Origin of the sequence: Brumimicrobium sp. (genome assembly GCF_048268645.1) — a bacterium.
GTDB lineage: Bacteria > Bacteroidota > Bacteroidia > Flavobacteriales_D > Crocinitomicaceae > Brumimicrobium > Brumimicrobium ulvae.
This window is the reverse complement of sequence record NZ_JBLWVE010000005.1, coordinates 115,344-173,014: the sequence shown is the minus strand read 5'-3', so window position 1 is coordinate 173,014 and position 57,671 is coordinate 115,344. Positions and strand designations below refer to the sequence as shown.

Genomic DNA, 57,671 nt, shown 5'->3' with positions numbered 1-57,671 from the left:
ATGGGTAAAACAACCAACGCAATGGAAGCTATTGTTTCTGCGCTTTACGATAAAAATTTCGACTTGTTTTGCGAACTTGTTGAAGATCGAAAATCTTTCCATATAGAGATTATGGACGCATTATTTGAAGATAAAAAGAATCCTATTTTTGAAGAAGTAAATACCTTGTTTGAGGATCTAAAGTTGATGAAAAAGGATCGTTTAGTCGAGAATTATAACTTTCAATACGATCAAATTGTATCATTGGGTGAAGTGTTGTCGTCTAAAATTATCACTGCTTATTTGTCTACTTTTCAAGATGATGTGTGTTGGAGAGATGCAAGGACTTTCATTCGAACAAATAATGATTACAGAAAAGCGGAAGTAGATTGGGAGAAAACTAAGGAGTTGATGGACATTGAGTTGAATCAACCGAATTGTCGTGTTTCTATAACTCAGGGTTTTGTTGGACATACCGAAGAAGGTTTTACAACTACCCTAGGCAGGGAAGGTTCTGATTTTTCTGCAGGAATAATCGCTTATTGTACCAATGCTGAAAGTGTAACGATTTGGAAGGACGTTCCAGGTATGTTAAATGCCGATCCAAAGTGGTTTGAAAACACGGTTAAATTGGACAAGATCTCATTTAGGGAAGCAATTGAATTGGCTTATTATGGAGCTTCTGTAATTCACCCAAAAACAATAAAACCACTTCAAAATAAAAATATTCCTTTATATATAAAGTCTTTTTTAGCACCAGCTGAACCTGGAACAGTGATTCAAGCTTCTACCGAAAATGATGCCTTAGTTCCTTCATTTATTTTTAAAGTCAATCAAATATTACTCTCGATTTGTCCTAAAGACTTCTCATTTGTCGTAGAAGAAAATTTGAGTGACATTTTTAAAAAACTAGCCCTTTCAGGAGCGCATATTAATGTGATGCAAAACTCAGCAGTAAGTTTTTCTGTGTGTATAGATATTGATAATTTTGGTTTGAATCGCCTGATTGATTTGTTGAAAGATGAATACGATATTAAATATAATGACAACTTAGAGTTGGTTACGATTCGTCATTATGACCAAAAAACGATTAATAGGGTTACAAAAGGACGTGAAATTTTGATGGAACAGAAGACGAGACAAACGGTCAGGATTGTGATGCGAAATTTAGAGGAAGAGTAGGGGGTTATTCGCATCTACAAATTTCCCGTGTACTATTATTATACGACTGATTATTCAAAGATTATAATATAATTCCCTCGCTTCTAGCATTTTTTTGATTACTAAAAGTAGCCGTGTTAACCTGTGTTCCATTCCCTTTTATTGAAGAGATTAATTAATTATCACTTTGCGTTGAATAATAGAATCTTCTGTTTGAATTTTCAACCAGTAAATACCAGGTGCTGTATCAACATTCAAGTGAAGATTGTTTTCTAACAGTACATCCTTTTCTATTATCAATCGACCTTCAGATGAGTAGAAGCCTAGTCTCCCTGATTCATTGAAACCAGTAAAGCGAATTTCAAACTTACCAGAGCTAGGGTTTGGAATAACCTCCACTTTGTTTATGTTATATGCCTCAGTTCCTAAGTCGTAACAGTAGTTAATTGTTGTCGCGTATTGCTTTGTACATCCGTTTATGTCGGTAAGTGTAATACTGATGTTATTTATACCCTCATTAAGATTGTCATTTGAAAAATAATTGCTTGAAGCGTTTCCGTTTAGCAACCATTCTTGGTCCAAATAATTTGACGATTGAATGGGCAACGATAAAGTTTCTAAACAAGGAACATCATAGTTGCTGCTAAAGTTTGGAGGAATCGGATTATTTACCCAGATTTTAAGTGTGTCAAGTGCTTCACATCCATTTATATCTGTACTAACTACATTAATTAGGTTTAATCCAGGATTATAGAAAGTGTCATCAAAAGACAGGTTTGGTTCTAAACCTGGTGTATTGTTCCATACATAATTTTGGTTGGTTGGAACTCCAGATAATATTTGGCTATCTCCCCAGCACATTATCGAATCATGCAAATAGGTCGTTATGTTTTTATGCACTTCGATTGTCAATGTATCATAGAGTTTACAACCATTAATATCGGTGCTAATAACATTCAAATAATTTATTCCAATGCTGTAAAGGCTGTCGTTAAATACAAGACTCTGACTGAGTATAGAGCCATTTTCCCAATAATACTCATTAGTAGCTGGTGTTCCTGTTATAACCTGACTTTCTCCCCAGCATATTACTGAATCATACGAATAAATCGCAGCTATTTGGTTGGGTATAATAATAGAGATTGAATCAAGAACTGGACTTGTTATTTTTAAATAAAAATCAGAAGTAATGTTGGGTAGTGTGATGTGAAAACCAATGTCATTAGCGAAGATAGTTTCTGAATTTAATGCCGTTCCATTCTCAATAAGTTCATATGTTATTGAATCAATGTTGTAATTGTTTGAATTCAAAGGGACAAATAAAGAATCATCGAAAGAGCAATAACTTAGTGTGTCATATCCAAAGTCAAAAACTGTACAGACTTCATCAAAGCAGTCATATCGAAAAATAGATGTTTTACTGGAATTAACTTCCACAATAAGTCCGGTGTTTTCTTCAATAAAACTTGCTGTTCCATTTGATGAGCAAGCTAAATTCATTACATTAACTATGTCACCACAAGGTGTAACGTCGATTTTGTTGGTTACTTTTGAGGTGCAATTTGTTTTTACATTTTGATCATTAAAGAAAATTCCACCTTTTGAAGCTCCAATTGAATCCAGGTGTATTATAAAAGGGCTTTCTTTTCTGTATTGATATGTTGCTAATTCCCAGAAGTGAAATGGAGTGCCATATTCTGTTTCATATTGGCTGTAGCTTCCTAACATTTTATGTGAATCTCCATTGCTAATTGCAATGTTATCCCTCGTTATTCCTGAAATGAAGACATCTCCTGTTTCATTGGCTACTGCAACGCTGCTTAGAGTAGTGTAATTGGCGTTAGTAATCCATTTAAGGTTGAAATCTTTATCAACTTGGAACAAATGAGTACCTTCCGGTGAAATTATAAGTGAATCTACAATCTTCAGTGTATCTCCTTGAAAACGTCTAGTAAACCCTATAGTCAGATTGTCGTTCTTATCTAAATCAAACTTTGGGATTCCGTCCCCACTCACTATAAACGCATCAGAGTTATCCATTGAGGCAAGCTTTTTAAAACCATACATTCCATCTTGTGAGTTATATTTGAAAGCCATGATAGCGTCTTTCCCCATGGAATACATTTCTGGTATATTATTACCATGATTGTTTAATCCCATAGAATAGTGTGCAACTCCAACAATTTCACCATTACTCATTTCCATTAAGCGGGGTGAATGAGTTGATTGATGACTTCCCGCGGTTGCTCCGGTGTAGACCAGCATGTTAGTAGGCATTATAAAGCTTCCTAGGTGAAATGTATTGATATAATCTCCGTCTATAGTAGTAGAAACTACATTAATACTCTTATTGGTTCCAACAGTGAAATGAATTTCAGTACTTGTTACTACTAGACTCATTATTCTCCAGCTGGCAGTAACGTTAGTGCTTGTTGCTACATGGATAGGATAGTCCATCAGGTCTCTAACCCATATCATATCTCCTGTTTGTCCATCAAACTTCACAATATATCCTTTGCGTTTATTCGTATATGAAGTTGGGTAATAGGAAATCAAATCATGATGATAACTGCTGGTACCTTCTATCCATAAAGCAGCATAAACATCTCCGTTTGCATCGAAATCAATGTCTTCAATAACAACTCCTTTAATGTCAAAACCAAATGTTGTCGCCTTTTGTTGCCATAAAAACTGATTATTTTGATCTCTTTTTGTTAGGTGGAAGGCTGGTCTTCCTGAGCCAACACCGACATTGCCGTTATGAATACCTAATTCAAAAATATTTCCCTGGTTATCTAATTTCACTAGCATTAAACTATGGCGAGACTCTCCTGGTTCTTCAGCACAAACTGACTTAGTTAATGTTTCCATACTGTCTGCGTATGTTACCCATTTTTTTGACGCACTTGTGCATCCTGCTATAGGAGTATTGGTCAATGAAATTTCATAAACTCCAGTTGTGTCCCCGAATATAGCTGGAACAGTATCTGTGATGTTATGAACTGTAAGTTCTCCAGGAGTGACATCCCAGATTCTATTTTGCTTAATTGTTACATTGGTTATTTTTACTGTGTCTTTTCTGTAATAATTTTTCGAATGGAGATAAAACAATGACCTTGGATTAGTACAGACAATGGTGTCCAGGTAGATCGAAGCTGTTTGACAGTTTCCTTGAGAGTTTTTAACAATAAGCTCAACAAAATAATTTGTGTTGTTATTGAAGATATTGCTTTCAGTTATACCAGTTGGACCCATAACATTCATGGTGTCTGCTCCTGTTCCTGGATAGCTCAAAGTACTAATGGTAGTGTTAAAATCATTGGTAATGACAAAGTCATAGGTGTTTCCTAGTTTTGTACCTATCAATTGAACTTTAACTGTGTCCCAAATACAAATAGAATCATTTCCAGTCACCAATTGAAAATCATCTGACAAATCATCTCCAGGGTAAAGTATAATATGAGAACTATCAGTTGCTGTTCCACATTGTTGCTTATGTTTAGAAATCATGTAAATAGTATCCTGAGAATTTATTATTGGAGACCAAAAACTAAAGGTTGATGTTGGTTGCGGATGAATTGAATCTAGCATTTGGTCGTTGAACCAAATTTCTAAAGCTCCATTGTAATTAGAAGTTCCAGGTGCATGAATTGCGATGCCAGTTGGTGATTGGAAGCATGGCATGGTGTCAATATTACCAAAATAATAAGGTGTTGCTGGATATAAAGGCTCAAAATACACTTGTTGCGTATCACTTCTAACAATCCCTTTATACCAAGTATGATGAACAAGATCGAAAGTTCCAAATTGATATGGAGTTTCATAGGTAAGATGGTTGTCTGTTGAAATTAAATTTCCATCAAAATACCATTTCGCAGAATCCGCATAATCAAATAATGGCGTAGCAAATAGTGTATCTCCAGGGCACGTTGAGCCTATCAAAGTGAAATCAGCTGGTATATAAAGCTCTTCCTGCTGATTCAAATCAAACCTGCTCAATCCTCCGTATTTACCGACTGCTATCCCATAGGTTTGGTCAATTGCAAAATCAATAGTTTGAACCAAGTCTCCAGTTGATGGATCTACTAAATTGTGATCGTAATAATAGACATTACTCGTGGCTGTGTCAACCTTCATAAACAAACCGTTATTAAATGTGATAATGTCGTTACTTGGAAGATAATAGGATTTAATTAAACCATTATTAAATGTTTTTATAGCATCTACTTCAATAATATTGGTGGCTATTATATTTTGATCAAAACCAATTAGAGAGCCTGACACGTTTGTACTCCAAGTCGATAGAAACTCATGATTGGCGTTGCTTGAGTGAGATAGGTTTCCAGGATGGGAGAAGTTGGGGCCTTGAATCCATGAAAGACCATTATCCGTTGATATAAACTTCTTGGAACTTAAACTTCTTATAAGCCATAAATCTGAAATAGCATTGTATTGCACAAAATTTGACGTTATATTCATTGTTGCTGGAATAGGTACAAAAACCCAAGATACTCCATTGTTTGCAGATCGGTATACCCCACCTTTTGTAGTAGCTATAGCTACGTTTCCATTGTAGTGGATGTCCTCGAAATAATTACTGCTTCCATTAGCAGATTCAAGTACATTGGCCCAAGTTGCACCGCCATCAGTTGTGCGTATAATGATGCCCTTTTTATTGGTATCGTCTTTTCCAACCAAACAATATATTTGAGGAGAAACTATAATTGCATTAGTAAATGAATATAATGTCCATGGCATAGCGAAATTACCCAAGTTCATTTCAGTCCATGTATATCCTTCATCAATAGATTTTAAAGCTTTTATTCCTCCTATGAGTGAAATTCCATTTTGCTCACTTATTTCGGCGAATCGAAATGAATTAGTAGTGCTGTGAGAGATTGTGGTGAATTGTGAAAATGCGCTGAATGTCAGTGTCCAAACCGAGAAAAGAAGTGTAATTGCTTTAAGCATATAATTTAGATTTACAGAAGCTTAGTGTTCGTAATTGCTCTGTAAATATAATTATTATTCAGAGTAATTTAATTATTAATGTCTGAAATATAGCGAGATAGTCTATGCAAAAGGAAAACAAATACTATTAAAAATCGCGTTTGCTCTTGGCTATAGACAGTTTGTATAGAATAGGGAATTACTGAATTCTTAAATTTATTTAAGAAAATAGTCTTCTACAGGTTATAAAACGCCAACACTTTGTCCGCTAAAACATCGCTCAATTTAAAATAGCTTTCCTTTGTCCAGCCCCCAACATGAGGTGAGAAAATCACCTTATCTGACTTTAAAAGGGCATTAAAATCTGGGTTTTCTTCGCTGGACATTGTTTTTTCGAAAGAGGAACTCTCAAACTCAAGGACGTCAAGGCATGCGCCAAGGATTTTACCTGATTTTAAACCGTTTAAAAGCGCTTTTGTACGAACAATCTTGCCCCTTGCTAAGTTGATGACGTAAATAGATTTTTTAAATGATGCAAAGAAATCTTGGTCGGCCATAAACATCGTTTCTTCATTTTGAGGAAGGTGAAAAGAAATGACATCTGCTTCTTTGAAGATCTCTTCCATTGTCGCTTGCTTTGCATATTGATTTCCGTAGTCTACTTTGTATTTATCGTAAGCCAGTACTTTGACATCAAATCCACTCAGCTTTTTCGCAAAGGCATTTCCATTATTCCCGTATCCAATAATTCCGACTGTTTTTCCATCTAGTTCAACTCCACGATTACCTTCTCTGTCCCAAACTCCTTCACGGACTTCTCGATCTCCTTTGATAAGGTGGTTGAATAGGGAGAGTAACATTCCAAGGGCATGTTCTCCGACGGCATTCCTGTTGCCTTCTGGAGCATTAAAACATTGGATATTGTGTTTTTCGGTATAATTCAGATCTATATTTTCCATTCCTGCACCACTGCGCAGAATGAATTTCAAGTTTTTTCCATGGTGTAAAAATTCTTCATTCATTGGAAAACGTGAACGAATTACAATTCCGTCCATTTCAGGAAGTTTATTTATACAATCTTTCCTTGACCATGAGGTTCCATCGATACAAGTCATTCCTTTGGCTGTTAATCGTTCTTCTAGAATAGGGTGGACGGTGTCTATGAAAAGTACTTGCATTTTAAATTTGGTTTTTGGAGCGTAAAATTAAGGGATAAATACAGTTTAATATCGCTTATTCATAAAGTCAAAAATAATATAAAAATAAAAATGATTCCCCGATACTGTTGGATTAACATGTTTTATAGCACAAAAAAAAGGATGACTTTAAGGGTCATCCTTTCGAACCATTTTAAAAAATATATAGAATATTAATTGTTCTTTAAAGCTTCAATTTCTGCTTTCAAAAGATCAATTTCAGATTTGTTTGTATCTACTTCTTCTTTTAATTCTTTTAATGCTTCTATAAGCACTGGAATTAATTGAACGTAATTTACTGCTTTGTATTCATTTTGGTCACCTGAACTTTTGAAAAAGGCTTTTTCACTGATCATTTCTGGAAAAACTAATTCTAGTTCTTGAGCAATTACACCGTATTCTTGTCGATATTTTTCTACCACCTTTCCATCATTAAGATTGGGTACTGATTTCGTAACGATAGTATAATGCTTTGGTTTTAGAAGCATGATTTTATCAAGCGCATTCTCAATAGGGACGACATTAGATTTTAACCTACCATCTGACAAGTTGAAGTTACCAGCTCCTAGCGCGTAAACACTTCCATCAATTCCTAAATCAGCAGTAAAGTATCCAGCCCAACCATTAGTTACATCAGTGGTTTGTCCATAAACACCATTTATCCCGATACCGTAAGCACCAATTGCTAGATTTAGTGTTGAACTATTTAAACCATATGTTCCATAACCGTTGCCATTTGCACTCTGTCCAACTACTCCATTAACACCAATACCTAAAACACCACTACCTCCAGAAGTCCTTAGGTTATTACCGTAAACAGCAGCATTTCCAATTGCAGTTGCGGGAATTTGACCAGACACCGCATATCCTGAACCGGAGTTTGAGCCTAGTATTGCTGAGTTATTCGCATCAGAACTATTCGTTTCTGCTTGTATTGCTGCGAATGTATTGGCTGTATTTGTATTTATTGCTCGAATACCAACACCTGTTCCGCTATTGGAAGCGTCTATACTGAAAGATGAGTTTTGATTGGTAGTTACCACTAGACCTTTATTGCCATTAGCCAATGAAGTGTGATTTATTTCGACTGGACCATTGTTCGCTGTTATGATTCGACCTGCTCCAGGTCCCCCTTCGTTGTATGCTTGGTTAAGGGTGTTCGCTCCACCGCCACCGGTTCCATCTTGAGCAATTATCTGCCAAGTTGTTCCATCCCAAATATAAGAAACTCCATCTGTTGAGTTGTAATATGCTTGATTTAGACCAGGTGAAATTGGCGCGCTTGAATAATTACCTAACCAATCAATGCTGATGCCGTTTGTTCCATTAGCACCAGCACTACCTTGTGGTCCTGCTGGTCCTGCCGGGCCTGTGTTCCCTATAGGTCCTTGCGGTCCTTGTGGTCCAGTTGCACCGTCACTTCCGTCTTGGGCAACGATATTCCAAGTAGTTCCATTCCAAACATAGGAAACCCCGTCAGTACTGTTGTAATATCCATCGTTTAAAGCTGGTGATGTTGGAGCGGTAGCAAAGCTCCCCAACCAGTTAACAGCTACACCGTTTGTTCCTGGGATTCCTTGTGGTCCAGTGTTTCCTATAGGCCCTTGCGGTCCTTGTGGTCCAGTTGCACCGTCACTTCCGTCTTGGGCAACGATTTGCCAAGCAGTTCCATTCCATACATAGGAAACCCCGTCAGTACTGTTGTAATATCCATCGTTTAAAGCAGGAGTTGGTGGAGCCGTAGCAGAACTCCCCAACCAGTTAACAGCTACACCGTTTGTTCCTGGGATTCCTTGTGGTCCAGTGTTCCCTATAGGTCCTTGCGGTCCTTGTGGTCCAGTTGCACCGTCACTTCCGTCTTGGGCAACGATTTGCCAAGCAGTTCCATTCCATACATAGGAAACCCCGTCAGTACTGTTGTAATATCCATCGTTTAAAGCAGGAGTTGGTGGAGCCGTAGCAGAACTCCCCAACCAGTTAACAGCTACACCGTTTGTTCCTGGGACACCTTGTGGACCTTGCGGACCTTGTGGTCCAGTTGCGCCATCATTTCCTGCTGGACCTTGGGGGCCTACAGGCCCTTGTGCTCCATTTAAAGGAACAGTATATGTATCACCGTTCTCTAATGTGAATGTGATATCACCACCTGTATTTGCAATTTGTTCTACACCATTTCCTGATTTTTCTGAGTATAATGCATAGGGTACACTCCATATTTGTTGTGTTCCCATGGTGTTGTAACTTCCACTAACATCAAGATCAACTTTTAAGAAATGCAATCCTGTTCCCCAATCTATAGATGGGAAGTCACCAGAGCTTAATTGAAAACCTTTACCAATGATTAAATTAAACAAGCCATTCTCGTCAGTAGTAGTGGTGTGTTCCTCACTATAAATTTCGTTTCCGTTGGCTTGATCTTTAATAATCGTAAAACGTACTTTTATTGCTTTATTGGCAATTGGTAGCGAAGAAACATCTGTACCTGGAATTTCTGAACTTTTTGTGTCATATGCTACTGCTTGATAATTTACTCCTTGCGGCGGAGCTTGTGCCAAAGTCATAGTAGCAAAACAAAAAGCAGCGATTCCTGTTAAAATTAGTTTTTTCATTATATACGGGCTTTATTTAAAGTTTGTAGTGAGAAACCTAGGTTTAGCATAACTCCATGGTATAGGTTTCTAGTCATTTGTTCATTAATGTCGTTTTCGATATGGTTGAGTCCGATTCCAAATCGATATTCAAGACCAATAGAAAAAGAAGAGGTGATTTTTGCTGTTGTATTTACAATACCCATTGCGCTTACTTCAAATCGTTTCATTGACTCTTCTTCAACGATGTTTAGTCGCATTTGTCCGATTTCTTGCTCGCCATTAAGCATGTACCCACCACTTATCGCAACCCCAGGCTGAATCGAAAACACTCTTTCATTTAAAATAGAATAGAGGTAAGCAACATTTAGATTAAGATAATTCATTTTCCAGTTGATTTGGACATCATTAAATGTTGTTCTTGCACCAGCTTGACGAAACATGATTTCTGGGCGAAGGATATGACGTCCTCCACTAAAGTTAGCATTTACTCCAAAGGCATTATACATTTGATATTTCAATGTTTTATCCTTTTCATCATTGGAGTTTTTAAAAGCAAAAGTAGAAAACTGTTTTCCACCCACTAGATTGATGCTGTTCAATCCAAAGTTTTGTGCCATTATATTGCTGCTGAATGCAATGGCTGCAATTACAATTAGTTTTTTCATCGTTATGGTAATATTATTATTTTAGCGACTCCTGATTTCCCTTCAGTTGTTTTTATTTGAAGTAAGTAGCTCCCAGGAGGGAGTGAGAAGTTATACTTGTTTATTCTTTCTGCTTTTATTTTATCATCGAAGTATATTTTTCCTTGATTGTTCACTAAACGATAGAACAATTCACCATCGAAGTTTTCATGAAATGCAACTGAAAAACTTCCATTGTTTGGATTTGGAAAAACGTTGAATTCTAAGCTTTGATTTTTAACAACGATTTTTTTACTGTTTACTTGCTGGAATCCTTGACGTAATTCTACCTCTTCACTTTGAGGATGAAAAACAGTGTGGTTACTTGCTTGTCCAACTGATTGTGAAAGTTTTATTCCATTGTTGGTGACGACATTCCCAAAAGCATTAAAATTACTTCTAATTATTTCCTGAGCATGTAGGCTTGAATAACCAAGCAATAGGATTATAATTATCGCTTTTCCTAGTTTCATAGTTGTGTGTTTTGCTTATGCAATATACATATTATTATGCCTTCGTTCAGCATGTTTTCAAGTAAATTATTACAATAAAGAATCATGTGATGCTTATGTTCCTCATCGTTAGTGAATTGCTATTTCAGAGCGCTAACATGACCTGTAATGATGCGTTCATCACCATTTAAATCCATGGCTTTTACTTGCCAAACATAAACTCCATCACGAACTGCTTTTCCATTGTGTTTTCCATCCCAATATCCATTTGGGTCTTTGGTTTGAAATATCAGTTCTCCCCAACGGTTGAAGACACGCATTTCAAAGGTTTCAAAACCAGAAACCGCCCAGGTGAAATAGTCGTTTCTTTTGTTTCCATCATCAGGTGTAAAGGCATTTGGAACATATAAAGTGAAATCGTCTTGAATTTCAATTGCTCGTTGTGTACTGTCATTACAGCCAAACTCATTTTGAACAAACTGAGTGATTATATAAGTACCTACTTCATTGAAACTGTGGTTCAAGCTGTGTGCATTGCTATAATTTCCGTCTCCTAAATCATACTCCCAACTCGATGCACCTTGTGATTCGTCTGTAATGCTTATTAATGATTCACTAATAGAGGTAATGGGAGGATTGACATCAAAAGCGGCTTTAGGAGATGGGAAAACCTCTAATTCTAAACCGTCGGTTACCACAATTTTACAATCTGTAGAAGTGAGAACTGTGAGGCTTATAGGGTAGGTCCCTGCTTCTAGGAAGGTATGTGTTGGACTTTGTTGGAAAGAAGTATTTCCGTCTCCAAAATCCCACAAATAGTTTAAAATGGTGGCGCCATTAATTTCACTTTGGTTGTCGAAGAAAACAGTCACTGGAGCGCAACCAAATTGATCACCGAGGTCTATGTCGAAATCAACAATTGGTAGAAGGTTGGCGGTGTGTGTAATGGTATCTGTACAACCATGATCAGAAATAGCAATCAGTGTTACGGGATGACTTTGAGCATAAGTAGTAAATTCGTGTTGCGGATTAACCAATGAGGAGTTCCCTTCATTATTTCCGAAAGTCCATTCATAATTGTTTATACCTCCTGAACTAATGGTCGTTTGGTTAGTGAAAGTTGTTAACTCACCAAAACACACTTCGTCATTTGTGAAGTTGGCAGAAGGCGAAGGATTAATGGTAACTGTCTGTATAATTGTGTCTGCGCATCCCGAAAGGTTTTGTACGATTAACATTACGGAATAATCACCTTCAGCTGTATAAACATGTGTTGGAAATTGTGTTTGAGAGGTTGTTCCATCATCAAAGTTCCAGAACCAGTTGGTTGTTCCTCCTGTTGAAGTATTGGTGAATTGTGTGTTGGTATTCGAACAGGTGCTTTCCCAAACGAAGTTGGCCTCTGTTGCCGGTAGTACCTCAATACTTTCGGAGTGCGTTGCTTGACATCCATCAGAAGTTGTAATGTTAACTGTAATCTGATAAACACCGGGAGCATTAAAGGCATGAGTACCATTCGCAGTGTTGTATATTGCTCCATCGCTCATTATCCATTCATGAGATATGATTGTACCGATAGATGCAGAACTATTGTCGTAGAAATTAAACACATCATTTACACATACTTGAGCAGGAATTAAGAAGTCTGCTTGAGCCCCGTCTGCAATGTTGATTACTTCTATTTTGGAATCACTACAAACACTATCGCTTCCTAAAACTTGTAATTCTACAATGTATATTCCTGGTGATGAATAGGTGTGCTGTTGGTTAGGGCTTCCATTTATGGTTGTGCCGTCTCCGAAATCCCAAATGTAAATACCAGGATTGTTGGTCGATAAATCGGTGAATGTTGTTGGCGCACCAAAACAATCTGAAATATAATCAAAATCAGCTTCTGGCACCAAGGAGACCAAAACCTCGTTTGTGAAAGTTGAATCACAACCGTTGATATTCGTTACCGTTAAGTTTACATTGTAAGCCCCGCTGTTTTGATAAATATAGGTTGGATTCTGGTCTGGTGATGTATTTCCATCTCCAAAATCCCAATCCCATGATGCGATGGGGGTAATGTCATTGGATAAATCAGTAAAGTTGGTAATGTCAAATAAACAAACAGTATCTGCACTGAAGCTTACATTTGGAATGGTGTAAACTTCAATTGGATCAATGATTGTATCTGAACATCCTGCTGCGTTTTCTACAATTAAAGTAACGTCATAAATACCGCCATTGGCAAAAGTATGGTCTACATTTTCGGTTGTGAAAACTCCGCTGCCATCATCAAAATCCCATTCATAGATCAGGGGTGCACCTAATGAGGTGTTGGTAAATGAAACTACGTCTCTTGCACAAACCGTAGTATTAGTGAAGCTTGCCGTGGGTTGTGGAAGCACGGTCACACTTTCAGTAACAGTATCGGTACATCCGAAAATATTCTCAACAATCAAGACAGGATTAAATGTACCTTCTGCAGAATAAGTATAGGTTGGAGAACTTGTGTTGTTGGTTGCGCCTAAATCATCGAAGCTCCATAGAGAAGCAACTGCATCAATAGATTGATTTGTAAATGTTGTTGGATAAGAAAAACACGCTATGTCAGCAGTAAAAATTGCCGTGGGATTAGGACGGACAATTATTGTTTCTATGATGGTGTCTGTGCATCCTAAGCTATTGGTTACTACTTGCTGAACAATATGGTTTCCATCGTTTGTGAAGAGGTGATTTGGATTGTCTAGATTGGAAGTATTACCGTCACCAAAGTTATACTCCCATGCAATGGCATTTGTTGAAATGTCAGTAAAGTTTGTAGCTACATTTAAGCAAACAGTATCAAATATAAAACCTGCAGTAGGTAATTCGTTTACCACAACGCTCTGAATAATGGTGTCTGAACAACCGAATATATTTTCAGTTACCAGCTCAACATTGTAGGTGCCAGGAGCACCATATTGGTGGGTCGGATTTTGAGTTGTGTGAATAGCAGAAGCATCACCAAAGTTCCATTCCCAGAGAATAGGACTCCCTAAAGTAGCGTCAGTAAAATCTGTTTCGCTTTCAAAACAAGCAGTGGATGCAGTAAACTGCGGAGCTGTTCTCGGATGTGCTTCTACAACATATGAAATTGTATTGTTACATCCTGTACTCGTGTAATCAACGGTGAGTGAAACTGTGTAAGATCCATCATTTGGATATACAATTTCTGGATTAGGATTATTGGTGTTGTCAAAAGTTCCATTTCCAAAATCCCATAAGTAATTATCTGGGTTACCGCCAGAGATGTCTGTAAAATAAGTTGTGTCTTCAGCACATACATTTAGATAAGAGAAATCAGCTATGGGTACTGGATTTATAGTAACTGTTTGGACAATGGTATCAGAACATCCACTACCGCCGATGGCAACTAAGCGAATATCGTAATCACCAATTCCTGGAAAAGTATGACTAGGGTTTTCATTGTTGTTGAGCGGCGACCCATCACCAAAATCCCATTCTGTTCCTGTTGTTGCACCAGTCGTTAAGTTAGTAAATGTCGTAGCATCGCCAAGACAGAAGTTCGAAGTTGAAAAATCAGCTATAGGAATTTGATTCACTGCAACAGGTAAGTTTAAATTGGTGATACAACCAAAGTTGTTGGTTATACTTAAGTCGACATTGTAATTTCCTGCACTGGGATAGGTGTGTGTAGGATTTTGATCTGTAGATGTATTTCCATCTCCAAAAGTCCAACTCCAACTTACAATGTTGCCAGTTGATTGGTCTGTAAATTCCGTTTCATAACCAAAACAAGCTGTAGATGCCGTAAATAGTGGATCAGCAATTGGTTGAACACTAATCTCTTTGGAGATAGTGTCCGAGCATGCAAATGGAGAGTTAACCACCAACTGAACAGTGTAGGTTCCGTCTGTTGCATATTGATGTGTAGGATTTACAGCATTTGAAACATTTCCATCTCCGAAATCCCATTCGTAAGTCATTCCTGTTGTCGAATTATTTATAAAAACAGCATCTGTATTTTGACAGATAGGATTTGAATCGAAGTCAAATTCTGCCACTGGAACAGGGTGAACAATAACTTGATGTGTCAAAGAGTCTTCGCAGCCTTCCCCACTGGTTACATTGAGTTGAACATCATAAATACTATCGTTGGTAAACGCAATATAAGACTGGTTTAAAGGAGAGTATCCAGTAAATGTGTTTCCATTACCTAGATCCCACGTAAAAGTTTCTACTCCATTATCTACAGATGTGTTATTGATTTGAACTTCTAAATCCGAACAGCCTTGATTGGGATTCAAATTGAAATCTAGCACCGGAAGAGGAAATACTTCTATAGTGTTGGTGTCGCTACTTACGCATCCATTTTCTTCAACAAGAAGAACAATCTCTTCGACTCCTGGATTTGGAAAGCTAATGATTCCTGGGTCAAAACTAGTGCTTGTTGAAGGTGTTGCATTCGAGCCGAAATTCCAGTTTTGACTTGCTGTTGGAGTAGAGTTGTTTGTGAATGTCATGTCCAAGACCTCGCAACCGTTGGGTAGATCTGGTGTGAAATCAGCAATAGGGAAGGGATGAACAGTAACGGAATTTCTTACTGTATCGTTTCCACAATATCCCATGGCTACGAATTCAATATCGTAAGTTCCATCAGTAACATAGTCGATGGTGTGAGGGCCAGCAGTTGTACTTGTGTTTCCGTCACCAAAATCCCAATGGAAGGTCATGTTTTCGCCAAGAGATGATTGCGTAGCGGTGACACTTTCTCCTAAGCAAACCTCAGTAGGCAGGACGGTCATATTTGCTTCTGTAGGTCGATGTACGGTGACAATTGTTTCTATTGTTTCAATCCCACAAGCGCTATTAACTCTTAATTGTATGGTGTGATTCACAGGCGTATTTCCGGGTGTTTCTGTAAAGGTAAGCGGCCCGATGTCTGTGCTGTTTCCAACATAAACTCCATCTACTCGCCATTGATAACTTAAGTTTGCTCCAGTAGAGTTATTTTCGAATGAAACAACCATTGGAGAACACCCCTCAATTGGATCAAGAGGAGTCATGTCAGCCACAGTTAAAGGATGAACAATAACCGTTCTTTGCGTGGTGTCATTGCCACAATATCCTTTTGTAATAAGTTGTACGGTATAGGTTCCTGGGCTTGCGTAATTAATGATGTGTGGACCTGCGGATGTACTCGAGCTTCCATCACCAAAATCCCATTCATAGGTTAGGTTTTCACCTAAACTTTGATTCGTAAAAGTGAAATCATTACCTAAACAGACCGTAGTAGAGCTACTTGTAAATTGTGCAATCGTAGGTCTGTGTATTACAATAGGTTGGGTTATTGTGGTGCTACCGCAACTATTTAAGGCCCTTAAAGTAATTGTTTGAGTTACAGGAGCGTTTCCGGGAGGATAAGTGTAGGTGAACGGGCCATAAGTTGGTCCGTACGAATAGCCGTAACCTGTTCGTGTCCAACGGTATTGCGTAATGTTTCCAATTGATGTATTGTTTACGTTTACAGTTAATGGGGAGCAACCTTCATCAGGGTCTAATTCAAAATCGGCCACTGGTATAGTATCTAAAGCAATGGTTTGGGTAAGGGTTGAGTCGCCACAAGAATTACTAGCGGTTAAAGAAATGGTATAGTTTCCTGCTTCGTCATAGTTTTGTATTGGTGGAGTTACTGTGGTGTTGTATGTGTTTCCGTTGTCCATATCCCAGTCAAAGGCATTTGCTGGTGAAGCGCCTGTAGTGTTATTAACAAAACCTAATGAAGCTGGTGCACATCCTGTGTTTCCTGTAATTAAGAAATCAACTTGAGGTTTATCGACGATAATAATTGGACTAATTGTGGCTTGTGCAGTGTTGCAACTGTTTGATGCAGTTAATCTTATTTCATAACTGCCCTCATCTGTGTAAACATGGGTTGGAGGAGTCATTGTAGTGGTGGTATACGGAGCGGAACCATCTCCAAAATCCCAAACAAAAGTGTTGGCATTAATTGAGTTGTTGGTAAGCGTAGACAATGATAGGGGAGCACATCCGCTATATTCTGTTACATCCAATACCAACGATGCTGACACAAATTTTTCAAATACAACCTCAATGGTTTCTGTAACCGTACATCCATTTGGGCCTGTTGCAGTCATGGTAACAGGGAAGGTTCCGAAAGTATCATAAAAATTAGATGGGTTGGGGTCTGTGCTGGTGTTTCCATTACCGAAGTCCCATGTGTAACTAACTGCACCGGTGGTGTTGTTTAAAAAACTTACGGTTTGACTCGTTGTTGGGTTACCGGGGAGTAAACAATTGATGGTGTTTCCATCTCCATCATCACCAATAATACCGCCTAATAATGGCACATTTAAAGCGTTTACTGTCGTTGAATAGCTGTCTGTACAACCTAAAGTATTCGTTACGGTAAGTGTAGCATTATATGCTCCTCCTGCAGCATAGGCATGTGTTGGATTTTCGGATGTAGATGTATTTCCATCACCGAAATCCCATAAATAAGTTGTTCCAGGAACTGTGTTGGTTGAATTGTTAGTGAATACAATTGGCGTAGTTGCGCAGTCTCCATCAGGAGAAAATGTAAAAGAAGCGATAGGGTTTGGGAAGACCTCAACTTGTACAGAGAATGAGTCGGAACAGGAAGTTGTGTCTGTTCCTACCACTTCAATGGTGTAGAGCCCTGTGGCAGTAAGGCTCATGTTGGGCGGAGCAACTAATCCATTCGTTGATGAAACTAAACTTCCATTGAGAAACCAATCATAACTAGACACTGAATTGTTTGCCCCAATAGATGTATTGGTTAATGTTACGGTATGTGGCCCAGGTCCACAAAATTCAGTTTGGTTAACGGAAAATTGAGGGGTTAAATCAGGGCATTGAGCATATACAAGCTGTATAGAAAAGAATGCTGTTATCAGAATATAGAATCTAAGCATGTGTTGTTAGCATTAAATATAAGTTTTAACGAACTCGATATTTAAAAATAGACATGGCATAAAGCATTTTTTCTCATGTCATAAGTTTCGTGTAATGTCCAATATAAACGTTCTAAGGCATTAACAAGTTGCTTTGTGAATTGGTTTAATTTGAAGGTGAAAATAAAACAGGTGTTAAGTTTTTGTTTATGAATGTGATAGGCGTAGATAATTTTGTTTTTATATAGACAGGGTTTTATGGATTTTCTCTAAAATGAGCCATTAACAATTTAGCTTTTGCCAACCCAACAACCTCAACCAATTCTTTCTCGCTGGATGCTTTTATTTTCGAAATGGTCTTAAAATGCTTCATCAACTCTTCTTGTGTCTTTTCACCAATCCCTTTGATCTGAGTAATTTCAGACACCAATGCAGATTTGCTTCTTCGGTTTCTATGGTGCTCGATCCCAAATCGATGCGCTTCATTTCGCATGTGTTGGATCACTTTTAAACTTTCACTCTTCTTGTCAAGATATAATGGAATACTATCACCAGGGAAGAATATTTCTTCCAAGCGCTTGGCAATTCCTACAATGGGTAGTTTTCCGCGAAGTCCTAATTTTTCTAATGCATCTAGTCCTGCACTTAATTGACCTTTCCCGCCATCTACAATCACCAACTGAGGAAGACTTTCTCCTTCATCCAACATTCTTTTGTAACGGCGGTAGAGTGCTTCTCGCATAGATTCGAAATCATCTGGACCTTCAACTGTTTTAATGTTGAAATGACGGTAATCTTTTTTGCTGGGTTTACCATTTCTAAAAACCACACATGCAGAAACAGGATTTGTTCCTTGAATGTTAGAATTGTCAAAACATTCCAAATGAACAGGCAGTTCTTTTAAACGAAAATCCCTTTGAATTTTCTTCAGGATACGTTCTGTTTTGATTTCAGGATTTTTTAAGGACTCTTGTTTCTGCTGTTGAAGCCTGAAGTATTTGGCGTTTCGTTGAGATAAATCTAACAGGTGCTTTTTGTCTCCACGTTGAGGAGTGAAGAATTTTAAACCCTCCACGTGATAATTTTCGGCATTCTCAATTAAGATTTCTGTTGATTGACTATTGAATTTGTCTCGCATATTTAACAATGCAAAAGTAAGTATGTCTTCATCAGATTCATCAAGTTTCTTTTTCACTTCAACTGTAAATCCATGAATTATTGTTCCATTGTTAATGACCAAATAATTGACATAAGCCTTGTTGTCTGATTTTTCTAACGTAATGACATCGACCTGGTGAATGGTTGGAGAAACTACAGTAGATTTGGACCTGAATTTCTCTAAAGCCAAAATTTTCTGTTTAATTTCCTCGGCTTCTTCAAAAGCGAATAAATCAGCTGCGGCTTGCATTTTTTCTTTGAGCATGCGAATTACAGAAGCAATATTCCCTTTTACAATGTGTTCGATCTGTTCGATGTATTCATTATAGTCTGCTTCTTTTTCTTTTCCAACACAAGGGGCTTTGCAGTTTCCAATGTGGTATTCTAGACAAACTTTATATTTCCCTTGGTCAATTTTATCTTGACTCAAATCGTAGTTGCAAGTGCGTAGTGGAAATAATTCACGCATTAATTCGAGTAAAGTGTTGACCACATACACTGAAGGATAGGGGCCAAAATATTTAGATCCGTCTTTGATGACTCTACGTGTTGTAAAGACCCTTGGAAAGCGTTCGTTCTTGATACAAATCCAAGGATAAGTTTTATCGTCCTTTAGTTGAATGTTGTATTTCGGAAGGTATTTTTTGATCAGATTGTTCTCCAGTAAAAGGGCGTCGGTTTCGTTGTCTACAACAATAAAATGAATGTTGTGGATTTGTCGGACTAAAATTCTGGTTTTTGCAGTATCGTGGTTTTTGGTGAAATAAGAATTCACTCTTTTTTTAAGGTTTTTCGCCTTGCCCACATAGATGATTTTACCAGCGTCATCAAAATATTGATATACACCAGGTTTTTCTGGTAATGATTGAATAATTTGACGAATGTTTTTTAACCTTTCTGACACCTTACAAAGATATGTTTTATATGTATGATTTTATTGATTATGAATTGCATTTCAAAGCATCAACTGTTTGTTCTGGACATGTGATTCACAGTACTTAGCTTTCTTTACAAAGACTTCTTTCTTTTGTAAACAGGAACGGTAGAACATGGCTCTCCATACATAATACTTTTTGCAACAGGTTGCAGATGTTTAACCAATTCAGTCATAGCAAAGGCAGGGTCGGCAACATCAGAACAGCCTTTTATAATTAACATTTTATCATTGTATTCTTCAGTGTCTAAAGCTTTGATGTTGAGTTGCGTCAATTGTTTTTCTACTTCTATTTGATTTCCAACAAAAGCAGGAACTCCTTCTTGTTGTAGCTGCGAAATGACCAACATATAGGCCCAAGTGGGAATGATGGCATCGGCAGAACAAAAAACACCAACAGCTTTTCCTTTATACTTTTCCCAATCATTAGTTTTGATAAATTCACGAAAGTCTTTTTCTTTCAATGCAAGTCCCTGCCATAAATTATCTTTCAAATCGATCATCTCGATCGTTTCTTTCGGTTTGAAGTCCGATAAATCCAGCTGAATTAGACCACTTTTTTGAACTTTATTTACAATTTCTGCCATTTTTCTTTTATTATCTATGCTTTGAATCAATAATAGACAAAATTAGGAGAAGTTTGTTTAAAAAGTAGATGAATAGGAAGATAAGTTTCTGGATTTAGATTTACGTGAGCAGAAAGGCATGTGCGTTGCATTCATTCCACATTTAATCTTCCCTCCGTGAAAACCCTCTTTTTCTCTTGGTGTAAAATTTAAGTGTAGAAGTTTCACGGAGGAATTTTATTTAGTTTTTAATATAAACATTACTTTACCAATGTCATTGTAAATTAGGTAGATGCCTGCCTTTTACTTTTTTCTTCGTTGCGTAACTTTTCTTTTACTCCTTAAACTTTTCGGTTAACCTCTCAATGTCACCGGTATCCCTCTCCCTTAAAACTTTCCCCTCCTTTAACTTCTATTCTTTAATTTAAATTCTGACTTTTGTATCATGGACATTAAAAGTTGGATTCATGCGGCACGTCTTAGAACATTGCCGCTTTCTCTTTCAGGAATTATCGTTGGAAGTTTTGTTGCGCATAAACAAGGCTTTTGGGATACCTCTATTTTTACACTAGCTATACTAACTACGTTGTTTTTACAGGTCTTGTCCAATTTCGCGAATGATTTAGGAGATAGTTATAAGGGAGCAGACAATGAAGGTCGAGTAGGACCCATGCGCGCTGTTCAATCTGGAAAGATTTCTCAAAAACAAATGACCGTTGGAACTGTGATTATGTCAATGCTTTCATTGTTGACGGCCATTCCATTAATTATTATTGGAACGAATGAAATGCCAAGTTCAGTGCTCTGGGCTTATGTAATTCTGGCTTTGTTAAGTGTATTGGCTGCGGTAACTTATACCGTAGGAAAGAAAGCCTATGGTTACAATGGAATGGGGGATGTGATGGTATTTATCTTTTTTGGATTGGTCAGTGTGTTGGGCGTATACAGTTTGTATTCAAAGCAGTTTGATTGGAGTTTGTTGGGGATGGCTTTTGGAATCGGTCTGTTGAGTATTGCTGTATTGAACCTCAATAATATGCGAGACCATGAAAACGACAAATTAGTCAATAAAAGAACTATCGTTGTATCGATGGGGTTTGAAAAGGCCAAAGGTTATCATACTTTGCTTATTGTTGGTTCACTTCTCGGGATTTTGACTTTTATTATATTGAACGAATGGTGGTTGAGTTTAATTGCGATTTTGCCCTATTTTATTTTAGCTAAGCACTTATTAAAAGTATGGAAAACTGAAGTTCCGCAAACACTCGACCCTGAATTGAAAAAAGTCGCTTTATCTACTTTTATGATTTCTATTCTCTTTTTAATTTCTACAATATTATGAGTTTAAGAGCAAGTTTCGAAAAAAAAGTTTTTGAGTTTAAACATCCAAGTGGAACAAGCCGTGGAATTCTCACTGAGAAAAAAGCATGGTTCATAACTGTGTGGAATCAAAATACTCCAGAAATAAAAGGGGTAGGAGAATGCAGTGTGATTCCAGGATTGTCGCCCGACTATGAAAATGATCTGCAATACGCAAATAAAGTAAAAGAGGTCGTGACAGATGTTGATTATTTCTCTTTGAATAGTGAATTGTTAAGAGATTTTCCATCAATCTACTTCGGATTAGAAATGGCCCTTCTAGATTTAAAGAACGGAGGAAAAGGAGTTTTTTACGAAACTGAATTTACAAATGGAAAACAAGCTATACCTATTAACGGACTGATATGGATGGGAGACGAAGCGTTTATGCAGTCTCAAATTACCCAAAAATTGGCAGAAGGTTTTTCATGTATCAAGATGAAAATTGGAGCTATTGATTTCGATAAAGAATTAGAGATTTTAGCAGGAATTCGAAAACAAGTTTCGGCTGAAGAAATAACCCTTCGTGTTGATGCAAATGGAGCTTTTTCTCCTGAAGAGGCCCCAGAAAAACTGAGGAGGTTATCCGAATTTGAATTACATTCCATAGAGCAACCTATTCGTCAAGGACAGACTGAAGCGATGCATTCACTATGTGCTAAAAACATACTTCCAATAGCTTTAGATGAGGAGTTAATTGGTATTCATGATTTTGAAGAAAAGAAACAGTTGTTGGATAAAATTCAACCCCAATATGTCATTTTAAAGCCGAGTTTAATTGGTGGATTTAAAGGGACAAAAGAATGGATTGAGTTGGCCGAAGAAAGAAATATACCATGGTGGATCACCAGTGCGCTTGAGTCGAATATTGGATTGGATGCCATTGCTCAATTTACAAGTACCTACGAGATTACATTGCCACAAGGATTGGGAACAGGAGCTCTGTATACGAACAATACACCAAGTTTGCTGAAGGTAGAGAAAGGGGAGTTGTTGAGGAAGTAGAATGTATTTGCACTATACTTTTACCCCCATGACCAAAACGTCATCTAAATTTTCTGCATTGCCTTTCCAACTTTCGAATTCTTGCTGAAGCATTTCTTTTTGTTCTTCCATACTGAGGTGGTGGATTTTTAAGAGGAACTTTTTAAATCTCTTTGAACCATATTTTTTATCCTTTGGGCCACCAAATTGGTCAGGGAAACCATCGGAATAAGAGTAAATAATGTCGCCATCAAAAATCGGCAAGGATATGGTTTTGAAGGTGACTTTGCTGAAATCATCACCATACCCAATGGCTTCTCTGTTTCCTTGAACTTCAATTAAAACATGGTCTTCGTCTTCTGGAGATGCTAAAGTCTTAAAAGGATGGCGTTGTTCCTTCCAAATAGCTAAGTTTTCTTTTTTTGTGAGAATTTGAATAACATTCTTAGCCCCAGAAAAGTAGAGTTTCTTTTGGGTGTGATTTAAGCCGCAAAGTGTAAGGTCCATACCATCTCGAATAGAAATCCCTAACTCTTGATATTCTTTTATTTTAAGTGATTTAAAAACTCCTGCATTTAAAAAATCTAGGGCCTCACCAGTGGTGTTGATTTCGTCTATCTTCGTACTTTGATTTAAGTAGTTGTTTCCAATAAAACTCATAAATGCACCTGGGACACCATGTCCTGTGCAATCAACAGCGGCAAATAACGAAAACTGATCTCCAGACTTTGTGGTTACTGATTCAACAAAATAAAAATCTCCACTTACTATGTCTCGAGGCTTGTATAAGATAAATGAGTCAGGTATAACTCGTTTGATATGTTTTTCTGTGGGTAATATTGCACTTTGAATTCTTTGTGCATACTTTATACTGTCTAAAATGCTTTTGTTTTGAACTTCAAGTTCTGCTTTCTTTTCTTGTACCTCTTTGGTTCGTTCTTCTACTTGAATTTCTAAGGTTTCTAAAGCTTCTTTTTGAATGTTCTCTTTTTCTTCCTGCATTTCTTTATAGCGTTGCGCCATGGATAAACTTAATGCAAGTACCTCTAATCCTGAGCTAATTTTTAAGGACATCTCTGACACCCTTGCATCACCAATAATTCCTAAGTTTCCTAAAATAAAAACCACAGCGCCCAGAATCAATATTAAGAATCCTAAAGAAAATGCCTTGTTGACTTCAAAACCACGTTTCCTTAAAGAGGCAATTGCGATAATAATAGAGACTGTTCCTACTAAACTCAATACATTCACAATAGGATAAGAAATGGCATGTGTAGTCCCCGGAATCAAACTCATAACAACCACTACTCCGAGTCCTACTAGAACGATGTTGAAATACTTGAACCACGGTAAACTACGTTCTTTTATTTTTAGAAATTGAACCGCATATAGTATCACAAAAATGACAGTTCCTGCAGCAGAGAGTAAAACACTTACGCTAGACCAATAAAGCGAGGTTGGGAAAAAGAATTGATGTGTAAAACCCTCCAGACTAAATTGAAGGAAAAACTGAAAAGCAACATAAATGATGTAGTATAAAAAAGAAATTTCTTTCAGAATTAAATAAAAGAAGAAAAAGATAAAAACAACGACGGCAAGTACTCCGAAGTAAATTCCATGAAATAGACTTCTCTGGGTGTCGGTGGTGTAAAACTTATCGTGTTCCCAAAAAATTAATGGTAGATGTATTAACTCTCCATCACTTTCTAAAATTAGAAAGAATGACTTTGTTTCGTTGGCTTTAAATTGAATTTGAAATAAACTCTTCCGATGCTGAACAGCTTTTTCATCAAAGGGTAAAAGGTCTCCGTTCAACCATTCCTTGACGATTTGCCCATCTCTCACTTCTGTCAAGTCAACCCGGTCAGTTATTGGTCTTGCTGTTTCTAGAATTATTTTTCGGTCAACATCAGTATTTTTAACCTCAAATTTGATGATCCAACGAGAACTTGTGAAATCGATAATGTCTAGAGGTTTATTGATGTCTTTAAATTGTAAATCGTTTTTTCGCAATAACTCATCAATATGAATTGAATAGTCTGCGTTTTCAAGCTTTTGCGCTTGATCTGCTACTGTCTTATTCAACACATCTTCAGTCAATAGAATTTGCGTCCAACTATTATGAGTGAGTAGCAGGATAAGTAGTAGTGGTGTGAGGTATTTAATTTGCTTTATCAAGTGGCTTATAGTGTTTGTCTAGTAGGTAGAGTAGTGCAGAAATACTTGCTGCTCCTAGATGTAATTCTCGTTTGTTGACGTTCTCAAAAACATCGTTGGCATTGTGGTGAAAGTCGAAGTAGCGCTGACTGTCTGGAACAAATCCAATCAGCCCAATGTTTTCAAATTCTCCTTTTAATGGCATGATGTCAACCCCACCGAATCCTTTTTCAAAATGGTGCAGTAGGTAGGGTTTAAACAATGGGGTAAAGCTTTGAATGAGTTCTAGGTGCTGGTTATTTCCATCAACAGAAAACCCACGAGGAGAAAATCCACCGCGATCACTTTCAATTGCTAAAATATGTTCTTCACCACTTTCCTTGGATCGTTTAGCATAGGTTTTTCCTCCCATGTTTCCATTTTCTTCGTTCATGAAAAATACTACTCGTAATGTGTTTTTGGGTTTGTAGTTTAATGCTTTTAAAATCCTCAAGGCTTCCATTGTGTGAACGATCCCGGCACCATCATCGTGTGCGCCCTCTCCGACATCCCACGAATCTAGGTGTCCGCCAAGTGTGATTATCCTGTTTGGGTTTTCAGTTCCGCTTAGTTCTGCAATTACATTGTGCGATTTTTTATCTGGGAGAACTTTGCAATCCATTTCGAAGTGAAAAGTAATTTTCTCTTTAGTTACGTGCATTAATTCTTCTAAAGCCGTTGCATCTTTTGTAGATAAGGCTGCTGCTGGAATTTTATTTAATCCTTTTTCATACTGCATGGTTCCGGTATGTGGATGTTCATGTTCGCTTAAACTTAAAGAACGAATAACAACACCGATTGCACCTTTTCTTGCCGCTTCAACAGCTCCAAATCCTCTGATGGGATAACAAGCGCCATAGGCATTAAATGTTGTGATCATCTTTTGATCCATGGGTTGAGCAATAAAAATAATTTTACCTTCTATGTCTCTTTTCTCCGCTTTTTGAATTGCACTAAGGTTTTCAAACATGACCAATTCGGCAGACATGATGCCATTGGTTGGTACTGAACCACCTAAAGCTAAAATGTTTACTTTGGTGATCTTTCCGTCTGGAGTTGAATAGTAGGCGTTTTCTTTTGTTCCTCTCTCCCAGTGTGGGACCATAACTTCTTGAAAGTAAACAGTGTCAAAGCCGTAGTTGACCAGTTTGTGATATCCCCATTGAACTGCCATCTCTGCACTCACCGAACCTGATAGTCTTGCGCCAATATCTTTGCAAAGGCTACGTAAATCTTCATAGGCTTGACCATTGTCTAATGCTTCGTTGTATATCTTCCTGAGCATTAAGCTGTCTTCTTTATGAGATTCAGTTTGGGTCAATCCCGTAAAACTAATCACTAATGTGAAGATGAATAATAGACAATTTGTAAAATGCATGGATAATTACAGTTTAAATAATTGTTTGAATTTAATAAAAAAAACAAATATGAAAAGTAGGTCAACAAGAAACCTCACTAATTTTAAAATTGAAATTCAATTCTTTAGTTTATTTTTGTAGAATTAAAGAAGAATATTATGGTGATGAATAAATTTAATAAAGGTGTGTTGTACTTATTGTTGGTCATTCTAATCGCTTCCGCCTTATTTGTATTTCAATATTATTTATTTGCAAGCACTATAACTGATCTCAGAACCTTGCCAACTTCTTTATTGATTGCAGTTATCGTTTATATTTTGACACAATTAATTAAAAGGTTTATTCAAAAGAAAATGCCTTGGTATAATTGGCTTTATTATGTTGGAATTATTGCAATTATTATCCCTCTACCACTCGTTTCAACTGAAGGTGATTGGATTTTTTCTGTAACCCGCTATGGAACGCTCTTCTTGTTGCTCCCACCGGTGATTGAATTTATACTTCTCTTAAGAAAGAAACCTCCTGTGAGCTAGTATGAAGTGTTGATTCTCAATTGTTATCGCTTGTGTGCTCAAGTTTCTTAATGTTTGTAGTCAATCTAGATCATTTGGTATAGAATTGTCCTTTCTATGTTTTTTAATGTAAAATCTTTTTCTTTTACATTCTAAATGTATTATATTCGGAGAATATCTTTTATTACAAAACACAAAACTACTATATTATGAGGGGCATTTCTAAAGCAGGTATCTTACTGTGTTTTTTCTTTTTTAGTACGGGTTATTTAAGCGCTCAAGTTTTTTGGACGGAGACTTTTGGTACAGGTTGTAACGCTGGTACATTGGCCAATGGTTTTGTTTCTGTAAATGGAACTTGGACGATAGACGCTCCAGTAGCCAATAATGATGCCGACGCAAATAGGTGGTACATAAGTGCTACTGAAAATGGCGAGGGTGTCGGGAATTGTGGCGCTGCTTGTGGTACTAATCCGACACTTCATATTGGTGGGTTGACTGATAACGGTGCAGATTATTCTAAAGGAGCCCAAACTTCAACAGATGCAAAAGCGATTTCTCCAGCAATTGATTGTTCTAACAAGTGTGCTATTGAACTTTCATTTGAATACATAGAAAATGGAGATGGGACTGATGATAATCTGATTGTTTGGTACTTTGATGGAAGTACTTGGACTGTGCTTGAAGATACACCAAAAACTCCTTTTGGTGCATGTGCTCCTCAAGGGTTGTGGACAAACAGAACCATCGCTCTGCCAGTATCTGCAAACAATAACGCCGATGTTCAAATTGCATTTCAATGGGTCAATAATAATGACGGGTTAGGAACCAATCCATCAGCTGCCATTTACAATATTCAACTGAGCTCAACTGATAATATTGCTCCTACTATAACTTGTCCATCAAATCAAACTGTAAATAATGGGACGAATTGTGGATATCAAATTACAGATTTTACTTCCTTAGCAACAGCTACTGATAACTGTGGAGTGCCAACGCTTACCCAAATCCCTGCTCCTGGAACTGAAATTGGTTCGGGTATGCATACCGTTGAGTTGATTGCAGAAGACGGCTCAGGAAATACCACCTCATGTACTTTTGAATTGACTGTTTATGAATCTACACCACCGGTCATTACTTGTCCTAGTGATACCGTTAGTTGTGAGCCCGTCGTTGCTTATGATGCTCCAATAGTTGTGGAGAACTGTACCGGATATACTTTGACCCAAAACGATGCTACTGGATACACTTCAGGAGACGCATTTCCTATCGGAGTTACAAATCAAAGTTATGAAGTGATAGACGCCTCTGGGAATGTTGCTTCTTGTAACTTTAATGTTGAAATATTAGAGTTGCCAAGTACAGCTGAAATACTAACTGCTCCAGCGCAATTTTGCGATGAAAATAGTGTTACATTAGAAGCAACAGCGCCAACAAGTGGTGTGGGAGAATGGACAGTAATTACTGGTAATGCAACATTGACTAATCAATTTGCAAATACAACCGGAGCAAATAACTTGAGTTTTGGCATCAATACTTTTGTGTGGACGGTTACTTCTTCATCTTGTGGCGCTACTAGCGATACTGTTTCAATGGAGGTGTTCGATAATCCTTCTCAAGCAAACACTCAAAACGATCTTACTATTTGTGGCGATACATCGGTAAATATTGTGGCAACGAGCCCTTCTGTAGGTGTGGGGAGTTGGACCTCTGTAAATGGAACAGCAAGTTTCTTAGATGATTTAGCTCCTAATACTGTCTTGTATAATCTTGACCCAGGTTGGAATGAAATCGTTTGGACAGTAAGTAATGGTGTTTGTCCTAGTACATCTGATACACTTAGAGTATATACAAGTGGAAGGGTAGAAATATATTCTCCTGACACAACAGTTTGCTTGGTCAATAAAGGCTTTCAGTTGCAGGGTTCTCCTATTCCTAATGGAGTTAAGGGAATTTGGTACGGTCTTACAGGTGGAATCGAAATTACAGATCAAAAAACGAGTACGCCTACCGTTTTAAGTGTGAGTGGAGGCGATAATTATATTGTTTATGGACATAATCATCCTGTGTGTGGAACCACAACAGATACAATTAAGGTAGAAGGTGTGCAATGTGATGCGTACAATCCTGTTTTACCAACAGTAATTACACCTAATGCTGATGGAAGAAATGATTTGTTTGTAATCACCGATTTAAATGTTTTGTATCCTAATGCTATGGTTACCATTGTTAATAGGTGGGGTAACTTAGTCTTTGAATCAGAGGGGTACGAAGTGCCTTGGGATGGAACTTTGATGAATAATGGAGAAGAGCTGCCTATGGGAACTTATTTCTATAGAATACTTCTCAACGATAGCATAAATACAGAGATAACTGGGCCAATCAGTATCATCAGATAAAAAATTACAATTATGAAAACTACTTTAACAATAGGTGTTTTACTTGTAGCTTTACTGACGTTTGGTCAGCAAGAGTCGCAATTCACACAATATTATAATAATCCTTATTTTTTTAATCCAGCAGCTGGAGGAATGTCCAAAACTGTAAATGTAGATTTGGGCTATCGTAAACAATGGATTGGAATTGAAGGAGCGCCGCAGAGTTTGTATGCCACTGTTCATTCTGAAATTCGATTTGATAAGCGCAATAAGGTGCTGAATGAATTTAACAATGATGGTGACTTGATTTATTCAACACCAATAAACAGTGTAGGGATAAATAAACATGTTGTTGGAGGACGAATGATGGCTGATCAAGTCGGACCGTTCAGAAAAACTAGTGTTATGGCTAGTTATGCTTATCACTTAAGGTTTACAGAAAAAGCGATGTTAAGTCTTGGTGTGAGTGCTGGATGGAGCAACATGGGAATTGTCAGTAACAAAGTTGTTCTTTTGGATCAAGACGATGCAGGTTATGATCAGTTTTTATCACGAAACGCTAACCAATCAATATTCGACTTAAATGCAGGTATCGCTTTGTATGGCGAGAACTTTCAATTGGGGGTGTCCAGCACACAGTTGTTGAAAAATGATTTGATTATAGACGATGTTGCTACTCAAACTCAGTTTGGAAGACATTGGTTTGCTTATGGAATGTACAATATTGCCCTACCTGCATCAGACGTGTCTATTGAACCACACCTTATGGCTCAGCTTATTGAAAACGCGCCACTCTCTTTTAATGTCGGTGCAAGAGTTCATTTTGAACGTCGATACTGGATAAATATGGCGTATAGAGTTCAGGATGCGATCACTGTGGGAGCAGGTTTAAATTTCGCTAAGAACTTAAGGGTAGGTTATTCATATGATATAGCTATCGGGAAAGTTCAAAGACCAAGTAATTTTGTGCATGAATTAAATCTTGGGTTGACTTTCGGAAGCAATAGAAACATAGAAAAAGAGTTACACAACGATGAAATCTTATAGTTTGTCGAAATTTTCACTTCTTCACAATATTTTTTAACAATTATTATGTTTTTAATCCTTACATTGATAGTCGTAACTGGCCTATTATGACTAACGATAGAATAAATAATATTAATATTGTGGAATTGACAGACAAAGAAAGTCTGACTTCCTTAATTAATATTATTCATAAGTTGAGTCAGGATATAATCACCGCTCAATCAGAACTCGACATCTTTAATATTCTTTCCACTGATATTGCTACGCAAATGCAATTTATTGATTGTGTTGTTTATAAGGTAGATTCAGAAAATAAAGTGCTAAAGCAAGTTGCTGCATATGGAGAGTCTAAAATTGAAAAAGGAGAACTAACCAATCCACTTCAGTTAAAGTTTGGTCAAGGACACGCAGGTGTTTCAGCCAAGACAGGGGAAACACTAGTGTTTCCAGATGTGAGTAAAAGCTCGGATTATGTATTAGATGTTGTTCAAGCAGGTTCTGAAATGGTTGTTCCAGTGAAGATCCAAAACAAGGTCTATGCTGTCATCAGTAGTGAACATCCAGAAAAGAACTTTTATAAAGAAGAACATAAAAAATTGTTGGAGGTTTTAACCTCTATGGCCGCCGGAGTATTAGTAAAGATTCATGAGAAAGATAAACTAGAGAAAGTTAAGGAAAAACTAGAAAAAGTACTTCATAAGAAAAGTGAAGATTTAGACAAGGCAATTGATGCGCTTTCAGAGCAATATGCTGAAATGAAATATCAAAATGATAAACAAGAAACCCTGATGCAAGAAGTTCATCACAGGGTGACCAATAACCTTCAAATCATTTCAAGTGTATTGCGCCTATATATCAATAGAGACACTTCAAAAGCTTCAGAATCTTTAATTGAGATTTATAACCGTGTTCAAGTGATGGCTTTAATTCATCAGAATATTTATAAGTCGATGGAAATGAATATGGTCGATATTACTTCTTATATGAATGATTTGATGAGTTTTCTTAAAAGTACATCGAAGACGGTTATGGTTCAATCCAATTTTGATATTTCTGCAAAGCACTTTAGTCTAGATATATTGGTCCCATTAGGAATGTATATTACTGAGGTTTTTTATTTCTGGGTGGAAAGGGCTGGTAAGAATGGACTTAATGAAATTGATTTCGATATCAGCTTAAAACGCGCTAACGATAAGTTTTCTTTTGATCTTAATATTAAAGACCAAATGAGTTACGAGTTAAATGACCCTATCGATGTTGAAGCGTCTAATGATATGAATTCAATCCTAATTTCTGCACTGATTGATCAACTAGAAGGGGATTTGAGTCAAGGGTTTGAAGGAGGAAACTTTCTAAACCTCAATTTTAAGACAATTGTTTAATGCTTCAGGAGAAGTAGAGAGCTATTCTTTTGCGAAATTTCTTATTTTTGCGCCATATTTATTTTAGCTGTAGAATTGTATGAGGCCATTATATTTTTTACTGAAGTTTTTATTAAAAATTACACTTTGGATTTATTATCCAAGATTTAAAAATGTCAATAAACCTAAAAAAAGATTCGCACGTACCATCTACATGAGTAATCATGCTTCTTCTTTTATGGATCCGTTGGTTGTTGCTGGAACTCAGCGCCCTATAATATTCTTTATGACGAGGTCTGATATTTTTACCCCTTTGATGAGACCTATACTTTGGGCGGCACATATGTTTCCGATTTACAGAAAACAAGATGGTGTAGATACAAAAGAAAAAAATGAGGCTATTTTTAAAAAGTGTGGTAGGATTTTGAAATATGGTCGTAGTTTACTGATATTTTCTGAAGGCTTTACCGATGACGTTTTTATTCGAAGACTAAAACCGATTAAAAAAGGTGCGGTGAGAATGGGGTTTATGGCCTTAGAGGACGATGATTGGAGACAAAAAATATTTATTCAAGCTGTTGGTGCAAACTATTCCGACCCTAAAGTGCTTGGGAGCGATTGTTTGATCTCAAATGGTGTTCCTGTTTGTTTAAACGATTTCAAAGTCGAATATGAAGACGACCCAAATAAAACCATTCATGAACTTACTTTAAGAATGGAACAGGAGATGCGTGATCAAATTACTGATGTGCGCAATAAGGATATGGCCCCTTTTCATGAACACATCATGCGAATAACACGCAAGGGGATGAATGCTATTGATACCGATTTTTCCATTCCATTACTTGATCGATGGAAGTATTCTAAGCGTTTAGCAACTTGGTTTAATGAGACGAAGATTGAAAGCAATCAAGAACTTTTAAGTTTGAAAAAGCGATTAGATAATTACTTTGAAACCTTAAAAGAAAATGGTGTAGAAGAAACACCTTTATATAAAGTAACCACCAACCAAAGGAGTAAAGCGAAGGACATCATTTATTTGGTAGGATTGTTCCCGATAGTCCTAATTGGATTGGCATTGAATTATCTTCCTTATATATTGATCAAACGGTTTGTTGAAAACACTATGAAAAGAGAAGTGTTCTGGAGCAGTGTGAAAATGTTGGTTGGAGCTGCAGCTGTAGGAATTTACAACTTTATCTTAATTCTAATTTTCGCCAAGATTTTTAGTTTATCATTTTTAGCTCTGTTATTCGCTGGTTTGTTTATTGTTCCATTGTCTGCAGTTGTTACCATTAATTGGAATAAAACCCTTAAACTACATCGAAAGATGAATAAAGTGGCCAGAACTGATCTTTCACATATTTCTATAGAAAGAGATGCACTCTTAAAAGAGATCAAAAAACTAGTGCCTGTAGCTTAAACTTTGTTTAAAATTGTTCTTTTGTAGAACCAGTGGAATAAGAAAGCAATAGAAGAACCCCAGATTGCTCCACCAATAATATCGGTAGGATAATGGACTCCTAAATACATTCTACTGTAAGAAACAATAAGTGCCCAAAAAAGGAGTAGAGGAGTGATGTATTTCATTTTAGGTCGTAATTGTAGAATAAACATAACAGCAATCACGAAAGAATTAGTAGCATGACCAGAGATGAAACCATATTGACCACCTTTATAAAAATCTCCAGGTTTAATCTCATGATAACGCAGTTGTTCTCCTAAGGTTAAATGATGTGAAGGACGATAGCGCATAATGGTATGCTTAAACCCAAAGTTTGCAGTAGAATCAGCAAGGGCTACTGCGGCAAATCCAAATAAGGTAAACCACAATGCATGTTTAAGCGAGTATTTTATATATACAAAAACGAACAGTAGCAAATAAAACGGGAACCAGATGAACTTATCGCTCACCAACCACATTAACTCATCTAGAAATGGAGTGTGTGCACCATTGATCGCAAGGAGCACGTTTTGCTCAATTTCTTTTAACCATTCAATCATTTCTGTAAAATATTCCAGATTGTATCTTTAAGTTCAGTTAGATTTTTTTGAGACACAGAAGATATAAAAAGGGTTTTTATGTCTGGTAACTCTTTTCTGATTTCTTCTTCTAACTCAGCATCCAACATATCTGATTTTGAGACAGCAAGTAGCCTCTCTTTATCTAACAACTCAGGATTATACAACCTAAGTTCATTAATTAGAATCTCATATTCTTTTGCAATGTCATCACTGTCTGCTGGAATAAGAAATAATAAGATTGAATTCCTTTCTATGTGTCTTAAGAATCTTAATCCTAGACCTTTTCCTTCATGAGCTCCCTCAATAATACCGGGAATGTCAGCCATAACAAATGAGCGATTTCCACGGTATTCAACAATCCCTAAATTAGGACGTAAAGTTGTAAATGCATAGTCAGCAATTTCAGGTTTAGCCGCCGAAAGTACAGAAAGAAGTGTGCTTTTTCCGGCATTTGGGAATCCGACCAAACCAACATCCGCCAAAATCTTAAGTTCCAAAATAGACCATCCTTCATCGAAATCTTCACCTGGTTGGGCATAGTCAGGAGCTTGGTTGGTTGAACTTTTGAAATGGGTATTTCCACGTCCACCTTTACCTCCTTTTCTTAAGATTTTTTCCTCACCATGTTCATTGATTTCAAAAAGCACTTCATTGGTTTCAGAATCCCTTACAATAGTCCCAACTGGAACATCAATGTATGCGTCAGCACCTTCAGCACCTGTTCTTTGTTGTCCTGAGCCGTTTTTACCGTGATCAGCTTTAATGTGTTTGTGAAACTTTAAATGCAATAAAGTCCACATTTGGTTGTTTCCACGAATAATTACATGACCTCCGCGACCTCCATCACCACCATCAGGACCTCCTTTTGGGATGTGCCTTTCACGTCTCATGTGACGAGATCCAGCTCCTCCCTTTCCTGATCTGGAGTATATCTTAACGTAGTCTACGAAGTTGTCTGAAGCCATTGAATTTAATCTTTTATTGCATTGATGGTTTTTACGATTGCTTTCGTAATCTCCTCTATGCTACCTTTACCATTAATCAGGTGAAGTTTATCTTGTTGTTTGTAAAAAACCTTAACGGGTGCCGTTTCTTTATTGTAAACGTCAATTCGGTTGGCAATTATCTTTGGATCAGCGTCGTCTGTACGCCCTGAATTGATCGCTCTTTTGCGCAGTCTTTCCTTTAGTTCATCTTCAGGAACCTCAAGTGCAATCATTCCTGCAATTTTGGAGTTTTTCTCCGCTAAAAACTCATCTAAAGCCTCGGCTTGAACTTTTGTTCTAGGGAAACCATCAAAGATAAATCCTTTTGGATCATCAAATTTGTTGACCTCAGATTTAAGCATTTCTATTGTCACTTCGTCAGGAACCAATTGTCCTTTATCTATGTATGACTTTGCTAGTTTTCCTAAGTCCGTTGAGTTCCCAATATTCGCTCTAAAAATATCTCCAGTAGAGAGGTGGATTAGACCAAATTCCTTAATAATATTTGATGATTGGGTGCCTTTCCCAGCCCCTGGAGGGCCAAACAATACTAAATTTAACATAGTTTAATTTTATTCTATAATCTGATAAATGTCTCTTATATTCCTTCCCGCTTCTAAATAATCTAGTCCAAAACCAACAATGAATTTGTTTGGAATCTCGAGACCAACATATTTAGGCGGGTGCTTTCCTTGAAAAGCATCAGGTTTGTAAAGTAAGGTTGCAACTTGAACCGACTTTGGGTCGTGGTGTTCAATCATAGAATAAAGTTTGCCCAAGGTTAATCCCGAATCAACAATATCTTCAATGATAATTACATGCTTTTCTTTAACATCAGTAGTTAACCCAATTAATTCGTGTACTTTTCCTGTACTTGAAGTGCCTTTATAAGACTTTACTTTAACAAAAGAAATCTCACATTCTAAATCAATGTCTTTCATTAAATCACCTGCAAACATAAATGCACCGTTTAGTACACCAATAAAAACGACTTCTTCGCCCTTGTAGTCTGTGTTCAGTTGATTTGCAACTTTCTTAATTGATTCTTGAATTTCCTTTTCTGGAATGTATAATTCAAATTTTTTGTCTTTAATCTGCACTTTAATTGAGTTTGTTCTGAGTGCAAAGATAATATTTTAAATGCATTTTTTTTATTCCTAAAGTTTTTTATGAAAGTTGTCGTGTTCTATTAAAGGCTTCTTTATCTTCGCAATGATTTTGTAAAAGAAGGAAAGATGAAAAATAAGTGGTACGGTGAAAGTTTTAAATTAGGTGTTCTCGGAGGGGGTCAATTGGGGAGAATGCTCATTCAATCTGCAATGAATTATGATGTGCATGTTTATGTAATGGATAGCTCAATTACCGCGCCATGTGGGAGGTTAGCCTATGAATTCGTTGAAGGAAATATTCTGTCTTTTGATGATGTTGTGGCGTTTGGAAAAGATAAAGATGTGGTAACGGTAGAGATTGAACATGTTAATGTAGATGCGCTTGAGGAACTCGAAAAACAAGGTGTTAAAGTGTTTCCACAGCCGCATATTTTACGATTAATTCAAGATAAAGGACTGCAAAAAAACTTTTATAAAGAGAACAATATTCCTACTGCTCCTTTTCATTTGATTGATGATCAGTCTGAAATTGCCCAATATACCGACCAATTGCCATTTGTTCAAAAAATGAGAAAAGGAGGGTATGATGGTAAAGGTGTGATGACAATAAAAACGATAGCAGATTTCGATCAATCGTTTAATGGACCTTCATTAATCGAGAAAAAAATTAACTTTAAAAAAGAATTGTCGGTACTAGTGGCTAGAAACGAACATGGAGAAATTAAAACTTTCCCTGTTGTGGAATGTGAATTTAGCAAAACTTTAAACCTTGTTGAGTTTTTGTTTAGTCCCGCAAATATTTCAGCAGCTATTGAAAAATCTGCAACTGAATTGGCAGAAAAAGTCATCACAGATCTTGGGTTAGTTGGTCTTTTAGCGGTCGAACTATTCTTGACCCAAGAAGATGAACTGCTCGTGAATGAAGTTGCTCCTAGAACACACAATAGCGGGCACCATACTGTTGAGTGTAATTTCACCTCCCAGTTCGAACAACATTTAAGATCAATCTTAGGATTGCCTTTAGGTGATACAGGAATTAAAAGACCTGGTGTGATGGTGAACCTTTTGGGAGAAGAAGGTTATACAGGACCTGCAGTTTACGATGGGATAGAAAAGCTTATGGAAATGAGTGAGGTATATGTTCATTTATATGGAAAAGAGGAAACCAAACCCAATCGTAAAATGGGACATGTTACCATTACTAATGACGATCTAAATGAAGCCAAGAGGGGAGCGCGTATAGTGCAAGAATCTATAAAAGTAATTTCTTAACAGAAGATTAGTTCGTTTCACAAAGGTTTCTAAGTATTTTTTTTGTAGATTTATTGCTTGATTCCTATTGGTTATGAAGCTTAGAAAGTTCGCTTTCCTTTTGTGTGTTTGTTTATTGTCACATCAATTCGTGGCTCAAGTTTACACGTTCAAAAATTATGGGCATGAGGACGGACTGAATCTTTCTACCCTACTTACGATTGAAGAGTCCCAAGAAGGATATTTGTGGTTTGGAACAGATGGAGGTGGCTTAATGCGTTTTGATGGGAAAACCTTTAATTATCTTGAGCATGAGCAGGGAAGAAATAACCGGCACGTAAATCATATTTCATTTAAAGACAAAAAGCTCTTCTTCACAACCCTTTATAGAGGAGTTTATGAATATGAGGACGGCAAAATTCGAAAGGTTGATCATATTCAGTACGTAGGGCGAAATCATGCCATTATTAATTTTGATGATAAACAGGTCGTTCTACAAGATGGTGGTTTGAAAATTTATAAAGACAGCCTTCTTGTTGATGAGAAAATAACTTATCCTTACAATACCAATACGCAATTTTTTGGTCAGCTAGAGTTTCTTGAAAACCTTTTGGTCTTTAGTTCTAAAGGGAATTATCTGATTCAGGAAAACAAGATTTTCAATTTAAATGATTGGTTAGTTACCGATGAAAGTGTGACCAAGAACCTAGTCGCGGCTTTCCAATCTGGTGATAGTTTGGTCTTAGTAGATAAACACCTGAAAAACGAAATCACCGTTTTGCTGGATGATAATCGACCAAAATTCTTTGTTCAAGAAAACCTTGAAAATAAATTATTGCTTGAAGGCGAATATGTTTTGCGTTGGGACCGCAAAGGGAATGAGATGGTTTTTATTACCAATCAAGGACGGGTGTTTAAAAGGAATATTGAAAACCATACTTATACAAAAATTACACACAATTCAGCCAAAAGAATTTTTGACCCAACAGATATTTTAATTGATAGTAATCAGGATATATGGGTGACCACACGAACAAGTGGTGTGTTTAGGATATCTTTAGAGCCATTCACAGTAATTAATCATCATCCAATTTATCAAAATTCCTTAATTAGTTTTGTTGCTCATACGAAGGGTAATGATATTGTAATCACAATTGGGAATGAAGGAACTTTCATTACCCCTAAGGTAGAAAGAGAAGATTTCACCAAAAATGATAAAATTTTTGTAACTTCTATAGCCCATATTGGTGATACTGCACTTTTATCAACGAATAAAGGAATACGAATAATTGAAAAAGGAAAGCTTGTTCCTTTCGAACCTTTAAGTACTTTAAGTGAAGAAAAGATTACTTTGGTGACTTATGCTTATGGTTATTTATGGTACTCGGTCGAAAGTAAAGGCTTGTTTAGGCGAAATCTAAAAAATGGAGAAGAGGTTCATTACAGTAGCGCCCCCGCTTATTTTTATAATGTAGTTAGTCCTAAAGATTCATCAGCCCTTTATTTTGGTTCCAATTATGGCGTCTATCGCTATGATAGAGAGAGGGAGGTGCTTACACAATTGTCAAATAAAGTAGACGGACAAGAATTAGGTTCTTATGTTGGGAACTCAACAATCGACATTCATGGAACAATGTGGTTTAGTTTCGACAATGGTTTGATGGGGATTACAAAGGACGAAGAGTTTGTTTCCATTACCAGCGAAATATATTTGCCTTCATTGTTGATCTATACTTTAAATAGCGATGAATACGGAAACCTGTTGGTGGGTAGTAATAAAGGAGTTACTGTTATTGCCGTAGATAATCAAGGGAAACCAGAATCGAGTAATACTTATAATAGAAATAATGGTTTTTATGGGTATGAAACACACATGAGATCTTCATTTAAAGACCCTAACGGTTCAATATTCTTAGGGACCTTAGAAGGACTGATTATGGTTAGGCCTGAATACCTTAGGAAAACTTTGGCACCAAACAAACCAATCATCTACTCATTTAAAAATCAAAATGTAACCAATTTACTTAACACAGAAAGTGACATCATACTTGATACAGAAGACAATAACTTGTTGATTGAGTTTAGTAGTGTGAATACCAAATCTAATTTTGTTTCTTATAGCTATATGTTAGAAGGTTACGATAAAGAATGGTCCGAATGGGGAAGAAGTCAAGAAGCATATTATAACAATTTAAGATCTGGAAATTATGTGTTTAAGGTGAGGGCTTCTGTTGATGGAGAAAACATTAGTGAAGCTTCCGAATTGACTTTCAGGGTCAGTGTACCGTTTTATAGAAATAAATGGTTTATCATTTCTGTAATTACACTGCTTATAGTTATTAATATTTTGATTCTTGATCGAACAAGAAGCTTTAATCGTAGTAACATTATTCTATCTAGAGATGTAGGGGCAGATCGAAAAATAGCGAGTAGTATCATTGCTTTTGGAGCATTTGCAAATACTTCTGCACACATTTTTGCGCCAAGAATCGAATCCTCCATCGAATATCATGACGTTAGTGCGTTGTTCGTTGGTTTGATTATGTTAGGCTTGTTTTATTTGGTGGCTTTCGTGAAAAATGCAAAAAGGGTAGGGCTGTATCTCATTTTTAGCTTCTTGATTTTATTGGCCTACAATCTGCTTTTTGTCTATCTCTCAAATATTCATCCGTTTTATTTTATTATTGTATTGCTGGTTACCTTTGTGGCGCCCTACACCCTAAAAAGACTTCGTTCAGTAATTTTCTTGAGCCTTACCCTTGGCGCTTTAAGTTTCATGATTATCTTCTTTATTCAAGATGCAGTTTACAATCAATATTTATTCTTGTTGGGAATTGCAATAGCTGGATTCCTAATGGTGTTTATGACTCATTTAAGAAATAACTCACTCGAGCAATTAATTTTTACATCAGGAATAGTCAATAACGGAAATGCTCTTGTTATTGCCTTTGATGTGAAAGGGAATATTTCTTATGCCAGCGAAAATACAGAGTTACTTTTAGGAATTGATGATAATCTAAAAGGTAAATCTATTTCTTTCTTGAATCAATTTTTACCTGAACACAATGCTACTGATAGATTTTCAAATCTAGATTTAAGGTCTCAATTCAAAGAAGGAGCCATTTTCGTTACACCTTTAATTACTGCTAACAACGACGTCGTTTATTATCAATGGTCGTGCAAAGAGTTCTCTGATGATGTTAGGGTGATATTAGGACAGGATGTGACCGAAAAAATAAACCTTGAAAATTATTATGAGCTGATTGTGCAAAATGCAGAAGACTTAATTTTCCAAACAGATACCGATGGGAAGTTCACCTTTGTTAATGATAAGTGTGAGGTTGTCTTCGGAAAATCAAAAAGTGAATTATTAGATACTTCAATCTTTAATTTGGTGAAGCCTTCATTGCAAAATAAGGTGCGTGACTTTTTTGATCATTGCTTGAAAGGACGAAATAAAGGTGACTATATTGAATTTCCTATAATATACGACGGAGGTGAGTTAAAGTGGTTAGGGCTTAATTTAACTACAATGAATAAACCTGCTGCAGAAAATGTTGTAATTGGATTCTTGGGATTGGCCAGAAATATTACTGAAGCAATTAAAACCAATGCAATTATTAGAGATCAAAATAAGGACATCACTTCTTCTATAAATTACGCAAGAAGAATTCAATTTAATTTGCTGCCCAGATTTACTGATTTTGATCAGGCCTTTGATGAACACTTTATCCTTTACCGTCCAAAATCAATCGTGTCGGGAGACTTTTATTGGCTAAAGAAAATTGAAAATAAAACGATTTTAATTGTTTCCGATTCAACTGGTCATGGAGTACCTGGTAGTTTTATGACTTTGTTAGGAATCAATATATTAAATCAAATTATCCTCGAAGCAAATGTTACCGACCCAGGGAAAATATTAAACGAGTTAGACACCCGATTAATGGATGTATTACCACGAGATGGACGAAATCGAATCCAAGATGGAATGGAAACAGTTGTATGTGTTTTTGATGATAATTCCGACGATTTAGAATATGCTCTTGCTGGAGGAAGGTTTGTTGTAACCGACGTTCATGGTGATAAACTAGAGGTCGTTAAGGGGCAAGTTAAACATATTGGGGACGACCTAGATGGAGAAGAGTTTGAGTATAAAACCTTTAAAATGACTTTAACCAACCAACAAACTTTATATGTTTTTACAGATGGTTACCCAGATCAATTTGGAGGCGATAAAAATAAAAAGCTCACGATAAAAAGGTTCCTCGCTCTTTTGGATGCTATATCTCCGCAACATCTTCATGATCAAAACGTAATGCTACAAGAGCATTTGTCAGAGTGGATTGCTGATCAGCCTCAAACTGACGACATTACGGTTGTTGGGGTGAGGGGAGTAAAGAAATAATATTTTTAAATCTTCTTGTGGTTACTCATATTATTTATTAACTTAAATAGTGTTATTTTTAAAACCACCTAATCATGCAAGAAGAATACCTGCACTATTTATGGCGTATGAAACGCTTAGACTTTAGTCAATTAATTTTAGCCAACGGGTCAAAGCAACCTGTTTATGTCGAGGAGGTTGGATGGTACAATCTAGATGCTGGTCCAGACTTCTTTAACGGAACTGTGGTTGTCGATGGTCTTCGCTGGTCTGGAAATATTGAACTGCATATCAAATCATCAGATTGGTATGCACATCAACATCACCTTGATGAAGCATATAATAATGTCGTTCTCCATGTTGTTTACGAACACGATAAAGAAGTGTATGTGAACGGTGCGGTGCTACCTACAATTGAATTGAAAGAAGTAATAGATAAAAACCATTATTTGAATTACACTTCTGTTATTAATAATGTACAAAAGGTCCCTTGTTATAAAACAGTTATGGAACATAAGTTGGCTTTGCTTCAACAAATAGATGTTTCTTTCTTACACCGAATAGAAAGAAAAGGATTGGGCTTGTTTGATGAGGTGGAAAAGGGGACAAGAGATAAAATAGCTTTGTTGTTCGTTGCGTTATTTAAGGCGGTTGGTGGAAGGACAAATGGATTGCCCATGCAAGAACTTGTGAAACTATTGCCTTATACTATCATTAGTAAAGAAAAATGGGACCCAATTCGTTTGGAAGCTTTATTATTTGGTTGTGCTGGTTTGCTTAATGAAGAATGTACAGATTTTTACTACTTAAGACTTAAAGACCAATGGAGGTTTTTGAAAGGGAAACATCAACTATCAGAAATGAAACGAAATTCTTGGAAGTTTGGAGGGATACGACCTTATAGCTTTCCATCTTTTCTTATTGCTCAACTTTCAGCATTGCTCCTCGAGTTTGATTTTATCAACCTAGAAAAACTGAAAAGTGATGAAATCGTGCAAAGAATATTATCTTTAAAGGGTAATTATATTCACCCGTATTGGGAAACACATTTTGTGTTCGGCAAGCTTTCTTCAAAACGAAAATTAAAGTTTTCTACACTTTTTAAAACAAATATTTTGATTAATGGAATTGCGCCTTACTTTGTTGCATTAAAACACATCGATGGTAATTTCTCACACACAGACAAAGCGATTGAAATGTTGGAAAAACTACCGCCTGAAACGAATTCAATTACTAATTACTGGAAAAATATCGGCTTTACCCCTAAAAATGCGTTAGAAAGTCAAGGTTTATTAGAATTAAACAATGAATTTTGTAACTTTAAAAAATGTTTATCCTGTAAAGTTGGGGTAGAGGTTCTTGAGAAGAAAATATGAAGAAGTTAATCCAAAAAATTGTATTCTTTTTTGAAATGCGATCGTTCGGTGTAAGTGAATGGTGGGCTCAGAAATTGGGTATTCGTACTGCTAAGGTAAGATTGTTTTTTATCTATAGCTCTTTTATTGGACTTGGATCACCTATCATTATCTATTTATTGATGGGACTTGGGCTAGAGTATAAACATATATTTAAATTGAGAAAAAAGAGAAAATCAATTTGGGAGTTATGAAGCCTGCCGTTAAAAGAATATTAATTACCGGGAGTAATGGACTTCTGGGTCAGAAATTAGTAAAATATTGCTTAGAAAATCATATTGATTTTTTGGCTACAGCTAATTCCTCCAACCGCTATTCATTGTGCCCTGATCTTCATTTTTCAATTTTGGATATTACAAAACCTGACCAAGTAAAGGGGATAGTTTCAAGATATCAACCAACTCATATCATTAATGCAGCAGCAATGACAAACGTTGATGCTTGTGAAGCGCAGGTCGAAAACTGTAATGCCGTTAATGTGAATGGAGTAAAACACCTGCTTTCTGAAGCTAAAGCCTTAAATATTCATCTAATTCAGATTTCTACCGATTTTATTTTCGATGGAAAAAAGAAACTCTACCATGAGCGTGATCTCGCTAATCCATTGAGTGTTTACGGAGCTTCAAAATGGAAAGCAGAAGCGTTGATTGCTGAAAGTAAATACCCGAATGTTACCATCCTGCGAACATCCATTCTATACGGAACCGGAGAATCACTGAATAAATCTAATATTTTTAATTGGGCAATGGAGGCCTTAAGGGCTGATAAAGAATTGACTATTGTAAACGATCAGTTTAGAACTCCGACTTTTGTTGCTGATTTGGTACAAGCTTGCTTTAAAGTAATTGAACAGAATGTAAAAGGGGTATTCAATGTTGCAGGGGGCGAATTGAATTCTATGTATGAATTTATTTTATTGCTGGCCGATTATGTTGGTGCGCCTAGGAGTTTAGTGCAAGCGATTAGTTCTGACCAACTCAACCAAAATGCAAAAAGACCACAATCTTCGGGCTTAATAATTGATAAAGCAATCCATACATTTGCTTATCAACCTACAAGCTTTGTAGAAAGCTTATTAGAAATTGACCCGAACAATTGAAATAATATTTATAAATTAGCAAATCTTGATTCCTTATTATGGAAGTCTTAAAAGATTTTAATTTAGAACACTAAAAAAATTATTTATGAGATTAGCTAAGGTTTTGGCTGCCCTATTCATGTTTTCAAATTTTGCATTTGCTCAGAACGACCCTTTGACTGCCGAGCTTACAATGAATGATAAAACACCTGCAATAGATGATGTGACAGTTAAAATCTCTGTGAAAGGAGGGAAGAAACCCTATAAATATGTTTGGAATAATTCAAATATTTCAATTTACAACAGTAGCTATAAAAATTGGTCTGAAGGAGATTCGGTTAAAGTCACAGTTATCGATGCGAATTTTGATTCTGTTTCAGTGAACGGTTATGTAGCGCCTAATAGTTTTTCAGAACACATTAACAACGCAATGAAACCTGCAGTTAAGCATATGCAGGACATTCTATTTGCAAAAATTTGGTCAGATACCGTAAAAGTTAACGAGTTTGTTTTAAAAGCACCTTTTGCTATTGATGCTGAAAAAACCGAGTATACTTTAAAGGAATGGATAAAAAAAGACGGAGAGGAAGTTGAGCACCTTGAGGTTGTGGCTATACTAAAAGACAAGGATGATGAGTTTCCATTATACGCAATGGGGGATGGAATCTTAAATTATGGAATCCATGAAGGGGTGAAAGTTGCTCCTGGTGATAAAGTCTTTTATACCAATAGAAAAGGGAATAGATCAGAGAAGGTTTTGGGGAAAATCGATTACTCATCGCCACAACCATTTTACTTTAAAAACTTAACCAATAAAACTCAGGGAATTCCATTGATTGTACTTTGGCTTGTTTTAGGTGCAGTTTTCTTTACTATTAAAATGCGTTTTATCCAATTCTGGGGGGTAAGGCACGCTATTGATTTGGTTAAAGGAAAGTTTGATGATCCTTCTAAAGACCATGGGGAAGTAACCCACTTCCAAGCTTTAGTGACCGCACTGTCGGCTACCGTAGGGCTTGGAAATATTGCTGGAGTTGCTATCGCTATAAGCATGGGGGGGCCTGGAGCTACCTTCTGGATGATTCTTGCAGGGTTAATTGGAATGGCTTCTAAGTTTGTGGAATGTACCTTAGGAGTAAAGTATAGACATCAAAAAGAAGATGGTGAAGTTTTCGGAGGGCCTATGTATTACTTGAGTCGTGGACTGGCTAAAAGAGGTCCAGGATTTAAACAGTTAGGAAAAGTGTTGGCCATTATGTTTGCTGTACTCTGTGTAGGTGGTTCTCTAGGTGGTGGGAATATGTTTCAGGCAAATCAAGCTTTCAATCAGTTGGCTGAAATTCCAGGTTGGGAAGGATTCTCCGCCTATGGCTTCTATTTTGGAATTGTAATGGCGATTCTTGTAGGTGTAGTAATTGTTGGGGGAATAAAAAGTATAGCAAAGGTAACCGACAAAATAGTCCCTGCTATGGTGGGAATTTATGTCGTTTCTGCTATAGTAATTATCGGTTTTAACTATGAAAACTTAGGACACGGCTTCAATACAATTATTACAGGTGCTTTTAGCCCTGATGCAATGTATGGTGGATTTATCGGAGTGCTGATTTTAGGATTCCAACGTGCGGCTTTTTCTAATGAAGCAGGGGTTGGATCTGCACCAATTGCCCATGCTGCTGCAAAAACAGATGAGCCAGTGAGTGAAGGTGTGGTTGCTGTCCTGGAACCCTTCATCGATACGGTTGTCGTTTGTACTATGACAGCTTTAGTGATTATTTTTACCGGCTATGCTCAAGACCCTGAAGGATTAGAAGGTGCAGCCTTAACATCTGCTGCATTCTCCTCTTCATTAGGAGATTGGTCGCTGTATGTACTCTCTTTTGCAGTGGTTTTATTTGCATTTTCAACAATGATTTCTTGGTCGTATTATGGACTTAAAGCTTGGACCTATGTGTTTGGAGAAACCAAAACAGCAGGATTAGTTTATAAATTTATATTTTTGGTATTCGTGGTAATAGGATCTTCTGTGGGATTAGGAGCTGTAATTGATTTTTCAGATCTAATGATTCTAGGAATGGCTTTCCCGAATATTTTAGGACTGCTTATTATGTCAGGTGAAGTGAAATCTGATATGATTGATTATTTTAGTAGAGTAAAGTCTGGAGCGATTAAGAAATTTAAATAGTAATATTGTCGAAAAATAACTGGGATAGCGATTGGGTGCACTTCTCGAAAAAATCACGTCGAGGAATTTTGGTGTTGCTTATTTTATTTGTCCTCATTGCTGTAGCTCCTAGATTATACCATAACTATGTTTACACTCCACCAAATTACAATGTCAAGTACAGCGCTATCGTAGACAACCCTTCAGATTCATCCATTGTTAAAGAAACCCGATATCGTCAACCTGATGTGAGTTTTGACCCAAATGTGTATACATTAGAGGAGTGGAAATCAGTTGGACTTTCAGAAAAACAAGCCCAATCAATATTGAAATACTTAGGAAGTGGTGCCCAATTAAGGGTCAAGTCAGACTTGAAAAAGCTATACGTTATCGATGATGAATTGTACTCATTACTTGAACCAAAACTGAATCTTCCTGACTCAATAGAAGGAAAGAAGAGTCAAAGCAAACCAACGTATAATACTGATTATGATAAAACTCAGGGTCTTGAAGAGGATAGGGATGAAATTGGAGAAGAAACTGTTGAATTAGCACCTATGTCGATCAACCATGCCTCAAGTAGAGAACTACAAACCATTCCTGGAATCGGTCCTTTCTTCGCAAAGGAAATCCTGAAAATCAGAGAGAATTATGGAGGATTTATTTCTTCCGATCAGTTACTTGATATCTATCGAATGGACGAAGAAAAGTTGAGTGAAATATTGCCTTACCTTATTATAGACCCTAATGAAGTCAATAAACTAAATGTTAATACCGCGAGTGAAGAGCAGCTTAGGAAACATCCACTAATCAGTAGAGATATGGCCAAATCAATTGTTTATTTTAGAAAGAACCATAAAGAATATGACTCATTGAATGATTTGCTTTTGTCTCCATACATTGATGGACAGGTCTTAAAGACAATTATGCCTTATCTGAAAGTAGAATAATTTGGAATACAAAAGGTTCAAGCTTTAAAAAAATATTATCTTCGCCTTTTTGAAATCTACTTTTTGTAGTGATTTTTGTAAAAACCATAAATAGTAAACACAATGAATTTTGATTTGAACGAGAATCAGTTAATGATTCAACAAATGATACGCGATTTTGCTGAAAAGGAAATCAAACCCAATTTGTTAGAATGGGATGAAAAAGAACTCTTTCCTGTTGATGTGATGAAAAAACTAGGTGATCTAGGATTGCTTGGTATTTACATTCCTGAAGAATATGGAGGAAGTGGTTTCTCTTATGATGAATATGTAACTGCCTTGATCGAATTAGGAAAAGTTTGTGGTGGACTTGGACTCTCTGTTGCAGCACATAACTCACTATGTACTGGACATATTTACTACCATGGTTCTGAAGAACAAAAAAGAAAATACCTTCCAAAATTAGCTTCAGGTGAATTTATTGGTGCGTGGGGATTAACAGAGCCAAATACAGGGTCTGACGCCATGAGAATGAAAACAACTGCTGTTAAAGAAGGGAATGAATGGGTTATTAATGGTGCAAAAAACTGGATTACCCACGGATTGTCTGGTGATGTAGCTGTTGTTTTAGTTCGTACTGGAGAATTATTAGACAGTAAAGGAATTACTGCTTTTATCGTAGAAAAAGGAACACCTGGTTTCTCTGCTGTTAAAATTGGTGATAAATTAGGAGTAAGAGCGAGTGAAACTGCTGAACTTATTTTTGATAATGTTCGTGTACCCGAAGAAAATGTCATTGGTGAAGTCGGAATGGGATTTGTTCAAGCGATGCAAATTCTTGATGGTGGTAGAATCTCTATTGCTGCATTAAGTTGTGGTATCGCTAGAGGAGCATATGAAGCGTCTGTGAAATACGCAAAAGAAAGAGAACAGTTCGGAAAACCGATTGCTTCATTCCAAGGAATTAGTTTTAAATTGGCAGATATGGCCACAAATGTTCATGCAGCAGAGTTGTTGACTTTTAACGCAGCAGCCTTGAAGAATAAGGGTCAAAAACTGACCAAAGAAGGAGCTTTTGCTAAATATTTTGCCAGCGAAACTGCAGTGACCTGCGGAAATGAAGCTGTCCAAATTATGGGTGGGTATGGATATACAAGAGAGTATCCTGCTGAGAAGTTTTTGAGAGATGCTAAGCTGATGACCATTGGTGAAGGAACATCAGAAATTCAAAAAGTAGTTATTTCAAGAGAAATTTTGAAATAAGTATTGTTCATAAGATTTATCTTATTATCTTTGCCATCCAATTTACTGAATTAGAAACTGAAATTAATTATAGAATATGTTAGTAATACCTGTAAAAGAAGGAGAGAACATAGAGAGAGCTCTCAAGAAATATAAGAAGAAGTTTGAAAAAACTGGTAGAATGCGTGAAATCCGTAGACGTAAAGAATTTATCAAGCCGTCAGTTTTAATGCGTCAGCAACGTATTAAAGCAGGATACAAACAACGTATGCAGTCTAAGGAGATATAAACATATTTTATTAAAATACGTTAAGGAGTCTATTTATAGACTCCTTTTTTTATTTTTATACCTATGCTTGAACGCTTCCTTGTATATTTAAACACTGAAAAACGTGCTTCCGACCATACATCATTGGCCTATAAAAAGGATGTTCAAACTTTTTTAGATTTTGTGGTGGTGGAGAGTGAGCCGGAATTGAAAGAATTAACTCATCAAAGTGTTCGTGGGTGGATTGTCGAATTGATCAATAATGGACAATCTAACCGTACAGTCAACCGGAAACTGTCTGCCTTAAGAACTTTTTTTAAGTGGGCCCAAAAAAACAACATCATCGAAGTTGATCCAATGTTAAAAATTAAAGGGCCTAAGCAAGAAAAAAGATTGCCCGAATTTGTGAAGGAAGAAGAGATTCAATTGGAGCAATTGAATGAGTTATTTCCTGAAGGGTTCCCTGGTTTACGCGATCGTTTAATTATCGAGGTTTTGTATCAAACGGGTATGCGACTTTCCGAGTTAATTCATCTAAAAAGAATGGATTTTCAAAATAACACCTTAAAAGTACTGGGTAAAAGAAATAAGGAAAGGATAATCCCAATTACAAAAGAACTGTCAGATCAATTAAACCTCTATTTAGAATCTCCAAGTTATCAGGCTGCGCGAATTGAATATCTCTTCATAACCGACAAAGGCAAAAAAATGTATCCTAAGTTTGTTTATAGAAAGGTAAAGTATTATTTGTCTTTGTTGACCAACTTAAATAAGCGGAGTCCACATGTGTTACGTCATACTTTTGCTACCCACATGTTGAATAATGGTGCTGGTTTGGAAACATTAAAAGAAGTTTTAGGACATGCCAGTCTAAGTGCGACGCAAGTGTACACCCACAATTCCTTTGATCAAATTGCGAAAATTTATGGTCAGTCTCATCCCCGTGGCGGTAAAAAGGACTAGGATTTTAATTCAATCCATGTTTTTTTATTGTTTTTTTTTAATCGATTATGTGTTGTCAGTAGTACTTCGGTTTGAGGTGAACTGAATTTAGGGCTTGAATTCATAGAAAAGGATATTTTTTTTAAAAAAAAAGTAAAATATTTAAGATCAACCAAAGTCTTGTAATACAATGTGTTGAGGTGTTATTTAGGTGCGAAAACAAGAGGTAGAGAAAAAAAGTTTGAATTTTTTTTAAAAAAGTGCTTGTTGTAATTCATTTATTTTATACATTTGCAACCCCGAACGGGTTAGTAAAAACAAGTTAGGGAGTTCTTTAAAAGATTATTATTAATACCAATATTAAGCGCCGATGTAGCTCAGCTGGCTAGAGCAGCTGATTTGTAATCAGCAGGTCGGGGGTTCGAGTCCCTCCATCGGCTCTAAAACATATTGGGGGGATACTCAAGCGGCCAACGAGGACAGACTGTAAATCTGTTGGTTTTTACCTTCGAAGGTTCGAATCCTTCTCCCCCCACACATATGTTCTAGTGCTTAATGAAAAAATAAAAGCGGGAGTAGCTCAGTTGGTAGAGCGTCAGCCTTCCAAGCTGAGGGTCGCGAGTTCGAGTCTCGTCTCCCGCTCTTTTATAATCTTTTTAAAGGCTCACTGCCGATGTAGCTCAGGGGTAGAGTGCTTCCTTGGTAAGGAAGAGGTCACGAGTTCAATTCTCGTCATTGGCTCGAAGAAGGAGAGTACATGTCGGAAATCACTCATAGAAATGGGTGAATTTTCTTGTATGTAACAAGTAGGTGAATAAATTAGTATATTAACAAGTAACAAATAAAAAATGGCTAAGGAAACATTTAATCGTTCCAAACCACACTTAAACATTGGAACACTCGGTCACGTCGATCACGGTAAGACAACATTAACTGCTGCTATCGCTGCGGTTTTGTCAGCAAAAGGTTTTTGCGAAGCTCGTAGTTTTGACACAATCGATAACGCTCCTGAGGAGAAAGAACGTGGTATTACTATCAATACATCTCACATTGAGTATGAAACTGAAAATCGTCACTACGCACACGTAGATTGTCCAGGTCACGCCGACTATGTTAAGAACATGGTAACAGGTGCTGCTCAAATGGATGGTGCGATTTTAGTTGTTGCTTCAACAGATGGACCAATGCCACAAACACGTGAGCACATTCTTTTAGGACGCCAGGTTGGTGTTCCAAGAATTGTTGTTTTCATGAACAAAGTGGATTTGGTTGATGACGAAGAATTATTAGAGTTGGTTGAGCTTGAGATTAGAGAGCTTTTATCATTCTATGATTACGATGGAGACAACTCACCAGTTATTCAAGGTTCTGCTTTAGGAGCTCTTAACGGTGATGAAAAATGGTCTGCAAAAGTAATGGAGCTTATGGAAGCTGTTGATACTTGGATCGAATTGCCTCCACGTGATGTAGATAAACCATTCTTGATGCCTGTTGAGGACGTATTCTCGATTACTGGTCGTGGTACTGTTGCAACTGGACGTATCGAAAGTGGAGTTATTAACTCTGGTGAAGAAGTTGACATCCTTGGGATGGGAGACGAAAAAATTAAATCTGTAGTTACGGGAGTTGAAATGTTCCGTAAGATTCTAGATAGAGGTGAAGCTGGTGATAACGTTGGTCTTCTTTTAAGAGGTATTGACAAGTCAGATATCCGTCGTGGTATGGTTATTTGTAAGCCTGGTTCTACAACTCCTCATGCTAAATTTAAAGCTGAGATTTATGTTCTTAAGAAAGAAGAGGGTGGACGTCATACTCCATTCCATAACCGTTACCGTCCACAGTTCTACTTCCGTACAACTGATGTGACTGGGGAGATTCTTTTAGGAGAAGATCGCGACATGGTTATGCCTGGTGATAACGTAACAATTACTGTTGAACTTATCGTTCCTATTGCTATGGACAAAGGACTTCGTTTTGCAATCCGTGAGGGTGGTAGAACTGTAGGTGCTGGTCAGGTAACTGAGATCTTAAGTTAAGCATTTAATAAATTAGAAAAAGGGGAGTTCTTTTGACTCCCCTTTTTCCACTACGGGTGTAGCTCAGTTGGTAGAGTACTGGTCTCCAAAACCATTGGTCGTGGGTTCGAATCCTACCGCCCGTGCTAATAAGAAAGAAAGTGGCAAATATTGTAGAATATCTTCAGGATACATACCATGAGTTAGTTCATAAAGTGAGCTGGCCTACATGGACAGAGTTACAGAACAACACTATTATTGTAGTGATAGGTTCTGTTATATTTTCCTTACTTATATTTGTAATGGATTTTATCTTTGGTATAAATCCATCAACTTATTTCTGGAAAGGAATTCTTGGATTAATTTATCCATAATTATTAATAGTGATACGTTAACAGAATAACTGTGGAAGAAGTTAAAAAAAGATGGTACGTTGTTCGCGCTATTAGCGGAAAAGAAAGCATGGTAAAGGAATACCTAGAAATGGAAATCAATCGTCAAAATTTGGGTGATTTCTTTGGACAGATTCTGATACCAACTGAAAAAGTTTTTCAAATTAGAAATGGTAAGAAAATTTCGAAAGAAAAGACTTTTTTACCTGGATATGTTCTGATTGAAGCTGCCCTTGTAGGTGAAGTACCTCACGTTATTAAAGGAGTTCCTAATGTAATTGGCTTCCTAGGTGCTGAAAAGCATGGAGACCCCTTACCAATGAGAAAATCTGAAGTGAATCGTATTCTTGGTAAAGTGGATGAGATGTCAGAAAACGAGGCGGAAATGAAAATTCCATTCGTTATCGGAGAATCAGTTAAGGTGGTTGATGGACCATTTAATAATTTTAATGGAACTATCGAAGAAATTAACGAAGAGAAAAAGAAACTTAAGGTGATGGTGAAAATATTCGGTCGTAAGAACTTGGTCGAATTGAGCTATATGCAAGTGGATAAAGAAAGTTAATAATAAGTATTTTAACCAGTAGGAGTGACGGTGATGATTAAAGCTTCCCATCGATACGGTCACGTGAGTACTACACAAATTATATATAAATGGCTAAAGAAGTAGCAGGTTTGATCAAATTACAGATCAAAGGTGGTGCAGCAAATCCTTCTCCGCCCGTTGGTCCCGCACTTGGTGCAAAAGGGGTTAACATCATGGAGTTCTGTAAGCAGTTTAACTCAAGAACACAAGATAAGGCTGGAAAAGTATTACCTGTTGTAATTACCGTATATGGTGATAAGTCGTTCGATTTTATCATTAAAACACCCCCAGCAGCAGTACAATTGTTAGATGCAGCTAAGCTTAAAAAAGGTTCCGCTGAACCAAACCGTGTAAAAGTGGCGTCGGTTTCTTGGGATCAAGTAAAAGCAATTGCAGAAGACAAAATGACTGATTTAAACTGTTTTACAGTTGAATCAGGAATGAAGATGGTTGCTGGAACAGCAAGAAGTATGGGAATCACTGTAAAGGGAGAATTTCCTAAAAACTAAAAAACATTAATCATGGGACGTATTTCTAAAAAAAGAAAAGAAGCGCTTTCAAAGTATGACTTTGACAAGACGTATTCGTTGACTGAAGCGTGTGATTTAGTAAAGGAAATCACCAATGCAAAATTTGATGCTTCTGTTGACATCAGTGTAAGGCTAGGGGTTGACCCTAGAAAAGCAAACCAAATGGTTAGAGGAACTGTTGCTCTACCTCATGGAACTGGAAAGGATATTAAAGTACTTGTACTTTGTACACCTGATAAAGAACAAGAGGCAAAAGACGCAGGTGCTGATCACGTTGGTCTGGATGAATACATTGAGAAAATCAAAGGTGGTTGGACTGATATTGACGTTATTATCACTATGCCTTCTGTAATGGGGAAAGTTGGAGCTTTAGGTCGTATTTTAGGGCCTAGAGGTTTGATGCCGAACCCAAAAACTGGTACTGTAACAATGGACGTAGCAAAAGCAGTTCAAGAAGTTAAAGCTGGTAAAATTGATTTCCGTGTTGATAAATTCGGTATTGTTCACAGTAATATTGCTAAAGTTTCATTTGAAGGAAGCAAAATTAAAGACAACGCAGCTGAATTATTAAGCACTTTAATCAAGATGAAACCATCTGCAGCTAAAGGAACTTATATCAAAAGTATATACATGAGTTCTACTATGAGCCCAAGTATTCAAATTGATGCGAAAACTGTTGTCGCTTAAAATTTTTAAATATGAAAAGAGAAGAAAAAGCGCAGTACATAGAAGATTTAACAGCAGAACTAAAAGAAGCTGGTGTATTCTATCTAGCAGATACATCAGAGTTGACTGTAGACAAAATTAATGAACTTAGAGGAAGATGTTTCAAAAACAACGTTAGCTTAAAAGTTGTAAAGAATACTTTACTTGAAAAAGCAATCGAAAATGTTTCTGAAAAGAATCTAGGTGAATTAGTTGGTGTTCTTTCAGGACCAACTTCTATCATGTTCGCTGAAGTAGGTAATGCGCCTGCTAAAGTGATTAAAGATTTCCGCAAAAAGAACGATAAGCCTATTCTTAAAGCAGCTTATGTTGAAGAAACCGTTTACTTAGGTGACGAGAATCTTGAAGCATTGACAGCAATCAAGAGCAAGGACGAACTTATCGGAGATATTATTACCTTACTACAAAGCCCAGCTAAAAACGTTGTGTCTGGTCTTAAAGGTCAAGGTGGTAAAATCGCTGGAATCCTTAAAACGCTCTCAGAAAGAGCATAAATTAATTAATTATTATTATTGAACCTTTTTTAAAATAAAATAAAATGGCTGAATTAAAAGACATCGCTGAAACATTAGTTAACCTTACAGTAAAAGACGTTAACGAATTAGCAAACATTCTAAAAGATGAGTACGGTATCGAGCCTGCTGCTGCTGCAGTTGCAGTTGCTGGTGGTGCTGCTGGAGCTGGTGAAGCTGCAGACGAAAAAACAGAATTTGACGTAATCCTTAAAGCTGCCGGTGGTAGTAAATTGGCTGTAGTTAAATTAGTGAAAGAACTTACTGGACTTGGTCTTAAAGAAGCTAAAGAATTAGTTGATGGCGCTCCATCTCCTGTTAAGGAAGGAATCGCTAAAGACGAAGCTGATGCATTGAAAACTTCATTAGAAGAAGCAGGAGCTGAAGTTGAAGTTAAGTAATAACTATACTTATTTTACAGTACAGGCATCCTCGATTTTCGGGATGCCTTGTGCTGTTTTTATGCATTTATACGCATCTGGTTCTTTTTTCTAACAAAATTTCGTAGTCTTGGCAACATCAAATAATATCGCTACAAGAATTAATTTCGCTTCTAGCAAAAGTGTTTTTGAATATCCTGACTTTTTGGATGTTCAATTAAAATCATTCCGTGAGTTTTTTCAACTTGAAACAACTCCAGAAAACAGAGAAAAAGAAGGTCTCTTTAAAGTGTTTTCTGAAAACTTCCCGATAACGGATACTAGAAATCAGTTTGTCCTTGAATTTTTGGACTACTTCATTGATCCGCCTCGCTACTCTATTGAAGAGTGTATTGAACGTGGGTTGACGTATAGTGTTCCGTTGAAGGCTAAATTGAAACTATACTGTACTGATCCAGAACATGAGGATTTTGAAACAATTGTTCAAGATGTTTATCTTGGAACAATTCCCTACATGACGCCAAAAGGATCTTTCGTAGTGAATGGTGCAGAACGTGTTATCGTTTCGCAATTACACCGTTCTCCTGGAGTGTTCTTTGGACAATCTAGGCACGCAAATGGTACAAAACTTTACTCTGCCAGAATTATCCCTTTCAAAGGGTCGTGGATAGAGTTCGCAACTGACATTAATAATGTCATGTATGCATATATCGATCGTAAGAAAAAGCTTCCTGTTACAACTTTGTTCAGAGCTATTGGTTACGAAAGTGATAAAGATATTTTAGAAATATTCGACCTTGCAGATGAAGTTAAAGCAACTAAAACAAACTTGAAAAAAGTTTTAGGTCGTAAACTCGCAGCAAGAGTACTAAAATCATGGATCGAAGATTTCGTTGATGAAGACACTGGTGAAGTGGTTTCTATTGAACGTAATGAGGTAATTCTCGATCGTGATACTGTCCTCGATAAAGACAATATTGAAGAAATTATTGACGCAGGAACTAAAACTATCATCCTTCATAAGGAAGATGTAAATTCTGCCGATTTTACTATTATATATAATACCCTACAAAAAGATACTGCTAACTCTGAAAAAGAAGCAGTAGAGGTAATCTATAGACAATTACGTAACGCTGAGCCGCCTGATTTTGAAACTGCACGTAGTGTTTTTGAAAAATTATTCTTCTCAGATACGCGTTATGATCTTGGTGAAGTAGGTCGTTTTAGAATCAATAAAAAACTTAAAATCTCTGATGAAGAAGAGTCAAGAGTTTTAACGAAAAATGATATAATTAAAATCATTAAATATCTGATTGAGTTGATTAACTCAAAAGCAGAGGTTGATGATATTGACCACCTTTCTAATCGTCGTGTTAGAACGGTTGGTGAACAATTGTATTCTCAATTCGGTGTAGGTCTGGCGCGTATGGCTAGAACTATCCGTGAGAGAATGAACGTGCGTGATAACGAAGTGTTTACCCCTATTGACTTAATTAACGCGAAAACACTTTCGTCTGTGATTAATTCATTCTTTGGTACAAACCAGTTGTCTCAGTTTATGGATCAAACTAATCCACTTTCTGAAGTAACGCATAAAAGACGTTTCTCTGCACTTGGACCTGGTGGTCTTTCTAGAGAACGTGCAGGATTCGAGGTGCGTGATGTTCACTATACGCACTACGGACGACTCTGTACAATTGAAACTCCTGAGGGTCCAAATATTGGTCTGATTTCTTCTCTTTGTGTATTCGCAAAGGTGAATAAACTCGGATTTATTGAAACGCCCTATAGAAAAGTAGTTAATGGTAAAGTTCAACTGGATGAAGAACCAATTTACTTAACTGCTGAAGAAGAGGATGCAAAAATGATTGCGCAAGCAAACGCTCCTTTAAATGACAATGGTGAATTTATTGGAGACATGGTGAAAGCTCGTGAGGAAGGTGACTTCCCTGTTGTTGAACCAAGCGAAATTGATTTAATGGATGTTGGTGCCAACCAAATTGCTTCGATTGCCGCTTCATCTATTCCTTTCTTGGAACATGATGATGCCAACCGTGCATTGATGGGATCAAACATGCAGCGTCAAGCACTTCCTTTATTGAAGCCTGAATCTCCAATTGTAGGAACAGGTATCGAAAGATTAGTAGCGCGTGATTCACGTGTATTAATCAACGCTGAAGGTAACGGAGTTGTCGAGTATGTTGATGCAAATGAAATTGTAATTAAGTATGATCTTTCTGAAGAAGATGAAATAGTTTCTTTCGATGGAAATACGAAAACATATAGTTTAACTAAGTTTAAGAAAACAAACCAAGGTTCTACTATGAACCTAAAACCTATTGTTAAGAAAGGTGATGCAGTTACTGCTGGTCAAGTTCTTTGTGAAGGTTATGCAACTCAGCAAGGTGAATTAGCGCTTGGACAAAACATGAAGGTAGCCTTCATGCCTTGGAAAGGTTATAACTTTGAGGATGCAATTGTGATCTCGGAAAGAGTGGTACGTGAAGACGTATTTACTTCTGTTCATATCGATGAATACTCTCTAGAAGTAAGAGATACAAAACGTGGTATGGAAGAGCTTACTGCTGATATTCCTAACGTAAGTGAAGAAGCTACTCGTGACTTAGATGAAAATGGATTAATTCGTATCGGAGCTGAGGTGAAAGAGGGGGATATCTTAATCGGTAAGATTACGCCGAAAGGAGAGACAGATCCTTCACCTGAAGAGAAATTATTGCGTGCTATCTTTGGTGACAAAGCGGGTGATGTGAAAGATGCTTCATTGAAAGCTGGACCTTCCTTGAAAGGTGTGGTGATCAATAAAAAACTTTTCTCTAGAGCTGTAAAAGATAGAAAAACTAAAGCGCAGGATAAACCAATTCTTGAAAACTTAGATGCCGAATACGAAAAGGATTTAGGTGATTTGAAAGCGATTCTTGTTCAAAAATTATTGGTGATTCTAGATGGTAAAAA

Annotated in this window: 39 protein-coding genes and 5 tRNA genes (2 of these 44 cut by a window edge); 30 read left to right on the top strand and 14 right to left on the bottom strand. The window is 36.9% G+C overall.

Annotated features, from left to right (window positions below; all coding sequences use genetic code 11):
* Positions 1 to 1,161: the 3' portion of an aspartate kinase gene (locus ACN0U3_RS06415; RefSeq protein WP_417265573.1), read on the top strand. It extends 114 nt beyond the left edge of the window; 1,161 of the gene's 1,275 nt are visible here — the last part of the coding sequence; its start codon lies off the left edge, out of view; its stop codon occupies positions 1,159 to 1,161.
* A 150-nt stretch (positions 1,162 to 1,311) separates the two neighbouring features.
* On the opposite strand, the gene ACN0U3_RS06410 is transcribed toward ACN0U3_RS06415, so the two are convergent.
* From ACN0U3_RS06410 to ACN0U3_RS06375, 8 genes are all read right to left on the bottom strand, one after another.
* Positions 1,312 to 6,111: a T9SS type A sorting domain-containing protein gene (locus ACN0U3_RS06410; protein ID WP_417265572.1), complete on the bottom strand. Its 4,800-nt coding sequence runs from the start codon at positions 6,109 to 6,111 to the stop codon at positions 1,312 to 1,314.
* 215 nt (positions 6,112 to 6,326) lie between these two features.
* Positions 6,327 to 7,268 (bottom strand): NAD(P)-dependent oxidoreductase, encoded by a 942-nt coding sequence (locus ACN0U3_RS06405; RefSeq protein WP_417265571.1) that lies wholly within the window; start codon positions 7,266 to 7,268, stop codon positions 6,327 to 6,329.
* 191 nt (positions 7,269 to 7,459) lie between these two features.
* Positions 7,460 to 9,895, bottom strand: a complete 2,436-nt coding sequence (locus ACN0U3_RS06400; RefSeq protein ID WP_417265570.1) for a tail fiber domain-containing protein — start codon at positions 9,893 to 9,895, stop codon at positions 7,460 to 7,462.
* A complete protein-coding gene (locus ACN0U3_RS06395) occupies positions 9,895 to 10,542 on the bottom strand; it encodes a hypothetical protein (RefSeq protein WP_299206845.1) in 648 nt (215 codons plus the stop codon). The genes ACN0U3_RS06400 and ACN0U3_RS06395 overlap by 1 nt, the downstream gene beginning before the upstream one ends.
* A gap of 2 nt (positions 10,543 to 10,544) precedes the next feature.
* Complete coding sequence (locus tag ACN0U3_RS06390; protein ID WP_299206847.1) at positions 10,545 to 11,033, bottom strand: T9SS type A sorting domain-containing protein; 489 nt, start codon at positions 11,031 to 11,033, stop codon at positions 10,545 to 10,547.
* Positions 11,034 to 11,152: 119 nt separating this feature from the next.
* Positions 11,153 to 17,956, bottom strand: coding sequence for a PKD domain-containing protein (locus ACN0U3_RS06385; protein ID WP_417265569.1), 6,804 nt, complete (start codon positions 17,954 to 17,956; stop codon positions 11,153 to 11,155).
* 235 nt (positions 17,957 to 18,191) lie between these two features.
* Positions 18,192 to 19,997: an excinuclease ABC subunit UvrC gene (uvrC, locus tag ACN0U3_RS06380; protein ID WP_417265568.1), complete on the bottom strand. Its 1,806-nt coding sequence runs from the start codon at positions 19,995 to 19,997 to the stop codon at positions 18,192 to 18,194.
* A gap of 104 nt (positions 19,998 to 20,101) precedes the next feature.
* Positions 20,102 to 20,614: a DUF2480 family protein gene (locus tag ACN0U3_RS06375; RefSeq protein ID WP_417265567.1), complete on the bottom strand. Its 513-nt coding sequence runs from the start codon at positions 20,612 to 20,614 to the stop codon at positions 20,102 to 20,104.
* Positions 20,615 to 21,038: 424 nt separating this feature from the next.
* On the opposite strand from ACN0U3_RS06375, the gene menA reads away from it, so the two are divergent.
* Positions 21,039 to 21,935: a 1,4-dihydroxy-2-naphthoate octaprenyltransferase gene (gene menA, locus ACN0U3_RS06370; RefSeq protein WP_417265566.1), complete on the top strand. Its 897-nt coding sequence runs from the start codon at positions 21,039 to 21,041 to the stop codon at positions 21,933 to 21,935.
* Positions 21,932 to 22,957: an o-succinylbenzoate synthase gene (locus tag ACN0U3_RS06365; RefSeq protein ID WP_417265565.1), complete on the top strand. Its 1,026-nt coding sequence runs from the start codon at positions 21,932 to 21,934 to the stop codon at positions 22,955 to 22,957. The genes menA and ACN0U3_RS06365 overlap by 4 nt, the downstream gene beginning before the upstream one ends.
* Positions 22,958 to 22,969: 12 nt before the next feature.
* Here ACN0U3_RS06365 and ACN0U3_RS06360 read toward each other — a convergent pair whose 3' ends face one another.
* Entirely contained in the window at positions 22,970 to 25,114 is a 2,145-nt protein-coding gene (locus ACN0U3_RS06360) for a 7TM diverse intracellular signaling domain-containing protein (protein ID WP_299206859.1), read from the bottom strand.
* Positions 25,098 to 26,510, bottom strand: coding sequence for a M20/M25/M40 family metallo-hydrolase (locus tag ACN0U3_RS06355; protein WP_417265564.1), 1,413 nt, complete (start codon positions 26,508 to 26,510; stop codon positions 25,098 to 25,100). Before ACN0U3_RS06355 ends, ACN0U3_RS06360 begins: the two co-directional genes overlap by 17 nt.
* Positions 26,511 to 26,654: 144 nt before the next feature.
* Here ACN0U3_RS06355 and ACN0U3_RS06350 point away from each other — a divergent pair, with 144 nt between their 5' ends.
* From ACN0U3_RS06350 to ACN0U3_RS06330, 5 genes are all read left to right on the top strand, one after another.
* Positions 26,655 to 27,023, top strand: coding sequence for a hypothetical protein (locus tag ACN0U3_RS06350; protein WP_299206864.1), 369 nt, complete (start codon positions 26,655 to 26,657; stop codon positions 27,021 to 27,023).
* Between the two features lie 188 nt (positions 27,024 to 27,211).
* Positions 27,212 to 29,401, top strand: a complete 2,190-nt coding sequence (locus tag ACN0U3_RS06345; protein ID WP_417265563.1) for a gliding motility-associated C-terminal domain-containing protein — start codon at positions 27,212 to 27,214, stop codon at positions 29,399 to 29,401.
* Positions 29,402 to 29,413: 12 nt separating this feature from the next.
* Positions 29,414 to 30,427 carry a type IX secretion system membrane protein PorP/SprF gene (locus ACN0U3_RS06340; RefSeq protein ID WP_417265562.1) on the top strand — a complete coding sequence of 338 codons (1,014 nt, stop codon included), beginning with the start codon at positions 29,414 to 29,416 and terminating at the stop codon, positions 30,425 to 30,427.
* A gap of 86 nt (positions 30,428 to 30,513) precedes the next feature.
* Positions 30,514 to 31,788 (top strand): histidine kinase dimerization/phosphoacceptor domain -containing protein, encoded by a 1,275-nt coding sequence (locus tag ACN0U3_RS06335; protein WP_417265561.1) that lies wholly within the window; start codon positions 30,514 to 30,516, stop codon positions 31,786 to 31,788.
* Between the two features lie 79 nt (positions 31,789 to 31,867).
* The gene (locus ACN0U3_RS06330; RefSeq protein WP_417265560.1) at positions 31,868 to 33,190 is read left to right on the top strand and encodes a 1-acyl-sn-glycerol-3-phosphate acyltransferase; all 1,323 of its coding nucleotides are present in this window, start codon (positions 31,868 to 31,870) and stop codon (positions 33,188 to 33,190) included.
* On the opposite strand, the gene ACN0U3_RS06325 is transcribed toward ACN0U3_RS06330, so the two are convergent.
* Genes ACN0U3_RS06325 through hpt form a run of 4 tightly spaced genes read right to left on the bottom strand, consistent with a single transcriptional unit; the run spans position 33,187 to position 35,878 of the window.
* Complete coding sequence (locus tag ACN0U3_RS06325; protein ID WP_299206874.1) at positions 33,187 to 33,771, bottom strand: phosphatase PAP2 family protein; 585 nt, start codon at positions 33,769 to 33,771, stop codon at positions 33,187 to 33,189. The genes ACN0U3_RS06330 and ACN0U3_RS06325 overlap by 4 nt on opposite strands.
* On the bottom strand, positions 33,768 to 34,757 hold the full coding sequence (obgE, locus tag ACN0U3_RS06320) for a GTPase ObgE (protein ID WP_299206876.1): 990 nt from the start codon (positions 34,755 to 34,757) through the stop codon (positions 33,768 to 33,770). The genes ACN0U3_RS06325 and obgE overlap by 4 nt, the downstream gene beginning before the upstream one ends.
* 5 nt (positions 34,758 to 34,762) lie before the next feature.
* Positions 34,763 to 35,341: an adenylate kinase gene (locus ACN0U3_RS06315; protein WP_367182447.1), complete on the bottom strand. Its 579-nt coding sequence runs from the start codon at positions 35,339 to 35,341 to the stop codon at positions 34,763 to 34,765.
* Positions 35,342 to 35,350: 9 nt separating this feature from the next.
* Positions 35,351 to 35,878 (bottom strand): hypoxanthine phosphoribosyltransferase, encoded by a 528-nt coding sequence (gene hpt / locus ACN0U3_RS06310; protein WP_367182449.1) that lies wholly within the window; start codon positions 35,876 to 35,878, stop codon positions 35,351 to 35,353.
* A gap of 135 nt (positions 35,879 to 36,013) precedes the next feature.
* On the opposite strand from hpt, the gene ACN0U3_RS06305 reads away from it, so the two are divergent.
* The 22 genes from ACN0U3_RS06305 to rpoB all read left to right on the top strand — a co-directional run.
* A complete protein-coding gene (locus tag ACN0U3_RS06305; RefSeq protein ID WP_417265559.1) occupies positions 36,014 to 37,159 on the top strand; it encodes a 5-(carboxyamino)imidazole ribonucleotide synthase in 1,146 nt (381 codons plus the stop codon).
* Positions 37,160 to 37,289: 130 nt separating this feature from the next.
* Positions 37,290 to 41,543 carry a SpoIIE family protein phosphatase gene (locus ACN0U3_RS06300; protein WP_417265558.1) on the top strand — a complete coding sequence of 1,418 codons (4,254 nt, stop codon included), beginning with the start codon at positions 37,290 to 37,292 and terminating at the stop codon, positions 41,541 to 41,543.
* A gap of 74 nt (positions 41,544 to 41,617) precedes the next feature.
* Positions 41,618 to 42,898, top strand: coding sequence for a DUF2851 family protein (locus tag ACN0U3_RS06295; RefSeq protein WP_417265557.1), 1,281 nt, complete (start codon positions 41,618 to 41,620; stop codon positions 42,896 to 42,898).
* A 229-nt stretch (positions 42,899 to 43,127) separates the two neighbouring features.
* Positions 43,128 to 44,036 carry an SDR family oxidoreductase gene (locus ACN0U3_RS06290; RefSeq protein ID WP_417265556.1) on the top strand — a complete coding sequence of 303 codons (909 nt, stop codon included), beginning with the start codon at positions 43,128 to 43,130 and terminating at the stop codon, positions 44,034 to 44,036.
* 85 nt (positions 44,037 to 44,121) lie between these two features.
* Positions 44,122 to 46,197, top strand: coding sequence for an alanine/glycine:cation symporter family protein (locus ACN0U3_RS06285; RefSeq protein ID WP_299206886.1), 2,076 nt, complete (start codon positions 44,122 to 44,124; stop codon positions 46,195 to 46,197).
* A 5-nt stretch (positions 46,198 to 46,202) separates the two neighbouring features.
* Positions 46,203 to 47,126, top strand: a complete 924-nt coding sequence (locus tag ACN0U3_RS06280; protein WP_299206888.1) for a ComEA family DNA-binding protein — start codon at positions 46,203 to 46,205, stop codon at positions 47,124 to 47,126.
* 102 nt (positions 47,127 to 47,228) lie between these two features.
* Positions 47,229 to 48,368 (top strand): acyl-CoA dehydrogenase family protein, encoded by a 1,140-nt coding sequence (locus tag ACN0U3_RS06275; RefSeq protein WP_299206889.1) that lies wholly within the window; start codon positions 47,229 to 47,231, stop codon positions 48,366 to 48,368.
* Between the two features lie 76 nt (positions 48,369 to 48,444).
* Positions 48,445 to 48,636 (top strand): 30S ribosomal protein S21, encoded by a 192-nt coding sequence (rpsU, locus tag ACN0U3_RS06270; RefSeq protein WP_299206891.1) that lies wholly within the window; start codon positions 48,445 to 48,447, stop codon positions 48,634 to 48,636.
* Between the two features lie 63 nt (positions 48,637 to 48,699).
* A complete protein-coding gene (locus ACN0U3_RS06265; RefSeq protein WP_299206893.1) occupies positions 48,700 to 49,578 on the top strand; it encodes a tyrosine-type recombinase/integrase in 879 nt (292 codons plus the stop codon).
* A gap of 345 nt (positions 49,579 to 49,923) precedes the next feature.
* Positions 49,924 to 49,997, top strand: a tRNA-Thr gene (locus tag ACN0U3_RS06260).
* Positions 49,998 to 50,009: 12 nt separating this feature from the next.
* Positions 50,010 to 50,092, top strand: a tRNA-Tyr gene (locus ACN0U3_RS06255).
* Positions 50,093 to 50,126: 34 nt separating this feature from the next.
* Positions 50,127 to 50,199: transfer RNA gene (locus ACN0U3_RS06250), tRNA-Gly, on the top strand.
* 27 nt (positions 50,200 to 50,226) lie between these two features.
* A tRNA-Thr gene (locus ACN0U3_RS06245) sits at positions 50,227 to 50,298 on the top strand.
* A 107-nt stretch (positions 50,299 to 50,405) separates the two neighbouring features.
* Positions 50,406 to 51,593 (top strand): elongation factor Tu, encoded by a 1,188-nt coding sequence (gene tuf, locus ACN0U3_RS06240; RefSeq protein WP_299206895.1) that lies wholly within the window; start codon positions 50,406 to 50,408, stop codon positions 51,591 to 51,593.
* A 52-nt stretch (positions 51,594 to 51,645) separates the two neighbouring features.
* Positions 51,646 to 51,718: transfer RNA gene (locus ACN0U3_RS06235), tRNA-Trp, on the top strand.
* Between the two features lie 15 nt (positions 51,719 to 51,733).
* A complete protein-coding gene (secE, locus tag ACN0U3_RS06230) occupies positions 51,734 to 51,946 on the top strand; it encodes a preprotein translocase subunit SecE (RefSeq protein WP_109359171.1) in 213 nt (70 codons plus the stop codon).
* A 31-nt stretch (positions 51,947 to 51,977) separates the two neighbouring features.
* A complete protein-coding gene (gene nusG / locus ACN0U3_RS06225) occupies positions 51,978 to 52,529 on the top strand; it encodes a transcription termination/antitermination protein NusG (protein WP_299206897.1) in 552 nt (183 codons plus the stop codon).
* 89 nt (positions 52,530 to 52,618) lie between these two features.
* Entirely contained in the window at positions 52,619 to 53,059 is a 441-nt protein-coding gene (rplK, locus tag ACN0U3_RS06220) for a 50S ribosomal protein L11 (protein ID WP_299206899.1), read from the top strand.
* Between the two features lie 12 nt (positions 53,060 to 53,071).
* A complete protein-coding gene (rplA, locus tag ACN0U3_RS06215; protein ID WP_299206901.1) occupies positions 53,072 to 53,767 on the top strand; it encodes a 50S ribosomal protein L1 in 696 nt (231 codons plus the stop codon).
* A gap of 11 nt (positions 53,768 to 53,778) precedes the next feature.
* Positions 53,779 to 54,300, top strand: coding sequence for a 50S ribosomal protein L10 (gene rplJ / locus ACN0U3_RS06210; RefSeq protein ID WP_299206903.1), 522 nt, complete (start codon positions 53,779 to 53,781; stop codon positions 54,298 to 54,300).
* 44 nt (positions 54,301 to 54,344) lie between these two features.
* The gene (rplL, locus tag ACN0U3_RS06205; RefSeq protein ID WP_299206904.1) at positions 54,345 to 54,719 is read left to right on the top strand and encodes a 50S ribosomal protein L7/L12; all 375 of its coding nucleotides are present in this window, start codon (positions 54,345 to 54,347) and stop codon (positions 54,717 to 54,719) included.
* Positions 54,720 to 54,828: 109 nt separating this feature from the next.
* On the top strand, positions 54,829 to 57,671 hold the 5' portion of the coding sequence (rpoB, locus tag ACN0U3_RS06200) for a DNA-directed RNA polymerase subunit beta (RefSeq protein WP_299206905.1). It continues 970 nt past the right edge of the window; only the first 2,843 of its 3,813 coding nucleotides appear in the window; its start codon is at positions 54,829 to 54,831; its stop codon lies off the right edge, out of view.

What these genes read in the sequence shown, in the direction of transcription:
- ACN0U3_RS06410 (WP_417265572.1), bottom strand. Translation starts at nt 6,111, where the DNA reads ATGCTTAAAGCAATTACACTTCTTTTCTCGGTTTGGACACTGACATTC.
- ACN0U3_RS06405 (WP_417265571.1), bottom strand. Translation starts at nt 7,268, where the DNA reads ATGCAAGTACTTTTCATAGACACCGTCCACCCTATTCTAGAAGAACGA.
- ACN0U3_RS06400 (WP_417265570.1), bottom strand. Translation starts at nt 9,895, where the DNA reads ATGAAAAAACTAATTTTAACAGGAATCGCTGCTTTTTGTTTTGCTACT.
- ACN0U3_RS06395 (WP_299206845.1), bottom strand. Translation starts at nt 10,542, where the DNA reads ATGAAAAAACTAATTGTAATTGCAGCCATTGCATTCAGCAGCAATATA.
- ACN0U3_RS06390 (WP_299206847.1), bottom strand. Translation starts at nt 11,033, where the DNA reads ATGAAACTAGGAAAAGCGATAATTATAATCCTATTGCTTGGTTATTCA.
- ACN0U3_RS06385 (WP_417265569.1), bottom strand. Translation starts at nt 17,956, where the DNA reads ATGCTTAGATTCTATATTCTGATAACAGCATTCTTTTCTATACAGCTT.
- ACN0U3_RS06375 (WP_417265567.1), bottom strand. Translation starts at nt 20,614, where the DNA reads ATGGCAGAAATTGTAAATAAAGTTCAAAAAAGTGGTCTAATTCAGCTG.
- menA (WP_417265566.1), top strand. Translation starts at nt 21,039, where the DNA reads ATGGACATTAAAAGTTGGATTCATGCGGCACGTCTTAGAACATTGCCG.
- ACN0U3_RS06365 (WP_417265565.1), top strand. Translation starts at nt 21,932, where the DNA reads ATGAGTTTAAGAGCAAGTTTCGAAAAAAAAGTTTTTGAGTTTAAACAT.
- ACN0U3_RS06355 (WP_417265564.1), bottom strand. Translation starts at nt 26,510, where the DNA reads ATGCATTTTACAAATTGTCTATTATTCATCTTCACATTAGTGATTAGT.
- ACN0U3_RS06350 (WP_299206864.1), top strand. Translation starts at nt 26,655, where the DNA reads ATGAATAAATTTAATAAAGGTGTGTTGTACTTATTGTTGGTCATTCTA.
- ACN0U3_RS06345 (WP_417265563.1), top strand. Translation starts at nt 27,212, where the DNA reads ATGAGGGGCATTTCTAAAGCAGGTATCTTACTGTGTTTTTTCTTTTTT.
- ACN0U3_RS06340 (WP_417265562.1), top strand. Translation starts at nt 29,414, where the DNA reads ATGAAAACTACTTTAACAATAGGTGTTTTACTTGTAGCTTTACTGACG.
- ACN0U3_RS06335 (WP_417265561.1), top strand. Translation starts at nt 30,514, where the DNA reads ATGACTAACGATAGAATAAATAATATTAATATTGTGGAATTGACAGAC.
- ACN0U3_RS06330 (WP_417265560.1), top strand. Translation starts at nt 31,868, where the DNA reads ATGAGGCCATTATATTTTTTACTGAAGTTTTTATTAAAAATTACACTT.
- ACN0U3_RS06325 (WP_299206874.1), bottom strand. Translation starts at nt 33,771, where the DNA reads ATGATTGAATGGTTAAAAGAAATTGAGCAAAACGTGCTCCTTGCGATC.
- obgE (WP_299206876.1), bottom strand. Translation starts at nt 34,757, where the DNA reads ATGGCTTCAGACAACTTCGTAGACTACGTTAAGATATACTCCAGATCA.
- ACN0U3_RS06315 (WP_367182447.1), bottom strand. Translation starts at nt 35,341, where the DNA reads ATGTTAAATTTAGTATTGTTTGGCCCTCCAGGGGCTGGGAAAGGCACC.
- ACN0U3_RS06305 (WP_417265559.1), top strand. Translation starts at nt 36,014, where the DNA reads ATGAAAAATAAGTGGTACGGTGAAAGTTTTAAATTAGGTGTTCTCGGA.
- ACN0U3_RS06295 (WP_417265557.1), top strand. Translation starts at nt 41,618, where the DNA reads ATGCAAGAAGAATACCTGCACTATTTATGGCGTATGAAACGCTTAGAC.
- ACN0U3_RS06290 (WP_417265556.1), top strand. Translation starts at nt 43,128, where the DNA reads ATGAAGCCTGCCGTTAAAAGAATATTAATTACCGGGAGTAATGGACTT.
- ACN0U3_RS06285 (WP_299206886.1), top strand. Translation starts at nt 44,122, where the DNA reads ATGAGATTAGCTAAGGTTTTGGCTGCCCTATTCATGTTTTCAAATTTT.
- ACN0U3_RS06275 (WP_299206889.1), top strand. Translation starts at nt 47,229, where the DNA reads ATGAATTTTGATTTGAACGAGAATCAGTTAATGATTCAACAAATGATA.
- rpsU (WP_299206891.1), top strand. Translation starts at nt 48,445, where the DNA reads ATGTTAGTAATACCTGTAAAAGAAGGAGAGAACATAGAGAGAGCTCTC.
- ACN0U3_RS06265 (WP_299206893.1), top strand. Translation starts at nt 48,700, where the DNA reads ATGCTTGAACGCTTCCTTGTATATTTAAACACTGAAAAACGTGCTTCC.
- tuf (WP_299206895.1), top strand. Translation starts at nt 50,406, where the DNA reads ATGGCTAAGGAAACATTTAATCGTTCCAAACCACACTTAAACATTGGA.
- rplK (WP_299206899.1), top strand. Translation starts at nt 52,619, where the DNA reads ATGGCTAAAGAAGTAGCAGGTTTGATCAAATTACAGATCAAAGGTGGT.
- rplA (WP_299206901.1), top strand. Translation starts at nt 53,072, where the DNA reads ATGGGACGTATTTCTAAAAAAAGAAAAGAAGCGCTTTCAAAGTATGAC.
- rplJ (WP_299206903.1), top strand. Translation starts at nt 53,779, where the DNA reads ATGAAAAGAGAAGAAAAAGCGCAGTACATAGAAGATTTAACAGCAGAA.
- rplL (WP_299206904.1), top strand. Translation starts at nt 54,345, where the DNA reads ATGGCTGAATTAAAAGACATCGCTGAAACATTAGTTAACCTTACAGTA.